Source organism: Pseudomonas sp. GW823-FHT03E05, assembly GCF_058796855.1.
Map to the genome: position 1 here is coordinate 222,809 of NZ_JBXAJB010000007.1, position 53,132 is coordinate 275,940.

Sequence of the window (53,132 nt, forward strand, 5' to 3'; positions counted from 1 at the left end):
CCAGAGCCTGGATGAGCACGTGCGGCTGTTTGTGCAGCGCCATCCCGAGATGCGAGGGCCCATCGGCGAGTTCCGGCAAATAGCCGAAGCAAAGACATTAGCCTGTGACGGTTTCACCACGCGCTTACGGAACATCGCACAGTGGATGGCTCTACAAGCCTTCCCAGACTCTGCAATTTAGTTAACTACTGCTTCAGCTCACCAAGACACTGGCCTGACAGAGGGATAATGCGGCCCTGAAGGCTTCGGCACCTGTCTTGCAAAACCCCGGCTGAAGGCATGGCAAGCCCCTTATTGGCAATCACAAGGAGAATCAAAAGTGCTATCCCAAAAATTGATCAATGCACTAAAGAGCTCGAAGGGTATTGCAGACAATCACTATCTAGAACAACTACAACCAGCCTTGGCAGAACTTGATCAGGCCTACCAAGGCAATCCAGCACTCACTGAATATGTCATGCAACTGGACGAACTCCTGTCCAAGCCTCATTTCGAGCTGGAACCGCACCTCACCAACAAATTTGCACAACTATTGGGTGAGGCACATTTCTGGTTGCTCTGCACTCAGGCAGAGCTGAACCTCAAGCGCGTCTCCGAACAGAACGGCAAAAGAACCCCAGACTTCGAATTGTGCTCACATCCCGGCGAAGCTTTTTTTGAAGTCAAGACGCTTTCTGTCGCGACAGGCGACCTAGGAGTGGCCAAAACCATTGCAGACTCTCTGCTGACTCAACTCGATCTGGAAAGGCAGTTGCATGCAGGCAAGAGAGTCGCTTGCGCAACAACCGAGATCGCATCCTATGGGGAACAGGATCATGGCTGCCCAGACTTATTGCACGCCACACGGGTGCTGATTGAAAAGGCTCGACAAAACTTCAAGACAGATCAGTTCGCCAATCCAAATACATTCCTCGTACTGAATCTTTGCATGCTGCACCCGATCGAAAGCCACCCCCGGATACTGCGCCCCTCCTATCCTGATCTCGATGGCCAATACCCCACTTCAGTCACCGGTCAACTCTGGGCGCTCGCTTTCGGACACCCCGAAATGCTTGTACAAGGCCATTCTGAATTCGCAGGCAAGCCCTTTGTACTCGGCAAACTGGACAAAGAAGGAATCTTGCGCGAGTTCGAAAATATCAAAGGCATTCTCTTCATGATCCACCCGTTGCAAGAGCCTGCTTGTGTCTGGGCGCTGCTACGCAGCTACGAGAAGTTGAATGATGAAAACCCGCAACTGCTCGAAGAAATTCTGCGCCTTACAGGCATCCATCAGTGGAACGATGAATTGGATTGCAACGGCTTCGTCTTGAACTGAAATGCCGCGTTCAAGGAGAGCCTGCGGGCCCCACAGACCTCCTGCACTCTCAGAGACTGGTGCCTGACATTCAGATCTGCAGCACCTCGACTCCCTGCCGACGGTAATCCTCGATATCCCCGGTGATCACCTCCTGCTCGGTAATCAGCCGGTGCAAGCGGTTGCATGGCACCACCACGAAGGGTTCCATGGCGCCGAGCTTGTCGGCGGTGGTCACGGCGATGACCTCGCTGGCACTGTCGAACATTGCCTGCTTGATCGGCACCTCGTCGAAATGCAGGGAGCTGATGCCGATCTCCGGGTGGATCGCGCAGACCCCGGTGAACATCAGGTCGGCCTTGATTCCCTGGATCATGCGCAGTGCTTCATGGCCGCTGGCGGACAGGGTTGCCGGGTTGAGCTGGCCACCGGCGAGAATCACCCTGACCTTGGGGTACTCGGCCAGGGCCACGGCAATCATCGGCGAGGCGGTGACCGCGGTCAGGCTGATGCCCGCCGGCAGCGACTGGGCGATGTGCAGGGTGGTGGAGCCGGAATCGAACAGCACCGTCTGGCCGTCCTGCACCCATTGCACGGCATATTGCGCCAGGCGCAGTTTCGCCTCATTGGTTTCGCCGACCCGGGTGAAATAGTCCTTGCCGCTGTCCTTGGGCCGCGGCAGCGCGCCACCATGGACCCGCTGCACCAGGCCGCCGGCATCCAGCTCCGCCAGGTCGCGACGGATGGTGTCTTCGGACACCGCGAAATGCCGGCTCAGTTCGGCGGCCATGACCTTGCCGTCGCGCTCCAGCAGCAGAAGGATTTTTTGCCGACGCAAGGATGGCAGCTCGGCCGGCGGGTGTTGACTTTGCATGCTTAAGCCCGTTATTGCGTGTTTTCGCCAAGCTACACAGACACTCGGGCAAAAACAAGCAACCCGATCAGTTGATCAGCTGCGGCGCCCGTGAGCGGTACAAGGCCGCTTCCCCTAGGCGCTCGCGCACCAGCGCCTGGGCCTGGCGGGTCATCTGGTCCAGCTGCCGGTCGCGCTTTTTCTCCGCTTCCAGCATGGCCTTGCGCCCGTGCTGGGCCAGCAGGTAGGTGTGGATCTGCCGCACTTCCACCGACTGGTAGATCGGCGCCACATCCAGCACCGCCAGCAGGCCGTCGCTGCCATGGTCCCGGGTGTTCATCAGCACCTGCGGGCCGCGGGCGCCCAGCAGCTGGAAGCCCAGGGCCTCGAAACACCCCACCTTGGCCACGTTGCAGGCGAGTTCCGCATGGGGGTAACGCGCCAGCATGGCTTGCAGCATCTGCCGGGCAATGCCCTGGCGCCGATGGCCTTGCCGCACCGCCATATAGGCCACGGCGCAGGCCTGGGGATCGTCCTTGACCGGCAGGTACAGGGTGAAACCCAGCACCTGGTCCGGGGCCTGCGGGTCGGTCGCCACCACCAGCTCCACCGCGATCCCCCGGGAACCGTCCATGGCCTGCAGGTACAGGTGCACCTCATAGCCGACGCCGTACTGGTAGAGGTTGTACAGCGGGTTGCTCGGGGCGATGGCCACCGCGCTGACGTCGGTGATGTAGTCCACCACCATCTGCTGGATCTGGCTCTGGATGGCTTCGGGCGGCGGGGCTTGGAACAGGGTGATGCTGGACATCGAGGCGGTGACTCCGAGGGTTGGGGCAGGCCCGGCTACGGCGGGCGCGCCATGATAACCCGGCGCGGGTGACACAGGCGCACAACCGGGCAGCGCATCGGGTGCGTGCATCGGCGAAAAAGCGCGAATGGGATCGGGAGCAAGAGACTGGCTGGCTGCGGCTATGGCGGGGCCATGGCCGCAACCGGCACAGGATGCGGATGCACCGGGGCATCCGCGGTGCCCCGCCCGACGAACGCGGGCGGGGCCGAGGGCTTACAGCGCCATGTCGGCCGCTGGGTTGCTCTCTGGCTTGGCCAGGCTGGCCGGAGCCTGAGGCGCCGCGCCCTTGACCGGCGGTGGCGGGGTCAGTTGCAGCACTTCAGCGGTGTAGGCCCATTCTTTGGCCACACGCTCAGGGCTGTCGTTCAGCGCAGTGCCGTAGCTCGGCACGATCTGCTTGAGCTTCTCCTGCCAGGCCGGGGTCGCGACCTGGTCCTTGAAGACTTTCTGCAGCACGCTGAGCATGATCGGCGCGGCGGTCGAAGCACCTGGGGACGCGCCCAGCAGGCCGGCGATGCTGCCGTCTTCGGAGGCCACGATCTCGGTGCCCAGTTTCAGCACGCCGCCCTTCTCTTCGTCACGCTTGATGATCTGCACGCGCTGGCCGGCCTGCCACAGGCGCCAGTCTTCCTGCTTGGCGTTGGGGAAGTATTCCTTCAGCGCGGCGAAGCGGTCGTCATCCGACAGCATCAGTTGGCCGGCCAGGTATTCCACCAGCGGGTACTGCTCGATGCCCACCTTGGTCATCGGCCAGAAGTTGTGGGTGGTGGTGCTGGTCAGCAGGTCGAAGTACGAACCTTCCTTGAGGAACTTGGTGGAGAAGGTAGCGAATGGGCCAAACAGGATCACCCGCTTGCCGTCCAGCACACGAGTGTCCAGGTGCGGAACCGACATCGGTGGCGCGCCGACCGAAGCCTTGCCGTAGGCCTTGGCCAGGTGCTGCTCGGCCACGCTGGCGTTGTCGGTCACCAGGAACGAGCCACCCACCGGGAAGCCGGCGTATTCGTTGGCTTCAGGAATGCCCGACTTCTGCAGCAGGTGCAGGGCACCGCCGCCGGCGCCGATGAACACGAACTTGGCGTCGGTCTCGGTTTTCGAACCGTCCTTGAGGTTCTTGTAGGTCACGCGCCACGAGCCGTCTTTATTGCGCTCGATTTCCTGCACTTCGCTGGACAGTTTCAGCGCGAAGTTGGGCTGGGCCTGCAGGTGGGCAACGAACTGGCGAGTGATCTCGCCGAAGTTGACGTCGGTGCCGATCGGGGTCCAGGTCGCAGCGATCTTCTGCGCCGGGTCACGACCTTCCATCATCAGTGGAACCCACTTCTTGATCTGCTCGGCGTCTTCGGAGTACTGCATGCCGCTGAACAGCGGGCTGGCCTGCAGGGCCTCGTAGCGGGCCTTGAGGAACTTGATGTTGTCATCGCCCCAGACAAAGCTCATGTGCGGGGTGGAGTTGATGAACGAACGCGGGTTCTTCAGGACGCCGTTCTTGACCTGCCAGGACCAGAACTGCCGGGAAATCTGGAACGCTTCGTTGATCTCGATGGCCTTGGCGATCTCGATCTTGCCGTCCTTGCCTTCCGGCGTGTAGTTCAGCTCGGCCAAAGCGGAGTGGCCGGTACCGGCGTTGTTCCAGCCGTTGGAGCTTTCTTCTGCGACGCCGTCCAGGCGCTCGACCATCTCCATCGACCAATCCGGCTGCAGCTCATTGAGCCAGACCCCGAGGGTCGAACTCATGATGCCGCCACCGATCAGCAGCACATCCACTTTCTTCGGCTCAGCCGCGTGCGCGGTCGTGAGGCCTATCGACATCGCCAGCCCGATCAGGGCCGTGTTCACTTTCTTAAACATTCTGAGTACCTACGATAGAACGCCATCCGCCGCCCCATCCTCGATCCTGCGTACTCCGGTGATTGCGAAACAGTCATTTCGCAGGTCCTGGACCAACACATTCAAAAGAACTGGAGGGTGGGCACACAAGGCCGACGAGACAGGCTCGACCTCAGTTTTATATCGCTCCGGCGCTGACTTCTTGTCGTTCTTGGCTTCAGCTACTTGAGTGACAGTGTTTCTCAGGGCACGTCACGGGACGCAACCAACAGGCAGTTTCCCCCTGCCCGACCTTGCGCGCCGCAAACTGCCGGACGAACAAGAATGACGCCCGCAACTGCGGGGGCCAACAGGAAATTAGGGGTCGGGTTCAACCAAAGAGGTAAACGAACACTGCCTGACATTACATTCGGCGGGGTCGTGCAGACACTCCCACAGCCTTGCAAGGGACCCGAACAGGCCACTTGAAGCTAAGCACGGGTAAGGTATTTCTGCACAAACGATGAACCGATTCAGCGCAAGAATATCATTACGGCATCAGCCTGTCTTGGCCGGAGCCACGAGCCGCCCGCCCGGGAAAACCTCGACGCAGTACGACACCTGCCGCAATCAATGCGTCACAACGACGCTGGCCGCCCCTCATTCAAAGCGGCAAATGCACCTTCGCCAACAGGCGACCTTGATGCATGATGGCACCGCGCCACAACACCACTTTCACCCATTTACTGCAAAGGACGGCCATGCAAGGTATCGACAGTGTTGCAACAGAATTCCGCGCGTTCCTGAAGTCCTGGGAACAGGAGCGCCCGCACCTTCCCTCGGCCCTCAGCGTGCTCGGCAATGGTTTCGAGGGCTGGCTGAAGTTCGAATTCTATTTCTGGCTGATCCAGCACCGGGGGTTGGCCGGGCCCCGCGACGGCTGGCTCGGTGACGTGGGCGTGGAATACAAGGTCGCCCTGGACCAGCGCTGGTCCGACATGGACATACACCATAAGCAATGTGACCTGTGGATCCGCGATGCAGACAAGCAGCGCTTCCACTTCATTGAACTCAAGGCGCCCTTTGCCAACGCCAACCAAGGCAAGTTGTTCATCTCGGCATCGAACGACTACTGGTACATGACACGCCTGAAGGCCAAGGAAGAAAAGGTCGCCAGCGGCAGCGTGATCATCTTCGGCGTCGGCTTCACAGAGGATAAATGGACAAAGCATCTGGAGGCGGTCGTGGAATACACCGGCTGGGTCGAACACGCCTCCCGCGATATTGGCGAAGTACCCGGGGTCGAGAACCTGCGCTGGGCCGTGCTGACCATGCACTACCCCAGCTAGCTGCAATCCGGCCTTCGATCGTTCAGGCAAATTGGATAGGATGCTGCGCTGCAACGCCGGGAAAGCACCCGGCGCCGCGCCCCCAAGAACAACAAGGAACAACCATGCACCCGACCTCACTGCAAGACACCACCGCCCCCGAAGGCGTGTGCTTCGGCTGCGGCAGCAGCAACCATCACGGCCTGCACATCAAGAGCCACTGGCACGAGGACGGTGTGCACGTGGTGGCCGAGCACCTGCCCGACGCCAAGTACTGCGGCTGGCCGGACCTGGTCTACGGCGGCCTGATCGCCATGCTGGTGGACTGCCACTCCAACTGGACCGCCATGGCCTACCACTACCGCAACGAACAGCGCGAGCCCGGCAGCCTGCCACGCATCGACTGCGTCACCGGCAACCTGGGCATCAAGTTCATCAAGCCCACCCCCATGGGCGTGCCCCTGACCCTGCGTGCCAGGGTCGAGGGTGAAGTAGGCCGCAAGAGCCAGGTGATCTGCGAGGTGTATGCCGGCGATGTGCTGACCGCCATTGGCGATTCGGTCTTCGTGCGGGTCGATACCAGCCAGCTCGCGGCAGCGGCTCACGGTAGAGACGCCTGAGCCGAGGGCCTGGGAAGGCGGTCGGAACTATCGCCCATGCAGGTGGGACAGGTGCCGATAGCCCGCCGCTCGGGCAAAATCCGCCAGCCGCCACAACGAACCGTTGGCCCCCCAGGTGCCATCAGCCACGTCATCCAGCAGGATCGAGGTCATCAGCATTCGCGGATCGTCCTCTGCCAGACAGGCGGCCAGCGCCTGATGCAAGCCCTCGACATAGGCCTGGCGCTGGGCAGCATCGAGCACGCCCGCCGGGACCTTGACCCGGACCATGCAAGGAACCGCCTGGGCACTGGAGTCGGCACCGCCACAACTCCAGAAGCCCGGCGCCAGCTCTTCCAGCAGTACCCAGCACAACGCCCGCTGACGGGGGTCATCACCTATTTGCTCCACCGTCAGGGCCACTTGGGTAACCTCTTGCAAGACCTTGGCACGCTGCCGGGCATCGAAAGCGCCCTGGGGGATCTTGATCAGAATATTAGGCATCGGCATCACCACTTACACAGAAAAGGAGCGGCTATTGAGCCTGTGCTCATCCCTGGCCAACAGCGACCGATTCGACATCTTTCATGCATAATCCGCCAATGAACGATTTCACCGTCTTGCTCCTACCCGGTTCCTTTGCCTCCAGCGTCGCCCTGACCCTGGACATGCTTTCCAGCGCCGCGCTGCTGGCCCCACGCCTGGGGCTCGGGGCTCCGCGCTGGCGGGTTTGTGCCTTGCAGGCTGGCCAGGTAGCCCTGGGCCAGGGCCTGCTGCTCGAGGTCGAGGCCCTGGATGCCAGGGACGATGATCGGTCCTGCTGGATAGTGCCGGGGCTGGGCATTGACACCCCCGAGGCCATCGCCCAGCGCCTGCTGCAAGCAGACATTGCCCCGTTGCTGGATGCACTGCGCGATCATCTGGAACTCGGAGGCGAAGTGGCGGCATCCTGTTCCGCCGTTTTCCTGTTGCAGGCCGCCGGGCTCCTGCCCGGGCGCCGGGTTACGACCTCCTGGTGGTTGGCGCCGCTGCTGCAAGAGTGGGCCGTCGACACCAAGGTGGATCCGGACCAGATGGTTGTGGTCGACCCTCCGCTAACCACCGCCGGAGCAGCATTTGGCCAATCGGATTTGATGCTGCATCTGCTGCGCAGCCGTTTCGGCACGAGCTTGGCAGACGCGGTGGGGCAGACGCTGCTGATTGATCGGCGGCAATTGCAGGCGCCGTTTCGGGTACCGGCAATGATGGCCCAGGGCAACACCCTGATCAGCCGGCTTACCGCCCATATCGAAGCCGGCTTGCCAAACCTGCCCAGCGTCGGCGAACTGGCCGCACAGTTCAGCATGTCCGAACGGACCCTGGGTCGCCAGATACGCAAGGTCACCGGCCACAGCAGCTTGCGCCTGATCCAGAATGTGCAACTGAACCGGGCGAGGGCTCTGTTGCAAAGCAGCAAATATTCGGTGGAGCACGTGGCCGAACAGGTGGGATACCAGGACGCCACGGCCCTGCGCCGGCTGATGCGCAAGTTGCTCAACGCCACTCCGAGGCAATTGCGCTGAGCCCACCACGGTCCCCAGGCAAGAGGACTTTTGATACATTGCCGCTCCCTTTCTTTCGAACAGGACACCTGCCCTGACCATGGACATTCAGGAAATCCAGCGCCGCCTGGCCAAGCCGGCGCTGCAATTGATTCCCGGCGGTTTTCGCCCCTCCGGCAGCGACGAGGAAAGCTGGCTGGGCCGGGTCTTTCTGTTTCGCGAGGATGAAGAGTTGCCGCGCAACAGCGCCGGGGAAACCCTGCTGCCGTTCGCCCAGCTCTATCTGCCGGCGCTGCCCTTCCACAGCCCGCTGCTGGAAGGCGTGCGGGTGCTCACGGTGTTCGTCGCCAACCCCTTTCCCGAGCCCCTGGAACCCATGGGCGAGCGCTGGCTGATTCGCGAGTACCGTGCCGAGGATGTGCTGGTGCGCAAGGACCTGACTGCCCCCGGGGCCTTTCTCAAACCCTTCCCGCTCAAGCCCGAAGCCGTGCCCGCGGACTTTCCGCTGTGGGACGGCGGTGGCGTGCCAGAGGACCTGGAGCGGGAAATCCTCGAACTGGAAAACTCCGGGCAGATCGAGTGCTACTACGACCTGGTGAACCATTGCTACCAGCACAAGCTCGGGGGCTACCCCTCGTTCTGCCAGTCGGGAGTCGATGTCGGGGACGGCTTCGAATTCGTGATGCAGATTTCCTCCGACGCCAAGATCGGACTCAACGTGGTGCACGGCGGCAGCCTGATGTTCTGGAAACACCCCGCCAGCGGCGAATGGGCGCTGTACTACGACTTCCATTGAGGCGCAGCGGCTAACACCGATTTCATCCACCGGCGGATGAAATGCCCCGGCGCCGGGTGCATCATGGGCGCTGTCCATTTCCCGGGAGACTTGCATGCCCATGCGCTCACTGTTCTTGCCCGCCGCAGCCCTGGCCCTGGGCTTGCTGGCGGCCACCGGCGCCGTCGCCGACGACCAGTCGCAACTGATCGAATCGATCAACGCCTACCGCAGCCAGCCGCAACGCTGCGCCAACCAGGCCTCCTCGGAGCTGCCGCCGCTGACCGGCGACCCACGGCTGATCCTGCCGGTGGACAACGTCGGTGACCTGCAGCAGGCCCTGGCCCGGGCGGCCTACCCCATGGTCAACGTGCAGGCCATCAGCCTGTCCGGCCCCCGGGATGCCCAGGCGGCGATGCAGGCGGTACGCGAGAGCTTCTGCCAGGTGGTGCTGGACCCGCAGTTCGTCGATATCGGTGTCAATCGCCAGGCCAACCAGTGGCGCATCGTGCTCGCGCGACCGCTGCTGTCCGCGCGCCTGGGGGACTGGCAGGCCGAGGGCCAGCAACTGCTCGCGCAGATCAACAGTGCCCGCGGCCAGCCCCGGCAATGTGGTGGCCAGGGTTTTGCCGCCACCGCGCCCCTGGCCTGGAACGCCACCCTGGGTACCACCGCCGAGGAACACAGCCGGGCCATGGCCAACCAGAACTACTTCGACCACAAGGACCATGACGGCCGAACCCCGGGTGACCGCGCGGAACTGGCAGGCTATGCCGGCCAGCAGGTGGGCGAGAATATCGCCGCCGGCCAGGACACGGTGCGCAAGGTGGTGGACGGCTGGCTGGCCAGCCCCGGGCATTGCGCCAACCTGATGAACCCGGCCTACAGCGAGCTGGGCGCGGCCTACGCGGTGGACCCGAAAAGCGATGCCGGCATTTACTGGACCGCGATGTTCGGCGCGCCCTGAGCCCAGTGCCTGGGCGTGGCTGCCACGCCCTGAAGCTGCAACCGGGCCCCCAGGACAACGAAGGAGCGACACTCACTCACCCCGGCCTGCGCGGTGCGCGGCCGGTTGGCCCGCACAACCATCGGTCGGCCGTCCTCACGGTGCGCCCGGGGCTTCTATGCTTGTAGCCCTGCCTTCGGATCATTCGCTCTCCCTCACACAGGAACGCTGATCATGCAAACCTTCGGTTACGCAGCGCAGTCCGCCGGGGTTCCCCTGGCACCTTTCACCTTCCAGCGTCGCGCCCTGCGCGCCAACGATGTGGCGATGGAAATCCTATATTGCGGGGTCTGCCACTCCGACCTGCACCAGGCGCGCAACGACTGGGGCGCCAGCCGCTACCCCATGGTCCCGGGCCACGAGATCGTCGGCCGGGTCACCGCCGTCGGCCCCGAGGTCAAGCGGTACAAGGTCGGCGACAGCGTCGCCGTCGGCTGCATGGTGGACTCCTGCCAGGTGTGCGACCAGTGCCGCAAGGGCGAAGAACAGATGTGCCGCGAGCACAATACCCAGACCTACAACGGCCTGGACCGCATCACCCGCGAGGTGACCTACGGCGGCTACTCCAAGCACCTGGTGGTGCGCGAAGAATTCGTCCTGCGGGTGCCCGAGGGCCTGGACCTGGCCAAGGCCGCGCCGCTGCTGTGCGCCGGCATCACCACCTATTCGCCGCTGCGCACCTGGAATGTCGGGCCCGGCAGCCGGGTCGGGGTCATCGGCCTCGGTGGCCTGGGGCACATGGCGGTCAAGCTGGCGGTGGGCATGGGAGCCAAGGTCACGGTCCTGAGCCGCAGCGCCGACAAGCGCGCCGACGCCCTGGCCCTGGGCGCCGATGCACTGCTGGTGTCCAGCGACCCGCAGGCCATGGCCCGCGCCCAGTCGAGCTTCGACCTGATCATCGACACCATTCCGGTGCGCCACGACGTCTCGCCCTACATGCCCCTGCTGGACATCGACTGCACCCTGGTGATCGTCGGCCAGGTCGGGCCGATCGACGAACAACTGACCCTGCCCATGCTCCTGGGCCGGCGCCGGCTGGCCGGTTCACCCATCGGCGGCATCGCCCAGACCCAGGAAATGCTCGACTTCTGCGCGCGCAAGAACATCCTCCCGGACTGCGAAATGATCGCCATGCAGGACATCAACCAGGCCTTCGAACGTATGGAACGGGCCGATGTGCGCTACCGCTTCGTGATCGACATGGCGTCCCTGGGCAGCGGCGCCTGAAACCCGGCCTGGCACCAGCAGTGAACGCTCGCAAGTGAATGAAGGGTCGATGACGGCACCCTTGCCTATTGCTTTGCACCGCCGTGTCGATAACCCGTCACACCGCTCCCTCTGGCGCGCCGCTGCCCGCATCCGGGCCGCGACGCACCAGAGGGGGTGACCGACCTTCATTCGATAGCGAGACGATTCAATGGTTATGTTCCTGATCCTGTCAGGGCTGGCACTTACGGTGGCGATGCAGTTCGCGATTTTCTGCGTGGCCCTGAAGAATTCTTTGGGCAATGCCATCCTCAGCCTGTTCATTCCCTTCTATGTGTACGTCTACGCCAGGAAAGACCCGCAAGCCCGGCCCTTTCTCTGGGGCTGGTACCTGGGCATAGCGCTGCTGGTCGCGGGGGTTCTGGCCTCGGCCTAGGCACCGCGCCACAGGCTGCCCCCGGCCAGGCACAAAGCAAAAGCCCCGAACATTCGGGGCTTTTTTTCATCAGGCCTGCCTGCAACTCATTTGTTGGCCGCCATCTGCCCCGCTTCGCCCTGGCTCACCAGGGCCTTGAGCGATGCGTCGAACTGCTTCAGGGCATAGACCTGCAACTCGGTCTGCTGGTTGATCTGCGCAGCGATCTCCGGCGCCGCCTTGCCCCGTACCCAGACCGACGGCAGTTCCTTGGCCTGGATCCCGGCTGCCTGGCCGATGTACTGCAGGTTGGCGTCATAGAACTTGGCGATGAAGCGCGCCTCGACCTTGCTGTTGCGCTTGGTCACCAGCTGGTTGTAGGTATCGAGCATCACCACCACATCGGGGTGGGCCTGGACCACCGCGTCAAGGCTGTCATAGACGGTCACCGAACCGAAATGCTTCTGCAGCGAAGCCATCAGCCAGTCGATTGCCCGTTTCGGGTCCGAGCTGTTGACGAAGGCTTGGCTGATGCGCGGATCGAGGCCGGCATTCTTCGCCCCGTTGAGCGCCACCGCATGGTAGTGCTCCAGGTATTGCAGGGTGCTGATGGTGTTTTCGCTGTACAGCACGCCTACCGACTGCGCGTGTTGCAGGTCGGTGCTGCTGTCGGCCATGGGCAGGAAGTGGCAGGAGGTGTCTTCAGTGGCGAGGGTGGCCGCAGAAGCCCCGGTTCCCGCGATCAAAAGCACCACGAGGGTCACTAGAGTCGAGATTCTCATCGGGTGTTTCCTTCTGCAGCAAGCACGGTGTAAGCGCTATCTTCCTCCTTTGCCGGAAAAACGGAACCTGCACTTTTTGATGATAACTATCGATTGCAGCAATGGTTGACAATGGGCACCGATGCGCCTCGAAGGCGCTGGCCTGCGCCGCTCGCGCCCTTCGATAAAGCCGTCAATTTCTGGCATACAGCCCGCCCTGGCCCCGATAGAATCAAGCCCCCTTTTTCTGCAAGACGAGTCCGGACCATGGATGCTCACTCGATACTGACCTACACCCTGGTGGCAGCCATCGCCATCGCCAGCCCCGGCCCCGCTACCCTGGTGGCGCTGCACAACAGCGTGGCCTACGGCGCCAAGTCCACTATCTGGTCATCGCTGGGCAATGTCAGCGGGCTGTTCTGCATGTCTGCCGCGGCCATGCTCGGCCTCGGGGCACTGATCGCCAGTTCCGAATGGATCTTCAACGCGGTGAAGATCGTCGGTGCCGGCTACCTGTTCTACCTGGGTGCCAAGCAGCTGTTCAGCAAGAGCCAACTGCTGAGCGAAGCCAGCGCAGACAGCACCCAGGTCGGCAAGCCGCCGCGCCTGAAGCTGTTCAAGTCGGCCTTCCTGACCGCCGCCACCAACCCCAAGGCGACCATCTTCTTCACCGCCCTGTTCCCCCAGTTCATCGACCAGCACGCCGCGCTGCTGCCGCAGTTCTTCATCCTGACCCTGATCTTCATGGCGCTGTCCCTGACCTCCCTCAGCGTCTACGCGGTGCTGGCCTCCCGGGCCAAGGGCGTGCTGACCCGGCCGGCCCTGTCCAAGTGGGTCAACCGGGTGGTGGGTTCCACCTTTATCTTCTTCGGCACCACCATCCTGGCCATGCGCCGGCAAACGGCCTGAGCCCTCAGACGCGATGCAAATAGACCTGCTCAAGGAATCGCTGCTGGGCCACTGGGAAACCACTGCCGGCGTGCTGCAATGCGAATTGCAGTTCGGCAGCCGCCTGGTCTACGTCCAGCACCCCAGCAACGAACCGCCCCAGCGCCGGCTCGCGACCGCGCAGCAAGGGGTACAGGCCGCCTGGGACGACATCCCCCAGGCCCTGGCCTTTGCCGAGCGCCTGTGCGTGCCCGGCATGCGCAAGGTCTGGCAGCTGTACGCACAAGGCCTGCTGTCGTGCCCGCCACTGGAGGTCTACTCGATTCATTTCGAGATCAACAGCCCTTACCCGTCCTACACCATTTCCCAGAACCCGGATTTCGACTGGGAGACCAGCCTGACGGTGGAGGACGAGCAGGGACAGGTGCACCGCCTGTCTCTGGCCGAGTACGAACCTGGGGAAGACTTCTGGCTGAGCGTGCGGCGCCTGGGCGCCGGCCAATTCCAGAGCGATACCTGATCAGCCCTTCTTTTTCTGCAAGGCCTTGAGCCGGATGCCGGCCCGCTGCACGGCGGCCATTTTTTCCGGGCGCTTCATGCGCTTCCATTTGCGGATGTCGTCCTTGCTGCGCCCGCAACTCAGGCACAGGTCGCCACTGAGCTGGCACAGGGCGATGCAGGGGTTGTCGATTTCCTTGGCCATGGCTCAACCCCGGCCCGGGCGCAGGCGCTTCAGGCGTTGCGCCCAATCGCCACCATTGATCCGCCGGCATTGCTCTTCGCTGTCGAAGAACACACGGGTTTCCAGGGCGTCGAGGTGAACATCGGCCTCTTCCAGGGCCCGGGCCGTCAGTTCGAGCATCCGCGCGCCCTGCCCGGCCGCCAGGGCCTGCTCCTTGTGGGCCTGGGTGTCGAAGACCCAGACCACCACCAGGCTCGCCGCAAAGGCGGCGTAGTCCACTTCGTGGGTCAGCCAGGAAAAACCGACGATTTCGGCCTTGGCGGCTTCGCAGGCTTCGGTCAGGGTGGCGGCCAGCAGGCGCTCCGTGGCCGCCTGCTGGCGTTTGTTGAATGGCATGACAAGCCTTGAGTCGCAGCTAAAAGGCCGCACACCATACCTCAAGCCACTCGCCCGCGGCGGCGCTTTGCGGCTAGGCTAGTGCGCTCCTGCCCGCTTCAAGGAAGAACGCACATGCAAAAGACCTCCTTCGCGCTGCTCGTGGCAGCGCTCCAGCTCGCCAGTGCCAGCGCCCTGGCGGCCACGCCGCCGGTGGCCGACGCCATCTGGTTCAACGGCCCGATCATCACCATCGATGACCAGCACCCCAAGGCCCAGGCAGTGGCGGTGAAGGACGGCAAGATCCTCGCCGTGGGTGACCGGCAACACGTACTCAAGAACAAGGGCCCGGCCACGCAGATGCTCGACCTCAAGGGCGCGACCCTGCTACCGGGCTTCGTCGACCCCCACGGCCATGTGTCGATGGTGGGTTTCCAGGCTGCCAGCGCCAACCTGCTGCCGCCACCGGATGGAACCAACAACAGCATCCCCGGGCTCCAGGAAACCCTGCGCAGCTTTGAGCAGCAGTCGCCGATCCCCAAGCAGTTCGGCGTGCTGTTCGGCTTTGGCTATGACGATTCCCAGTTACAGGAACAGCGCCACCCCACCAAGGCCGACCTGGACGCCGTGACCCGCGACCTGCCCATCGCCATCGTCCACCAGTCCTCGCATCTGGGGGTGCTCAACAGCAAGGCGCTGGAACTGGCGGGGATCGACGCGTCGACCCCCAACCCGGAAGGCGGGGTTATCCGCCGCGTCGACGGCAGCCAGGAGCCCAACGGAGTGCTGGAGGAAAACGCCTTCTTCAACGCCCTGATCAAGATCTTCCCCAAGCTCACCGCCGACCAGGCGGTGGACATGCTCAGCGCCGGGCAGAAGCTGTATGTCAGCTATGGCTACACCACGATCCAGGACGGCCGCTCTTCCCCGGACCAGGTCAAGACCGCGATCAAGGCCGCGGGCGATGGCAAGTTGCTGGCGGACATCGTCTCCTACCCGGATATCCTCACCCCCGGCGTCAAGCAACTGATGGTCGCGCCCTGGTATCACCCGAGCAACCAGCCGGTGGTGTACAACCAGCACTTTCGCATCGGTGGGGTCAAGCTGACCCTGGACGGTTCGCCCCAGGGCAAGACGGCCTGGCTGAGCCAGCCCTACTTCAAGCCGCCCCAGGGCCAGGACGCCAGCTATGCCGGCTACGGCGTGGTCAAGGACGCCGACGCCCTGGCCATCTATAAAGAGGCCCTGGCCAACCGCTGGCAGATCCTCTCCCACACCAACGGCGACCGCGCCATCGACCAGTTGCTCGGTTCCATGCGTGCCGCGGAACAGGCCTACCCCGGGGTCGATGTGCGGCCGGTAATGATCCACGGCCAGACCCTGCGCAAGGACCAGGTGGCCGAACTCAAGCAACTGAAGATCTTCCCTTCCCTGTTCCCCATGCACACCTACTACTGGGGCGACTGGCATCGCCAGTCGGTGCTGGGGCCCGAACGCGCGGAAAACATCTCGCCGACCCAGTGGGTGCTCCAGGCCGGGATGAAATTCACCACCCACCACGATGCACCGGTGGCCCTGCCGGACTCCATGCGAGTGCTGGCAGCCACGGTCAACCGCACCACCCGCAGCGGCTACGTACTCGGCCCGGACCAGCGGGTGACGCCCTTGCAGGCGCTGAAGGCCATGACCCTGTGGTCGGCCTACCAGCATTTCGAAGAAGACCGCAAAGGCTCCATCACCCCGGGCAAGCTGGCGGATTTCGCGGTGCTCTCGGCCAACCCGCTGACCGTCAAACCCGAGACCCTGAGCGAGATCCAAGTGCTCAAGACCATCAAGGAAGGCCGGGTGATCTATGAGCGTCCGGCAAAGGTGGCAGGCTTGCCGCCGCCGTTCGGGATGCATGGCGATCCGTCATTGCCGGTGCCCCAGGGCATCAAGGCCGTGGCCCAGGGCGACGGCGACCTGGGCCCGGCCCTGGATGTGATCTACGACCGGCTGGCGCCTGTGCAGCCTTGAAACCTGCTATGGAAAACGCCGCGACGCCCATCCAGGCACCGCGGCGTTTTTTCTGCTCGCGCTAAGGCGACGGTGGCGAGAGAGCCTGCGTCCGCTAGAGCGCCATGAAGGCCTCGGGGCGGCTACGCCCCCCCAGCGGGAGCAAGCTCCCTGGCCAGGGTTTGCCTTCACCCACACAGCCACATCAGATCTTGCTGCCCAGCGCAGTCGACAGCACCTGGTCATGCCCGTAGATATCCGGGGCATACAGCAGTTGCCCGTGGCTGTCGGCCTGCACCGTCCAGTAGCTGAGCAGGATCGGCACCGGCTTGGCCAGGCGGAACTCGTGGGTCAGGCCGGTGGCCAACAGCTCGTTGGTGCGCAACCGCTCCGCCGGGCTGAGCAGCCAGTCGCGCAGTTGCAGGGCCTGCTCGACCCGCACGCAGCCGGAGCTGAAGGCCCGCGGCCCCTTGCTGAACAGCGCCTGGCTCGGGGTGTCGTGCAGGTACACCGAGAACGGGTTGGGGAAGCGGATGGCGATGCGCCCCAAGGGGTTGCGCGGGCCAGCGCCCTGGCGCAGGAGGATGTTGCCGGGGCGGTCCCAGTCGATGTCCTCGGCCGCCAGGGGCTGGCCGTTGGCATCCAGCACCTGCAGGTTCTGGCGGTTGAGGAAACCCTGGTCGCGGCGGATTTCCGGCAGCTTGTCTTCCTTGAGGATGGTCGGCGGCACGGTCCAGGTGGGGTTCAGGGTCAGCCGGGTGACCTGGGATTTGAGCAAGGGCGTCTGGCGCTCCGCGCGGCCGACCTGGGTGCGGGTCTGCCAGACCACCGCGTCGTGCTGATAGAAGGTCAACTGGGCGGCGGCAACGTTCACCAGCACCAGGTTCGGCTCGTAATCCTGGGCCAGCCAGCGCAGGCGTTCGAGGTTGATGCGCAACTGCTCGCGGCGCTCGGCCGGGCTGATGTTCATCTCTTTCAGGGTGCCCGCGCCGACCACACCGTCGGCCTGCAGCGAATGGCCAAGCTGGAAGTTCTTCACCGCGCTGACCAGCTCGCCGCTGTAGGCGTTGTCCGGGTTGACCACCGGGCTTTGCAGGTAGCCGCCGTGGTACAGGCGCAGGGCCAGGTCCGGCACCCGCTTGTCCTGCATGTCCGGGCGCAGCAACGGGCCGCCGGCCACGGCCTGCCACTGGGGCAAGGGTTGCTGGCGCTCATGGGCATAGGCCTGGCGCAGGTTGCGGTATTGCGCGAGGCTGGGGCGCGCCTGCTCGAAGGCCGTGGCGATGTGGGTGATGCCCGGCACGGCAATCGCCAGCAGCGCGCTCTGGCGATCGTCCGGCAGCGGCTGGGCCCGCCACATAGGCTCGAAGCGGCTTTGCGCCAGGCGACCGTAATGCAGGTCCTGCAGGGCTTGCAGGTACTGATGGGTGATATCGATATCGCTGCACAGGCCATCTCCCGCCGGGCTCGCCTGCGGCAGGCGGTAGTGGCCCGGGTCCAGCCCGTCGTCCACCAGTTGCGCCAACTGCGCCTGCAAGCTGGCCAGGCGGCCCGCCACGGACCACACCTGCTGTTCGCCCTGTTGCTGGTAGAAGCCCTGCAACAGCTGCTGGGCCGGGGTATTGAGCCGCGGCGCCAGGGCCGGGCAGGCCACGGCCAGTTGCGTCAGCGCCGTTTGCATCGGGCTCGCCGACAGCTGTGGCAGCTCATCGGCCAGCGCGACCAATGGCGCAGCGAGCAGGCACAGGGTCAAGTAACATGCGGTTTTTTTGAACAACTGCTTTACTCCAATCCGTGGGCGCCCAGCGGGCGGCCAACCATTACGGCAGATGCGGAAAACAATCGGGCCTGGGCATTAAACATATAGACCAGACTGCCGGGGGAACGACAGGACGTCAGGAGCCAAAGTGACCATGGGGACGCTCTATACATGTTGAATTTCTCGTGCCGGTTCTGCCTGGTGGCCATTGCCCTGGGCGCCTTTTCCATTTCGTCCTTCGCCGCCAGCAAAGTCCAGCCCGTCGCCAGCCCCACGCTGTACGCCAGCCTCGCCCACGCCGCCCCGCAACTCAATCCCCAGGCCCTGAAAAGTGCCCTGAGCGCCATGCAATGCGCGGTAGGCAGCGGCGCCCGACAAGCCCGCCACCTGGCGGTGATCGACTACTCGCAGCCCTCCACCGAACGGCGCCTGTGGATCTTCGACCTGCGGACCAAAAAACTGGTGCTGCGCGACCTGGTGGCCCACGGGCAGAAATCCGGGGAAAACTTCGCTACCCAGTTCTCCAATCGCCTGGGCAGCTACCAATCCAGCCTGGGCCTGTTCCGCACCCAGGAAAGCTACGAAGGCAGCCATGGCTACTCGCTGCGCATGGACGGCCTGGAACCGGGCTTCAACGACCGGGCCCGGGACCGCGACATCGTGATCCATGCCGCCGACTACGTGAACCCCTTGTGGAGCCAGCGCCAGGGCCGCATCGGCCGTAGCCAGGGCTGCCCCGCGGTGCGCCCGCAAGTGGCGCGCCAGGTGATAGACAAGCTCAAGGATGGCCAGTTCATGTTCTCCTGGTACCCGGACCAGCGCTGGTTGAAAACCTCGCCCTACCTCAACTGCCAGCCACGCCAGGTGGCGAGCATCCTCAGCGCCAACGGCGGCTGAGCAAGCCGGCTGGATGCTCGGCGCCTGCCCTCTTCGCAGTTGCGCCGCACGCCGGCGGCGAGATACCGTTACCGACCTGGAACGCCACCTCGCCCGAGTTCCACGCCATGCCTTCGCCACATGCCCTGCTTCTGCAACAGCCCGGACCACGCCCGGCGTTCTACCGGGTGGCCGAACACCTGTGGGGCGCTGGCTGCAATGTGGATTCCGATGGCGACAGCCGGACCGCCGACGATGACCAGTGGACCGAGCTGACCCTGATACTGCGCAATTCCAGCCAGCAACGGCTGGACATCGAGCCACTGTCCCTGGCGCCCCTGGTCCTGCTGATCCGCGCTTCCCAGGCGGACCTGGGGCAAAAGGCCGCACAGTTTATCCAGTCGGTGGCAGGCGGCACACTCCAGGCACCCATCAAGGACCGATAAGGATCACGCCCTGCCCCCCGCAGGCGCTGTCCTTCACGACAGGCAGTACTCCCATGACTCCACCCGAAATCGACTTTTTCCCCGACTTCATCGCCGACCCGCATCGGCTGTTCAACCACCTCAAGGACTCCGTGCTGTGGGACGAGCGCATGCGTGCGCGCAAGACCGCCAGTTTCGGCGCGCCCTACGACTACTCGCAGATCACCTACCCCGCCGTGCCGATGCCCGAAGCGCTGGAGCAGCTGTGCGGGCCCATCGAGCAACTGCTGGGCTTTCGCCCCAACAACTGCCTGCTCAACTGCTACCCCGACGGCCAATCCTCCATGGGCTTTCATTCCGACGCCAATGAACAGTTGGTGACAGGCACCGGGGTGGTGATCGTCTCCCTGGGCCACGCCCGGGCCATGGTCTTTCGCCACAAGGAAAGCGGCGCCACCTTCGACTACAGCCTGGCCAGCGGGTCGCTGCTGCACATGTCGGACGAACTGCAGAAACACTGGCTGCACGCGATCCCCAAGGCGCCGGACGCCGGCGAGCGCATCAGCCTGTCGTTTCGCCAGCTCAAGACCGGCTAGTGCTGGACTCGGTCAGGATCGGCCCTTGACTCAAGGGCCGGGCCATCGACAATGCCCGGCTGTATTCAGCGTTTGCCCCGAGGCCCCATGCAGTTGCTTCCCTGGTCCTACCCCTGTCCCGAAGGCTTCACCCTGCGCGGCCTGCGCTCCGCGCCTTCGGGCAAGCCGCTGCTGCACTTCCTGCACGGCAACGGTTTCTGCTCCATGGCCTATCAGCCGATGCTGGCGCTGCTGGCCGAGTCCTTCGACCTGTGGCTCAGTGACGTCCAGGGCCACGGCGATACCGACCACGGCGGCCCGTTCCTGGGCTGGAACCGTACCGCGGAACTGGCAGCCGAGGCCTTCGAAGCCGGGCTCGATGCCTATGGCGAGGTACCGCGCTATGCGCTGGGCCACAGTTTTGGCGGGGTGCTCACCTGCCTGATCGTCGCCGAACGCCCGCAACTGTTTCGCAAGGCGGTGATGCTGGACCCGGTGATCTTCACCCCCTCCATGATCGGCTCCCTGGGCGTTCTGTCGGCCCTGGGCCTGAACCGCCGCCACAGCCTCGCGCGCAAGGCCGCCGCCCGCCGCCGGCGTTGGCCGGACCGCGCCGCCGCCAAGGCCGCGCTGGCCAACCGGGGCATCTTCAAGGGCTGGAGCGACGCGGCCCTGGCCGCTTATGTCGAACACGGCCTGAAGGACGACGAACAAGGCGTGGCCCTCAAATGCGCCCCCGAGCGCGAAGTGGATATCTACAGCTCCTTTCCCCGCCGCCTATGGCGCTCGCTGCGCCAGGTGAAGACCCCAAGCCTTGTGATCCATGGCCGCGACAGCTACCCCTACGTGGCTCGCTCGATCAAGCGCTGGGCGGCCATCAATCGGAACCTGAGCACCCAGGTGATCGACGGCCAGCACTGCTTCATGCAGGTCGACCCGGCCACCAGCGCCCGTTCCATCCAGGGCTTTCTCCAGACCGAAGGCCGGTGAAAGCCGCGGGCCAGGCGTTCGCGATAGATGTCACCGTGCTATCATTGGCGGGTTTTCCAGGCAGGCCGTGCAACCTGTCGATCCTGGAAAGCACTGGACAAAGGCGCCGATCAGATGCGCCTGCCGCCTGCCTTGTGTGCAAAAAGCCGACGGTGCCGTGGGGCCTGGCCCCACCGCGCACCGCACCGATGCAAACCGCGACTCGCCTCGCCGGTTGTACTTTTTGCCGCCACAAGGAACACAGTCATGCTCTTGAGAACGATGAACATTTCCCGCCGCGCAGGGCTCAGCTTCGCCCTGATCGCCCTGCTGGCCCTGGCCCTGGGAGGTTTCTCCCTGCTGGAAATGCAACGCATGAACCAGCAATCCCTTGAGGTCGACCAGAACTGGCAGCCATCCATTGTTGCCGCCAATGCCCTGGCCCTGACCAGCACCCAGATCCGAACCCTGACCCTGCGCATGCTGGTGGTACGCGACAGCGGTGACGTGCAGGCCTTGCTGTCGCGCCTCAGCGAGCTGGAGCAGCAGCAGGATCGGCAACAGCAGGCCTATGAAAAACTGATCAACGTCGACGACGAACGCGCCGCCTACGAGCGTTTTGTCGAAGCCGAGGCGCTGTACCTCAAGGACCAGCACCGGATCACCGACCTGATGCGCCAGGGCCACAAGGAAGCGGCGATCGACATCGTCGACGGCGGCCCGTTCCTGGCCAATGCCGACGCCATGCTCAAGGAATTGCTGACCATCATCGACGTCAACACCCGGGGCGGTATCGCCGCGGCGGCGCAAAGCAACCAGGTGTTCAAAGGTGCGGTGGGCATGGTCTTGCTGATCATGCTGGTCGTGGTGGCCCTGACCGTGGTCCTGGCCCTGTTCCTGACCCGCAGCATCGTGCGCCCCCTGGGCCAGGCCGTGGAGGTAGCGGAAACCATCGCCCGCGGTGATCTCGGCCAGAGCATCGCAGTCAGCGGCAAGGACGAACCGGCGCGCCTGCTGCACGCCCTGCAGACCATGCAGGCCAGCCTGCGCGGCACCCTGCAGCGGATCGCCGATTCGTCCAACCAGCTGGCCTCCGCCGCCGAGGAACTGCACGCGGTCACCGAGCATTCCAGCCAGACCCTGCACCAGCAAAGCAATGAAGTGGAACAGGCGGCTACCGCGGTCAATGAAATGACCGTCGCCGTGGAGGAAGTGGCGCGCAATGCGGTGAGCACCTCCGAAGCCTCTCAGGAAACCGACCGCACGGCCCATCACGGCCGCGAGCAGGTACAGCACACCGTCGACTCCATCGGCCAACTGGCCGAAGACGTGACCCAGACCTGCCAGCGGGTGGAAAACCTGGCGGTGGACGTGCGCAATATCGGCCAGGTGCTGGAAGTGATCCGCTCGATTGCCGAACAGACCAACCTGCTGGCGCTCAATGCCGCCATCGAGGCCGCGCGGGCCGGGGACGCCGGACGCGGCTTCGCCGTGGTCGCCGACGAAGTGCGGGCCCTGGCCCATCGCACCCAGCAGTCGACCCAGGAAATCGAAAGCATGATCAACACCATCGAGGAAGGCACCGAAGGTGCGGTCAGTGCCATGCGCAACAGCAACGAGCGCGCCCACCTGACCCTGGAAGCCGCCCGCGCTTCGGGGCTGGCTCTGGACCAGATCACCCAGGCCATCACCACCATCAACGAGCGCAACCTGGTGATCGCCAGCGCCAGCGAGGAACAGGCCCAGGTCGCCCGCGAGGTGGACCGCAACCTGATCAATATCCGCGACCTGTCGACCCAGACCTCGGCCGGGGCCAACCAGAGCAATGCCGCCAGCCAGGAGCTGTCACGCCTGGCGGTGGACCTCAATGCACTGGTGACCCAGTTCAAGCTTTGACGCTTGCCGCTTCAGAAGGCGTAGCGGCCGATCACCTGCCGGACCCTGGCTAGCGCCACGCCCAGATCGGCCATGGCCACCGAGCCCAACGCCAGGCGAATGGCGTGGGGCACCGGGCCGGCGCCGACAAAGGGCTCGGCGGTGGACACCGAGACCTTCTCCCGCAGCAGCGCCATGGCCACCTGATCGGCCCGGACTTCCTCGGGCAAGGGCAGCCAGAGGAAGTAGGAGTTCGGATGGCTGACATAGGCCAGCCCGGCCAGGGCTTCCCGGGCCAGGGCCTGGCGGGCCTGGGCATCCTCGCGCTTCTGGTGCTCCAGGCGCGCCACCGTGCCGTCCTCGATCCAGGCACAGGCCATGGCGGTCATCACCCCCGGGGTGTTCCAGGTGCTGGTGCGGATCGCACGCTCGATCAGCGCCACCCAGGCCGGCGGCGCCACCACATAACCGACCCGCAGGCCGGTGGCCACATTCTTCGAGAACCCCGAGATGTAGACCGTGATCTCTGGTGCCAGGGCAGCCAGCGGCGCGGGAGGATCCAGGGCCAGGAAGGCGTAGGCGGCGTCTTCGATGATCAGCAGCCCGTGGGCCCGGGCAATCGCCACCAGGCGCTGGCGCCAGGCCAGGTCCAGCACCCAGCCCATGGGGTTGTGCAGGGTCGGCATGGCGTATACCGCGCGCACCCGCCGCCGTTGGCACAAGCGCTCGAAGGCCTCCAGGTCCGGCCCCTGCTCGCTCAGGGGAATGGCCAGCAGTTCCAGCCCGTGGGCCTCGGCCACCACCTTGAACCCGGGGTAGGTCAAGGCATCCACCGCCACCACATCACCGGGCCTGAGCAACGCCATCAGGGTGGTCGACAGGCCGTGCTGGGCGCCGCTGACCAGCAGCACCTGCTCGCCCTCCACCACCAGCCCATGGCCTGCCAGGTAGCGCGCTACCGTGGCCCGCTCATGACTGCGCCCGGCGTGGGGCTGGTAGCGCAGCAAGGCTTCCAGGTCGCCGGTCGCCGCCAACTGGCGCAAGGCGCTACGCAGCAGTTCGGCCTGGCCGGGCAACGCCGGGTAGTTGAAGTTCAGGTCCAGGGTGCCCGGTGCCGTGGCGGGCTGGTCCACGCCCTGCCCTGGCGGCAAGGCGGTTTCCCGGACATAGGTCCCACGCCCGGTTTCACCGCTGACCAGGCCCATGGCTTCCAGCTCGGCATAGACCCGCGATGCAGTGACCAGGGCCAGCCCTTCCCGCGCCGCCAGCTCGCGATGGGTGGGCAGGCGGGTGCCGGGGGCAAGGATGCCGGTACGGATATCGGCGGCAAAGGTGTCCACCAGTTGTTTGTAGCGGGCACGGGCCATAGGCGCTGTATCCATGACAATTTTTTGATTGTGCTGATTTTCAATCCTAGGATGGGCTCGACACAAGCCCCCGCCGCTGCGGCCTCCCACTTCTTGAGCACTCCCCGAATGGAACGGACATCGACCCTGCAATCCCCAACCCTGGAAAAAAACGCCAGTGGCTGGCTCAACGGCTTTATCGGCGTGCTGATCTTCAGCGGCTCACTGCCGGCCACCCGGGTCGCGGTGCTGGAGTTCGACCCGCTATTCCTCACCGTGGCCCGGGCCACCATCGCCGGGCTCCTGGCGTTGTGCATCCTGCTGCTGTTCAAGCAGCGCCGTCCGAGCCGCGTCCAACTCCTGCCCCTGACCATCGTTGCCCTGGGCGTGGTGCTGGGCTTTCCGCTGCTCACGGCCCTGGCCCTGCAGTACGTGACCTCGGCCCATTCCATTGTGTTCCTTGGCCTGTTGCCCCTGGCCACCGCGGTGTTCGGCGTGCTGCGCGGCGGCGAGCGGCCGCGCCCTGTGTTCTGGCTGTTCTCGGTGCTCGGCAGCCTGTTGGTGGTGGGCTATGCCCTGTCCCAGGGCCTCACGGCTTCGCCCGAGGGTGACCTGCTCATGCTCCTGGCCGTGATGGTATGCGGCCTGGGTTATGCCGAAGGCGCCAAGCTGTCGCGCACCCTGGGCGGCTGGCAGGTGATCTCCTGGGCCCTGGTGCTGTCGCTGCCACTGATGGCCGCACTGACCCTGTTCAGCATGCCCGCCTCCTTTAGCGGTATCAGCCTGCCGGCCTGGGTCAGCCTGGGCTACGTATCGCTGTTCAGCATGCTGATCGGTTTTGTCTTCTGGTACCGCGGGCTGGCCCAGGGCGGGATCGCCGCCGTCGGCCAGTTGCAGTTGCTGCAACCCTTTTTCGGCCTGGCCCTGGCCGCCGGCCTGCTCCACGAGCACGTCAGCCTGGGCATGCTCGGGGTCACCGTGGCGGTGATCCTCTGCGTGGTCGGGGCACGAAAGTGTTCCAAATAAGTACAAGGCAGTGGCAGCGCTTGCCGGGCTGCCACTGATTGCGCGGGGATATGAAGCAAGAGCCGCAAAGGGCTCGGGGGTCAGGTCGGAGAGATAGTCGCGAGCGCACCGAGCGCGATGGTCAAGGCTAAAAATCCAAACAAGAAAAACGCCATCTTAGTCATCAGGCCTCCTGAACAGTAGGTATGCGGTGCAGCGGGCCCGGTCTCCAGCCGTAAAGCCGGCCGGGCGCGCCATTTTCAAACCATGGCTGCTCTGATAACAGACGCAGATGCGCAAGAAAAATACGGATCAGATGCGCCGCGCCGGCCTCCGCTACCTGCTTGCTCGCCCTCGCACCACTTGCCCCCGATGCCATGCTGGAAGCAGAAAACCGGAGCACGCCGACGTGCTCCGGTTGCGGGGTTGGCCGATCAGGCCAGTTCTTTACGCAACTGACGGGCCGCGGTGACCATATGCACCAGGGCTGCTTCGGTTTCCGGCCAGCCGCGGGTCTTCAGGCCGCAGTCCGGGTTGACCCACAGGCGCTCGGCAGGAATGCGCTGGGCGGCCTTGCGCAGCAGGTTGGCCATTTCCGAGGCATCCGGCACCCGTGGCGAGTGGATGTCATAGACGCCCGGGCCGATCTCGTTCGGGTAGGCGAAGGCTTTGAAGGCGTCCAGCAGTTCCATGTCCGAACGCGAGGTCTCGATGGTGATGACGTCCGCATCCATGGCGGCGATGGACTCGATCACATCGTTGAATTCGCTGTAGCACATATGGGTGTGGATCTGGGTTTCATCACGCACGCCAGAGGCGCACAGGCGGAACACTTCGGTGGCCCAGTCCAGGTAGTGCTGCCACTGCGCCCGGCGCAGCGGCAAGCCTTCACGGAACGCGGCTTCGTCGATCTGCACGATCCTGATGCCGGCGGCTTCCAGGTCCAGCACTTCGTCGCGGATCGCCAGGGCCAGTTGCCGGGCCTGCACTTCGCGGCTCACATCTTCGCGCGGGAAAGACCACATCAGCATGGTCACCGGGCCGGTGAGCATGCCCTTCATCACCTTGTCGGTCAGGCCCTGGGCGTAGCGGATCCACTCCACGGTCATGGCTTTGGGGCGGCTCAGGTCACCGAAGATCACCGCCGGCTTGACGCACCGGGAACCGTAGCTCTGCACCCAGCCGAAACGAGTGAACACATAGCCGTCCAACTGCTCGGCGAAATACTCGACCATGTCGTTGCGCTCGGCCTCGCCGTGCACCAGCACGTCCAGGCCCAGGCGTTCCTGCACCAGCACCGCGTGGCGGATTTCGCTGTGCATGGCTTCGGTGTATTCGGCCACGCTCAGCTTGCCCTGCTTGAACGACTGGCGTGCCAGCCGGATCGAGGCGGTCTGCGGAAACGAACCGATGGTGGTGGTGGGGAACAGCGGCAGGTCGAGGCCGGCGCGCTGCTTGGCGATACGCTGGGTGAAGGCCGAGCGCCGCTGGCTGTCCTTGGGGGTGATGGCCGCCACCCGAGCCTGTACCGCCGGTTTGTGGATGCGCGGCGAGGCCGCGCGGCTGGCCTGTACGGCGCGGCTCTGCTCCAGTGCCTTGAGCACCGCCTGGGCCTGCGGCTGGTTCACCGCCTGGGCCAGTACCGCCACTTCCTGGCATTTCTGCACGGCGAAGGCCAGCCAGCTCTTGAGCTCGGCGTCCAGCTGGTCTTCACGGTCCAGGTCCACCGGGCTGTGCAACAGCGAGCAGGAAGGCGCCACCCACAGGCGTTCACCCAGGCGCTCATGGGCGTGCTGCAGCGTGGCCAGGGCTTTTTCCAGGTCACAGCGCCAGACGTTACGCCCATTGACCAGGCCCAGTGACAGCACCTTGTAGGCCGGCAGGCGATCGAGGATGGTCGGGTACTGCTCGGGAGCACGCACCAGGTCGATGTGCAGGCCATCGACCGGCAGGTTCGCGGCCAGGCCCAGATTCTCTTCCAGGCCACCGAAATAGGTCGCCAGGAGTTTTTTCAGCGGCTCGCGCTGGATCTGGTTGTAGGCACGTTCGAACGCGTTTTTCCAATCCTGGGGCAGGTCCAGCACCAGGATCGGCTCGTCGATCTGCACCCACTCCACACCCTGGGCCGCCAGGCGCTGGAAGATCTGGCCGTACAGCGGCAGCAGGCGGTCCAACAGCTCCAGCTTGTCGAACTCGGCGCCCTTGGCCTTGCCCAGCCACAGGTAGGTCAGCGGGCCGATCAGCACCGGCTTGACGGCGTGCCCCAGGGCCCGGGCCTCCTCGACCTCTTCGAAGAGCTGCTCCCAGCCCAGCTGGAATTGCTGGTCGGCGCCGAATTCAGGCACCAGGTAGTGGTAGTTGGTGTCGAACCACTTGGTCATTTCCTGGGCGTGGGCACCGCCGCAGCAGCCGTCGCTGACGCCACGCGCCATGCCGAACAGGGTCTGCAGCGTGGCTGGGCCATTCTGCGGACGGAAACGCTGGGGAATCACGCCGAACATCAGGGAATGGGTCAGAACCTGGTCGTACCAGGCGAAATCGCCTACGGGCAGCAGGTCGATACCGGCGTTTTTCTGCAGCTCCCAGTGAGTCTTGCGCAGATCACGGCCCACGGCGCGCAGGCCGGCTTCGTCGAGTTCGCCCTTCCAGAACGCCTCTTGCGCTTTCTTCAGTTCACGGTCGCGGCCAATGCGCGGAAATCCTAGAGAATGGGCCAAAGCCATGACATGCAACTCCCCTGTGTTTGATGGGAGCCATTGTCGGCACTCGGCACTTAGTGAGACAAACTCATTTTAATCGCGATGATCACAAGTTCCATTCATGATCAAACAGGCAGATCAGACACTGCCGCAGGAGGCCGCGCCCCCTTCAGGCTCCTGCCCGGGGCGCCCGGGCCAGCTACAGGCCTGCGACCCGGTGCAGATCTGCGCCCCCCTCAGCGGCGAGCCAACTTATACCTCAGGCAATCCTCGTTAAAGCTTTTGCGCAGTGCCTCGGGCTTGATCCGCGAGGAGCTGTCGTAGGTCTGCTCGGTAATGCCCAGGGCCATCATGCGCATCCAGCCCTTGCTGAACTTGTAGGTCTGGATCTTCTGCCGCGCCGCATACAGCGACACCCCGGACAACTTCAATTCCTGGGCCCTGGCGGCAGTGCCCGCCCCCCAGCTGCAGACATACCGGTCATTGGCCGCCAGCTCCCGGGCCTGGGCCGCAGAAGCCCCGCCCAACAGGGCAAACGAAGTCAGCGTAATCAACACATGGCGCATTTTGCGGTCACCTAACCACCTGAAAATAAAGTGATTTTGGCGACACTTCAGACTGCCCGGGGCCAGTACTTTGCCTTCTCGATCAAGGCAATGTGCCTGCCAATGCTGGCCACTCGCGCGGCACAGGCGCACCAGCCGCTGACGCCAGTCGATCAACTGCAACACGCTGAAGCCGGGTTTTTCCGCATCCCGGGTAGGCCCACCGTGGGCCGACTCGATAACCGACGCTAGCCACTGCTGCACGCCCCGGTCCGCCTCCGACGCCCGCCCGCGATAGCAGAACCGCATCGCCAAGGCTGCATCGCGCACGGAGGCCGAAACGCCAGTATTCCTACGAGGAATGCACGGATAAAAAACCTGCATTTTATTTATCGACCAGGATCTCCTAGCGTGGGCGCTCCCCCCTTGGAGAGACCGCCGTGACCGCTTCCCGCCCGCGCCTGTACGTCGATGCCCAGTTCACCAGCCCCTATGCCCTGTCCGTGTTCGTGGTGCTGCGGGAAAAGGGTATCGACTTCGACCTGCTGCCCCTGGATCTGGACGCCGCGCAGAACCGCGCACCAGCCTACACCCGCCTGTCCCTGACCCAGCGCGTGCCGACCCTGGTGCTGGAGGATTTTGCCCTGTCCGAATCCTCGGCCATCGCTGAATACCTGGAACAGCTGTTCCCACACAACCCGGTCTATCCCCAGGACCTGCGCCAGCGTGCCAAGGCCCGCCAGGTCCAGGCCTGGCTGCGCAGCGATCTGCTGCCGATCCGCCAGGAGCGCACGACCCTGGTGGTGTTCTACGGCTGCAAGGGCGAACCGCTGTCGCCCCAGGCCCAAGCGGCGGCTAACACCCTGGTGGAGGCCGCGCAGGAGCTATTGGCGGATGGCCGCGACTTCCTGTGCGGCCAGTGGTCGATCGCCGATGTCGACCTGGCGCTGATGCTCAACCGGCTGATCCTCAACGGTGACCCGGTGCCGGCGAACCTGGTGGACTATGCCCGGCGCCAGTGGCAACGGCCGGCAGTGCAGGAATGGGTGCAGTTGCCGCGGCCGGCGCTGTAGGACCTGGAGCGCCGGGTGATGCGGCCATCGGCCGTTGACCTGACGCTGGCTGGGGAGTCTGCGGCTGGCGCGGCTAGGCTTCTTGCGGTTGGCGCAGGTAGGCGAACATGTGCTGGGCATAATCGGCCTTGCCCAGGGGCACACCGTTGTGCCGCAGGATGTTGTAGGCCGTGACCAGGTGGAAATAGAACTGCGGCGTCGCCCAGTTGCGCGCGAACTCCTCGCCGTTCATGTCGAAGGCAATACCGTTGTGCAGCTCGATGGCGATGGCCCGCTGGCCACTGCTGTCGATCAGCTCGCGGTCCGCCGCCGCCAGGAACGCCAGGGTGTCTTCGATCAGTGCCCTGGCCTCGGCCATACCGGCCGGCGCCTGCAATGCAGTCACAGGCTGCCCGCTCAGGCGCTGTACCGCTTCCCGGGCCTGGGTGCAGGCAAAACGCACCTGGGCCGCCAGGTCATACATGTCCGGTGCCAGCCGCGACTGCAACAGCACCTGGGGTTCGAACCCCCGCTCCCGGGCCTGCTCTTCGCCCTTGGCGAGAAAGCCCTCCAGGGCGCGCAGCATCTGGGCAAAACAGGGAACGGTGAGGGTGTAGATCGACATGGGTGTTCCTCGATGAGATCAAGACACAGGGGCTGGGTGCTGCCCGTCGCCCCGCCATAAAAGCCGATGGATCCTAGCAGATGTCCCCCCTCTCTCAAGCCGCGGACAACGCCAGAAAAGTACCCCTGGGCCGATCCGGCTGGTATGGTGCGCCCCTTGAGAAATACACCGCCTGACAGTGAGGAAAATGACCTTGAGCAGTGAAGCAAAAATGACCGGGGACCTGTTCGAAGTCGACAAGCGCCTGGCCCTCAAGCCCATCGTCGATTTCAACAGCTACCTGCGCGCGGCCTTCGCCGATGGCCCCTGCTCCTGTGGTCGCTGCGTCGCCAGCCAGGGTGACGAGAGCGGCTACGACTACCAGCACACCTTCAACTTCGCCGGCCGGGTGGCCAACCGGCGCTTCGCCTCCACCGCCGGCAGCGATGTGCTGCAGGCCCTGAAGAAAGCCTGGCTGTCCTTCACCAAGGCCGAACTGCCGGCGAGCGGCGATCTGGACCTGGCAACGGTCAAGGAATTCGTCGACCCCCAACTGCACAAATTGCTGGTACCGCTGTTCGTCGCCAGCGGCCTGACCCGCGAAGTGGATGGCCAGTTGCAACTGCAGGCGCAAGTGGCGGCTTGAACAGCCGTACCGCCTAAAGCCAGCGCCGCACACGCTGGCGATACGCCGCAAAATCAGCCCCGAACAATTGCCCGAGCGCCCGTTCTTCGGGGTAGATCTGAAAGCGGTTCATGTACAGGACGAACCCCAGCACGCCGAGCAGCACCAGGGGCGAGGCCAGGTACAGCCCCCAGGCCAGCAGCCACAGGGCAAAGCCGACATACATCGGGTTGCGTGTGTACTGGTAGATCCCCGAGGTGACCAGGGCCGAGGCGCTGGCGGGCTTCAGCGGGTTGACCGTGGTCTTGGCCCGGCGAAAGGCAAGCCCTCCGGCCAGGACAAACAGCAGCCCGGCCATCACCAGCGGCAGCGCCAGCAACAGGCGTGTGCCCAAGCCCGGATCCAGGCCCGGCAACCCGCGCGCGAACAGCCCCATCAACACGGCGAACAGGACCGCGACAAGGGGGGGTGGAATGCGGTTTTCCAAGGCCTGCATGGTGCCTCTCTCCTCTGCCCGGGTTCAGGTCCGGGGCGTTACAGGTTGTCCGTCACCCGGCACAGCTTGCTGTCTTTCAACGGGGCCGCAGCATATTCCTTCGAGCCAAGCGGCGCCTGCTTGAGCATCACCGCGCACTTGTACATCCCCGAGGCTTCCAGCTGGTAGTCCATGCCTGCCTTGGGCACGAAGCTGAACAGGTTGTAGCACTGGTTGCCCAGGTAGTGGAACGCCATGGGCTGCCCGGCCGGCACCAGCACTTCGGTCCGGGTACCGGGCACTGCGGGAGTCTGCGGCGCCGCCATGCCCAGGCTTTCACCGTTACGGTTGGCGTAGCCGTCCCGGGCAGCCACCACGACCCCGGCACCGGGCAGGCGGAAATCCACGCAGTCGGACCTGGGCACACCGCGCACCATGCCGTCGCTGATCACCCGCAGGCGCACGGTTTCGCCACCCGGCGGCGTGGAATAGGGCGTGGAAAAGGACCGCACATCGGTCAGGGCGCCGCAGCCGGCCAGCGCCAGCAGCAGGCCGGCGAGACCCGGCAGGCGCACGCGCCCTATGCAGGTGTTGAGGGGGTGAGGCGATTGACTCACTATGTCGCTCCTTGCGGGTCGGGTTCCTGGGCAGCTGCTGCGATCAGCAGCCGGCGTTTTATAAAGGGTTCACCCACTCGCGGCAATGCTGGCCCTGAAACTTCGGAAACCCTGACCATGCAAAACCAGCATCAAGGCAGTTGCCTGTGCGGCGCGGTGACTTACCAAGTGTGCGGCGCGCTGAAAGCCGTCACCCACTGCTATTGCCACAAGTGCCAGAAGGGCCACGGCGCGGCCTTTGCTTCCTACGCCAGTACGCCGCGTGCGAATCTGGAAATCCGCGACCAGAGATCGGCGCTCAAGGTGTACGAATCCTCCCCTGGCGTGCTGCGCCAGTTCTGCTGCCACTGCGGCTCTTCGTTATTCTGGCAGGACACCCAGGGCGAATATCACCAGTGGATTTCCATCGCCATTGCCACCCTGGACACGCCCTTCGCAGCCCCCAGGCAACAGCATTACTGCGTGGCCATGAAGGCCGACTGGTATGCAATCACCGATCAGTTCGACCAAGTGCAATAAGCCACGCCGCACCCAGAGGAATGCCCCTGTCATGACCCGGCACTTCAGCTACGTCTGGCTCCTGCCGTTGCTTGAACGCCCCTACGAATCGGTCGCGGCCGACCTGCCTGGCGCCCTCGCCGGGCTCAGGATAGAGCCCCCGCCGGGTGAACCGCTGTGCCTGCGCCAGTTGCTGCTGAGCGCCCTGGGGTCCGGCTCCGAACACTGGGAGCACTGTGCTGTGGCATGGCTGGAAGCCGGCTTCCCGCTGGATCGCGAGCTGTGCGAAAGCCTGCTGCACCAGGTCTCGCAAAAAATGTTCAGCCAGCCCATCCGCCATCGGCTGACCACCCTCGGCAAACGCTGGCTGCGCCAGGACGACCAGGTCCGTACCCACGACTCAAACCCACGCCACTAGCGCGCCGCGACGTCCTTGGGTTTGTAGAAGCTGAAGCTGCCGATCTCGGTGGTCTTGATATAGGCCCGGGACCAGTCCGGCGAAACACTGCGGTCGTGAAAGAACAGAGCGCCGCCGGTACGGTCCTTGAGCTGCTGGTTCAGCGCCTTGCGGGCAATTTCCTTGGCGATGGTATAGCGGCCCTCTTCTTCCACCTGGTCGGGCCGGCCATCGCACCACCAGGAGAACTGGCAGGGGCTTTTTTCCGAACCCTGCTTGACCACTTCGCACACCGTCCCGGGAAAACCCTCATGGCCCAGGCGGTTCAGAACCACATTGGCCACGGCCTCCATATCGGCGCTTTCACCGCCCTTGGCTTCCCAGTAGATGGTCCGCGACAGGCACGTGATGGCGTCGTCCACCGGGGCCTGGCCTGCCGGGTCCACGGCCTGCACTTCGGTCTTGGTGATGGGTGCGGCCTGGGGCTCGGCCTTCGGGCTCTCCTTGTCCGCGGCTTTCTGCTCCAGCGCCTGGGCCTTGTCCTGGGTAGCGGCCTGGACCGCCGGCTGCGGGTCGGCGGCCCAGAGCTGGGCTGCGGGCAACAACAAGGCAAAACACAGGGTCCTGACAATCCAGCGCATGATCGATCCTTCCCGAAAAACCTTTACCCCCTGCCAGCGCCGCCCCTGAACGTACCTCGCGGCAGAGCGGCGCAACCGGTTACAGCATGGCCGGCACGATGGCGCGTCGAGGGGGAGCGAACGGGTCACCGGGGGCCATGTTGAATCGACCATGGGCCGCGCGAATCATTCCCTGGTGCCGCAAGCCCTGCACAAAGCCCAGGACAAGGCTTCCGTGGAAATTCGCTGGTAATGATAAGAATTCTCATTAGAATGCCCAGCCATTCACGCTGAGCCGTATCAGGTAGTGGGAGCAGTGGGCGATGGAAACCGGAGACGACCAGCAACAACTCAGCGCGCTGTTCATTGCACAGCGCGGGGGGCTGATCCGCATGCTTGCGCGGGTGGTGGGGTGCGCCAACCTGGCCGAGGACCTGGCCCAGGAGACCTACCTGCGGGTGGCCAAGGCGCTCAACGCCCGCCCCATCGAGCACTTGCAGCCGTTCCTCTATCAGACCGCCCAGTACCTGGCCTTCGATCACCTGCGCAGCCAGCGCAGCAAACGCCGCTTCGAGTACCAGCCCACCGACGCCAGCCAGCTCAGCGAAGTGCCCACCGCTGCCCCCGGGCCGGAAAGCCATGTCCAGGGCCAGCAGCAGTTGCACTTGCTGCAACAGGTACTGGCCACCCTGCCCAAGCGCCAGCAACAAATCCTGGTTTTGCATAAACTGCACGATCTTTCGCAAAGCCAGATTGCCCAGCGCTTGCAGGTTTCCCTGAGCACGGTGGAAAAGGACCTGCGCCATGCACTCAATGCCTGCATCAAAGCCACCGACCGGCAGAACCCCGATGACTGAACACCTCAGCGCCCTTCCCGGCGACGCCATTCGCGAGCAGGCGAGCTACTGGTTCACCCAGCGTGAGGCCATGACCCACAACCTGCCGCTGCGCCAGCGCTTTGAACAGTGGCGCAACAGCCATGCGCAGCACGCCGAGGCCTACCGCGCCCTGGAAGACCTGTGGCAGGCCAGCGCCTTCGAACAGGCCCTGGAACAACTGGCACTGGGCCTGGACCTGCCGGCCGCCCCGGCCCCCGCCACGCCGCGCAGAAAACGCCACCGCACTCGCTGGCTGGCCGCCGCGGCCACGGTGCTGGTGATGCTCGGTGCCGGCTGGTTCGGCGACCTGCCGCTGCGCCTGCAGGCCGATCACCTGAGCGCGGTCGGCGAGCTCCAGCGCTTCGACCTGGCCGATGGTTCGCACATCGTGCTGGGCAGCGGCAGCGCCATCAGCAGCGACTTCAGCAACGCCCGACGGCGCATCCAGCTGCTGCGCGGCGAGCTCTATGTCGAGGCCTTCCACGACCCGTCCCGGCCGCTGACCATCGAGGCCGGCAGCGCCACGGTGACCGTGGTCGGCACCCGCTTCAGCGTCAGCCGCCAGGCCGACGGGGTGACCGTGGCCGTACGCGAAGGCCGGGTACGCCTGGCCGACGAAAACGGCCAGCAGAGCCTGCTGCAAGCCGGCAACTGGCAACAGTTGCAGGGCCACCGGTTGCTGCCCCTGAACCCCGAGGGCAGCGAACGGCAACTGGCCTGGATCAACGGCCGCCTGTCCTTCCAGAACGCACCCCTGGCCCAGGTTCTGCAGGAGCTGCGGCGGTACCATCGCGCACCGATCCTGCTGTTCAACGCCGACGCGGCGCAGCAGAAAGTCAGCGGCAACTACCAGCTCGATGACCCGCAGGCCATTGTCCGGGCCCTGAGCAAAGTCACCGCCACCGAGCTCACCCGCCTGCCGGGCGGCATCCTGGTACTGCGCTGAAACACTGCCCGGGGGGGCTGAAAAAAGTTTTACGGCTTTGCCGAGGCCAACCCGTCAGGGTGTTTGCTTATGCAAATCATTCCTATTTCGTACGGGACTTCCATGCACCTTCCAACACTCACCCCGGCCCGCAGCATCCTCGCACTGGCCATCTGCCTGGCCTGCAACCCCGTGATGGCGGTCGAGCCCACCACCGCTACCGACAACCAGGCAACCGCCACCTACAGTTTTGCCATCGCCCGCCAGTCCCTGGCCAATGCCCTGGACCAACTGAGTACCCAGAGCGGTTTGCAGATCGCCTACTCCGCGGCACTGGCCCAGGGGATCGAGTCGGCGGAGGTCAGCGGGCGCATGAGCGCGGAACAGGCACTGGGCAAGCTGCTGGCCGGCACCGGCCTGGGTTTTGAACGCAACGGCGCCAACGCGGTGCTGCTGACCCGCCTGCCCCAGAGCAGCCAGGCCGTGGAGCTGGAGGCCACCCAGATCGTCAGCAACCAGTTGGGCACCGTCACCGAAGGCAGCGGCTCCTACACCCCAGGCACCATCGCCACGGCGACCCGCATGGTGCTGACCCCGCGGCAGACCCCGCAGTCGATCACCGTGGTCACCCGGCAGCACATGGAAGATTTCGGCCTCAACAACGTCGACGACGTGATGCGCCATACGCCGGGCATCACCGTCTCGGCCTACGATACCGACCGCACCAACTACTACGCCCGCGGTTTCTCGATCAACAACTTCCAGTACGACGGTATTCCCTCCACCGTGCGCAACGTCGCCTATTCGGCTGGCAACACCCTCAGCGACATGGCCATCTACGACCGGGTGGAAGTGCTCAAGGGTGCCACCGGCCTGCTGACCGGCGCCGGCTCCCTGGGGGCCACCATCAACCTGGTGCGCAAGAAGCCCACCGCCCAGTTCCAGGGCCACGCCTCCCTGGGCATGGGCTCCTGGGACAACTACCGCAGCGAACTGGACGTCAGCGGGCCGCTGACCGAAACCGGCAATGTTCGCGGCCGCGCAGTGGCGGCCTACCAGGACAAGCAGTCGTTCCTCGACCACTATTCGCGCAAGACCTCGACCTACTACGGCATCCTCGAATTCGACCTGTCCCCCGACACCCTGCTGACCGTGGGCGGCGACTACCAGGACAACATCCCCAAGGGCTCCAGCTGGTCCGGCACCTTCCCGTTGATCAACGCCACCGGCGGGCACAACAGCATGTCGCGCTCCTACAACAACGGCGCGACCTGGAGCGGCTGGGAGCAATACACCCGCACCGCTTTTGCCATGCTCGAACACGACCTGGGGGATGGCTGGGTCACCAAGCTGCAACTGGACCACAAGATCAACAGCTACCACGCCGAACTCGGCTCGATCCAGTTCGACGAACCGCAGACCGATGGCACGGCCAAGGTCAACGCACAGAAGTACACCGGCGACACCACCAGCGATTCCGCTGACCTGTACCTGAGCGGCCCCTTCAGTCTATTCGGCCGCGAGCATGAACTGGTGCTGGGCGGCTCCATCGCCAACTCGCGCTGGACCGGCAAGGGCTACTGGTCCCCGGACTTCCCCGGGGGCAAGGGTAACGTGGTGGACTTCTACAACTGGCACGGCAAGATCGAACGGCCCATCTGGGGGCTGCCGGCCCAGCGCACCGACGACACCGTGCGCCAGACCGGCACCTACATGACCACCCGCCTCAACCTGATGGACGACCTGAACCTGTTTCTGGGCGGGCGCGTGGTCAACTATCACCTCACCGGCCTGACCCCGTCCTACAAGGAAAGCGGACGCTTCGTGCCCTACGTCGGCGCGGTCTACGACCTCGACGACCACTTCTCGGTCTACGCCAGCTACACCGATATCTTCATGCCCCAGGAAAGCTGGAACAAGGACAAGGACAGCAAGCTGCTCAACCCGGACGAAGGCCAGAACTACGAGCTGGGGCTCAAGGGCGAGTTCTTCGAAGGCCGCCTGAACAGCAGCCTGGCCTACTTCGAAGTGCACGAGACCAACCGCTCGGTGCCGGACGATGCCTACAACAACCAGTCGCCCACCCCCGACAACTACGCGTTCAAGGGCGCCAAGGCCGTGACCAAGGGCTACGAACTGGAGATTTCCGGCGAACTGAGCCCGGGCTGGCAAGTGCAGGCCGGCTACACCCACAAGATCGTGCGTGATGACGAGGGCGACAAGATCTCCACCTTCGAGCCGCAGGACCAGGTCAACCTCTACACCAGCTACAAGCTCAAGGGCGACCTGGACAAGCTGACCGTCGGTGGCGGCCTGCGCTGGCAGAGCGAGGGCTGGTATTCGGTCTACAACGCACCGCGCAAGATCAACGAAGACATTTCCCAGGAGGCCTACTGGCTGGTGGACCTGATGACCCGCTACCAGATCACCCAGAACCTGTCGGCGACCCTCAACGTCAACAACATCTTCGACAAGTCCTACTACACCAACGTTGGTTTCTATAATTCGGCGGCCTACGGCGAACCCCGCAACTTCATGCTCAGCACCCGCTGGGACTTCTGAGCCGACGGCCCTGCCGGGCCACCCCGCCCGGCAGGGCACCAAGCAGCATCAGTGCCCGTCAGCCAAGCAGGCCCGCCTGCTTGAGCAGGTCCGCCAAGCCCGCGGGAACCAGCGGCGTCTGCTCGGTGAAGCTGGCGCTGCCCTGCCAGCGGGCCACGAAGGGCGCGCCATCGCTTTCCCGGGCATCGAGCTGGGCACGCTGGTAGACACTCGGATCGTCGAAGCGGGCGTCGTAGACCTGGACGAACTCATGGCCGGGCTTGCCGGCATAGGTGAACAGGCTTTCCAGGGTGCCGATCAGGCGCAGGCTGTTGATCGACAGCCCCAGCTCTTCCTGTATTTCCCGAACGATTGCCTGGGCACTGTGCTCGCCAAAGTCGATGCCGCCACCCAGGGGGCGGAACAGCATCTGTTGCTTGTCGGCATCAAAGAACTGATTGACCAGGATCTTGCCCTGGTGATGGAAGATGCACAGCGCGAGCGCGCGGATGCGGGGTTCAGACATGGGGTGAAGTCCATTTGCCGAGACGAGGCGCGGCATTAGAACACGGCGCCAGGACCCTCAGCCAACGTAAAAATGCTTCACCGCCAAGGCCGGGACCTCCTCCATCGCCGACCACAGTTGCTCGTCCAGTTCGCCACTGATCAGCTCATGTTCCTCGTCGCTCAGCAGCCCGGGAATGTCCCACAGTTGCTCCAGTTGCGGGTGGTCTTCCAGGTGCGCGATCAGTTGGCGCTGGCGGCTGACCAGGGCCCGAGTGTTGCGCGCGCCGATCGCGGCCAGGGTGCTGAGCGCCAGCTCGCAGGTCTGCTGCCCCCAGTTGCAGAAGAACTGCAGGAAGCCGCCGTTGTAGCCGTCCGCCTCCAGCCGCCACAGCGCGACGATGGCCTGGTCGTCCGCCGGCAGTTGCTGCAGTTGCCAGTCCAGGGCCTTCAGGCGAGCCATGGACTCATCGCACAGGCATTCCCAGATCCAGTCGATGGCGTTGAGACTGAGCACCGGCTCGCCCAGGTGCGGCCAGGACACGGACCAGCCCCGATGTGCGATGGCAAAATCCGCCCGCTGCTCGGGCGTGGCCTCCCGCAGCCGGCTGTAACGGCTCAGGGGCTGGCGCAGCCGCAAGCCGTCGGCCCAACTCAGGCAGAGCATTTCATCCTCGAAGGCGACGTGGGTGATGGGGCTGAGGTTCATCAGGCAGGACCTTTGGGCAATGTAATTCAGTCGTAAGCGGCCGGACGGCGGCGCGGGCCGATGCCGTGGAGCACCGTGAACAGCCCACCGCCCAGCAGCCCCAGCAGCAGGAACGGAAAGATCCCACGGTTGAGCAAGGGGATCCAGTAGTCCAGCCCCGAAGCCCCCTTCAGGGACCCGGCGAACAGCCCCGGGGCGCCGGACAGCAGCCAGATCAGCACGCCACTGAGGCCACCGCCGATCACATAGCGCCAGCCAGTGGCGAGAAAGCGCTCCACCAGCCACAGCACCGGCCAACTGACCAGCATGCTGATCCAGGCCCCGATCATGGCCCCCAGCAAGAATACCGGCAGGCTTTCCGCGCCCTTGGGATAGAGGGTTACCGCGACGCCCCCCAGGGTCAGCGCCCCCGACAGCGGCACCGCCAGCAGCCGCCGCAAGCCCGGCCCTCGCCCATGGGGCGGCACCGACAGCTGATCAATTCCACGGCTCAGCAGGCTGTACAGGCCAGCCAGGGCCAGCCCGCCCGCCAGCGGCAGCAGCAACAGCTGCATCCATGAAGTACGCACCAGCACCGTGGCCACCAGGCTCAGGATCAGGCTGATCCACAGGTAGCGCGCCCTGGCCTGCGGGCAGCGCCGCTCAGTCCACAGCAACAGGGGAATGCCCAGGACCATGGCGATCACACTGCCAAACAGAAACCCGGAAAACAGCTCCGTGCCATTCCAGCCCTTGATCAGGCCCTTGATCACGGCGTAGATCAGGCCAGCGCACAGGGGCAGTGCAAACAATCGCAGTTCGGCGTTGGGCCGCATGGGGTTCTACCTGGGGTGGCAACGGGTGCTGGGTTGAAGGAAGGTGCGTTTCTACACAAGTGCGGCGGACTAATCCAGTGCCGGAGAAACAATGCAACCTTGAGCCCGGCAATGGCTTATTGCTCAATATCGGGGTATACAGCTGGGCGAAAATCCATCCAGACATCCACCGTAAAAGACCATCCACCGCAAGTCGCTGCACTGCTGTCAGAGCAGAACAAGCATTGGCTTACAGGCAGCCGCCGAGTCCTGTTGCAAGCTCAACAGCAGCTCTGCGACCAGGGCGTGCCCAGCACGATCACCTTGGCACCTGAAACAGCCGGCGCCATTCCTCTGGACAGGCCACTCTGCCACGCTGACGCGGTCCTGTCAGCGCTCCGGCGCAGGTTGCAATGACCCAGCGTTGACCGATGCGATACGAAAGGAAACTTGACGTGCTGGCAAGACTGAACGGACAGGAACTGCATTTCTTTGGCACACCCAAAGCATTCAATGCCATGGCACGAGCCATTCGCAAAGGCCGGCACGGCGAGTCTCAATCAATGCCGCTGGAGCAGGAGCAATCCAGTTTCAGCACCTTGTTCCTGAGTTGCTCCGGTCAATCGAGCAGGATCTGGATTGAGCACAGCGAGGTTCATATCCAGTATGCCGAGGCCAGTAAAAACCGACTCTACCCTTGCCTCTCCATGCCCGCTGAAACAGCGCCGGGTGCGCTTTTTTTCATCGACAAGCGGCATCAGGATCACCCACCGCTGCTCACCGACGACTCGCTAAGCCTTGTGCTGCATGTCATCGCGAACGACGCCGATGCTTGAACTGCATCTGCAAGAGTAAACAGGCCCATGAAAATCTACCTCGACGACGAACGCCAAACCCCGCAAGGCTGGGTTCGCGCCTACTGGCCGGACGAAGTGATCGCGCTGCTGAAGGCCGGTGGCGTCGAGGACATCAGCCTCGACCACGACCTCGGAGATGATCAGCGCGGCACCGGTTACGACGTGATCCTGTGGATCGAAGAGGCCGTGGCCCTCAATGGTTTTCATCCGCCGCGTATTCACATCCACTCGGCCAATGCCAGCGCCGTGGAAAAGATGCGTGCGGGTGTGCAAGCGATCGATCGACTCGCCCGCAACAACGGATGCCGCCAATCAACCCATAACGCAGGCAACTGACCCCATGAGCGGCAACCTGTATGGATACATCCATTGCTTTGACCCTTCGCCGGCTGCCGAAGCGCACAATCGTGCGGTGCTGCAAAGCCTGCCAGTGACGGGGGCGCAGATCACCCGAGCGCTTTTCAGCGTGCTGCCAAACAGCCGGGGGCACTGCTACTTCGGGCATATGGTGCACTTCGCCACCTACCCCAAAGGCAGTTACATCTTCGATGATTCGTGGCTGGCCGAGTACGAAGCCCTGCTGGAGCGCCTGTTCTGGGACAACTCGGAGGTGGTGCATACCTACTGCGGCGAACGGCGCACCTGGGACTCCAGTAAAACCCACGGGCTCGAGCAACCGACAGGCTTGAAGATCAGTAACCGGAAGGTCTTCCCCTCCTACCACGACCTGGAGCCCGTCGACGACAGCGATGCGCCGACGCCGGGCAACAGCTGAGCTGCCAGCGCCCGCTTGATATTCGCGCTATGGGCTACGCAGAACCTGCGGCGAGCGGCGCCAGACTGAGCCAGTCGGCCCTCAACAACCCGTACTGCACCAGATCATGATGGGCCCCCAGCCAGTAACCCGCCTGCCGTGAAAGCCCTTCGCGGATAAACCCCATCCGCTCCAGCAACCTGAGGCTCGCCAGGTTCTGCGGGTGCACCTGGGCCTCGATCCGATTCAACGCCATGTGGGCAAAGCCCCAGTCGAGGATGGCCTCCAGCGCCTCGGTCATCAGCCCCTGCCCTTGCGCCGCACGCCCCAGCTCGAAACCGACGGCGCAGCTGCGCCACTGCCGGTTCCATTTGAACAGGCCGCAGGTGCCCAGCAGGCCCGGTTGGTTGTGGCGTTCGATGGCCCAGCGCGTCCCCGGGTTGGGCAGGCTGCGCCAGCTGGCAAACAGCGCCAGCAGTTGCTCGGCCTGCGGGTAGTCGGTGATGGGGTCGGTGCCGAACCACTGCATGGCATCGGCGTCGCTGTGGATCGCGAACAATGCCGGGACATCGGCCGGGCACAGTTCCCTGAGGATCAGGCGCGGGGTGCGGATAACGGGAAAGTCGCTCATGTGGATACCGCCCTAGCCTGCCAGCTGCTTGCGCAGGATCTGCGCATACTCGTCCTTGATCTGCTCAAAACCGTACTTGTGCTCCAGGCGCTTGACGGTGAAGTGCCCACGGGCCATGTCCTGGTAGAAGTCGGTGAACAGCGCATTGATGGTGGCGCCGGTAAAGGCGCCGATCACCGGCACCGCCTGGGCCGCGAATTTGCTGGAGATGGTCACGCCGTAACGGCTGGCGACTTTCTCGATCAGCAGTGCCAGCCACTTGCCCACCTGCCCCGGCGACAAGCTGCCCACCGCCCCGGCACCGCGCTTGGCGGCAATGGCCGCCAGCTCCTTGGACAGTTGCTGCATGGCCTGGGTGGTGAAGCTGCGGGTGATGTAGTAGCCGGTTTCCGTGGCGTCGTCGGCCTGGCTGTTGCCGCCCATGGCGAACACTTCGATGCAGGCCTGCTTGGTGGCAAAATCCGCCAGATCGAAGCCTTCGCTGCGGGCCACATCGGCCACCGAGCGCATCATGATGGTGGTGGAAATGGGCAACTCGACAAACAGCGCGGCAAAACCGAAGGCCCCGCCCACAGCGCCGGAAGTGGCCGCGTACATCTTGTGCAGCAAGGTCGATGCCGGTTTTTTGGGCGCGTTGTCCAGGCTCCACAGCGCCGCATCGGCGGAGCTGTGCAGGGCCGCCACCACCGCGCCGTTGATCTTTTTCGCCACCACCGCCGGCAGCGCCTTGACCGCACTTTCGATGGGCGAACCCAGCAGCCCGGACAGGCGCGCCGTCAGTGAAGGCGACTCCAGCAAGGCAACGGCGCGCTTGAGGTCCTGGTAATCCGCGGGATGGTCTTTGATGCTCACAGGCGTCTCCATGGGTGGCTGTTCACTGCCTCGGGAAAGAATAAACCCTTGCCTGGCAGCGTCGTGGCTCAATTGCGCGTCCGGCGATAGGCAGGACTAAGGCTTGGCTGGCTCCAACAGCAGGTCCGCAGCCAGCGTCGGGTATTGGACCTTCATCCGCTCCAGGCATTGCAGCAGCAGTTGCGCGTCCCGGGGCAGGCGCCGGGACAATGCTGGCAAGCCGCTGATATGCAACTGTTCGGGCATTTCCACCAGCCCGGTAATGGCGTCCCAGAAGGCGTCCCAGTTACAGCCGTACCAATGGGGAAAACCCAGGGCATCGCGCAGCACCAGGTGCAGTTCAGCGGTGCTCGTCACCTGGCTCAGGTCGATGTGTTGCAGGGGCAGGCGGCTCATTCGTCATTCCTTGGGGTGATGGCTTGAAGGGGCTTTCGCTGGCTGGCCACAAGGGCTTCAGGCCAGCGGCTGGACACCCAGCTGGCGCTGCAACTGCTCCCAGCCCAGCTTGAAAAGCTCTCCAGCAGCTTGGCCGATGCGAACTGGCGGTCTGCGGTGACATCCCCGCCGCTTCGGCCAGGGCACTGGCGGACAGCGAGCTGCCATCGGACAGGATGATGAGCATGCCCCCCGCACCGGCTCGGCGAAGGTTTCGCCGCACACTTCGATCCAGCCCGAAGCATTGTGTGCAAAAAGGTTCGTATAGTCGCACCGCACTGCAGCAAAGGAAATACGCCCCCATGGACCTCAAGCACCGCCTGCGACGCCAGGTACTGATCGCCCCCTGCCGGAGCTATGGGGTGGTGATCCTCGACACCTCGATCGTCAATGTCGCCCTGGAATCCATCGCCCGGGACCGGGATGCCGGCATCACGGCCCTGCAATGAGTCATCAATGCCTACCCCCTGAGCTTCGCCAGCCTGCTGCTCACCGGCGGCCTGCCGGGGGAGCGGTTTGGCGCCCGGGCGCGACAAAGCCGCCGTCGCCGGCCAGGCGACAGCGGCGGCTGCCTCTCCCCTTACAGGTGCTGCTGGAAGAACGGCACCAATTGCGCCATGGCCAGCGCCACCGTTTCGGCGCGGTCGTACAGGTCGTAGTGGGACCCGCCTTCAGCGACCACCAGATGCTTGTCCCGGGAGGCCGCGCGGCCATGGATTTCCAGGCCGTCGCGGTAGGCACCGAAGCCGCCGGGCTTGTCGCCGACCACTACCATCAGTGGCTGGGTCAGCAGCACCTCGGCCTGCAGGAAGGCATCCCAGCCAAAGGCCGCGCTATTGAAGGAAAACAGACCGCTGGTGGCGCCGTTTGGCTGCTGGCCCCGGGCGGTCTTGTAGTACTCGGTGGCTTCCAGTACGTCGATGTCGCTGATGCCGTTCTGCTGCGCCTCGGCTACCGATGCTGGCAGGTAGTCGATCACATGACGCGCCTCGCCCCGGGCCTCGGCGGTGCGCTGCTTCGCCATGGCGTGCAAGGCGCTGACCGGATCGAAGTTGCTGAAACCTTCGCGGATCAGGCGGCCGAAGTTGACCCCGGTAATGGAGGCCAGGGCCTTGATCCGGTAGTCGGTCATTGCCGCCTGGATGGTGTAGCCACCGCCACCACAGACACCGATGGCACCGATGCGCTCGGGGTCGACATAAGGCAGGGTCACCAGGTAGTCGATGGCGAAACGGATGTCCGACACGCGAGTGGCCGGGTCTTCGATAAAGCGTGGCTGGCCGCCGCTGGCGCCCTGGAAACTGGCGTCGAAGGCGATGACCACAAACCCGGCCCGGGCCAGCCCGGCGGCGTAGATGTTGCCGGAGGTCTGCTCCTTGCAACTGCCGATGGGATGGGTGCTGACGATCGCCGGGTAGCGCTTGCCCGGGTCGAAATCCGCCGGCAGATAGATGTCCGCGGCGTTGTCCCAGCCGAAGTTGGGGAAGCTGACGTGTTCGATGCTGTTGCTCATGACCGTACTCCTTGAGCCGCCCTGGGCAGGCTCGTCTGGATCGATAGGCGGACCGCTCGCTCCCGTGTGCGGGAGTGCGGAGTCGGGCGTTACCGAAAGCGCCCGGGACACGGCAGGCCTTGGGGCTGCTGCGTCGTCGGGCACCAGTATAGAAATGGCTCGCGGCGAAACCTTGCCTATTCTGACGGCAAGTTTGCCTGTTTTGCGGATTCTGCCGGCCCACCCCAAAGGGCGTTTCGCTGCAACACAATCAGCTAGAAACAGGCCTATCCGTGGCGGACCGAATGGTTAGGCGCCCAGAGCCGCGCCACAGTCTGTTTGCCTATTTCGCTGAACCCTGCACTGCAACCTGGCCCTTACCCGGCCTCGCGCATCCTGCGGATATCCCGCTGCGGCGGCGCGCCGAACACCCGGCTGTATTCCCGGCTGAACTGCGAAGCACTTTCATAGCCCACCAGCCCCGCGGCGCGCCCGGCATCGATGTTCTGGCTGAGCATCAACTGCCGGGCTTCCTGCAGGCGCAACTGCTTGTGGAATTGCAGCGGGCTGACGCCGATGATGGCGCGAAAATGCTGGCGGAAGGTGGACGGGCTCATATGGGCGCGCTGCGCCAGATCATCGATGCGCAACGGCTGGGTGAAGTTCTGTTTGAGCCAGGCCACGGTCTTGAAGATCTGCTGGGTCGGCGAACCCACCGCCAGCAGCTGCTGCAACGCCAGGCTGTAGGGCCCGGCCAACAGCCGGACGATGATTTCCTGCTGGATCAATGGCGCCAGCTGGGGAATCAGCGCCGGCTCGTCGAGCAAGCCCACCAGCCGCTCCAGAGCGCTGGCCAGCCCCGGCTCCAGTTCATCCACCACCACCGTCCGATAATCGCTGGCCCGCGAAGGCGGTGGCGGCTGCATCTGCGCGGCGGTTTGCAGGATCTGGTGCATGTCCAGGGTCAGCATCATGCCCAGGAAGGGTTCGGCCGCCGAGCCCTGGGTCACCCGGGCCACCACCGGCTGGTCGATGCTGGTCAGCATGCCCTGCCCGGCCCGGTAATTGATCACCGCCTCTTGCAGCAGCACCTGCTTGCCGCCCTGGGCAATCACCCCCAGGCCCAGGCTGTAGATGCAGGGAATGGCCGAGGTCGGCGTGGAACGGCGGTGCAAGGTCAGGTTGGGCACGGCGCTGGGAAAGTCGCCGGAGTGCGGGGTGTGCCGGGCAATCAGGGCCGCGAGTGCGGTGGGGGTTCGGGGCTGGGTCATGTGCGGGCAATCGGAAGTGGCAACAGTACAGGCGGCCACTGTGCGCCGATTGGCCATGCAGATCGAGTTTTTCTTCACGGCCACCAGGGCGGCGGACACAGGTCGATATCCGCCTCGGGGCAGTAGTGGCTGGCAAAAGCAGGCGATCCAATGGCAACCCCTTGCCCACTAAGGCCAACTTCTGCCCGCCATAGCTTCTGGCGCCGCTGCCAACGCCGCGCCGCATCATGTTCAGGGCTCATGGCCCGGGTTTTGCTCTGCTTGGCCAGAACCCACCCAGGAGCAGTCTCATGACAGGAAGCATCTCAAACTCGACATCCCTCGTAGCCATGGGCCTCAAGGGAATCACCAGGGCGCTGGAGAATGGCACGCTGAAGTCCATGAAAATCCAGGTAGAGAATGCGACGCCACAAATGCAGGCGAAGATCGACGCCAGTTTTCATGAATCGCAAATCTCGGACGCCAAACTGATAGCCCAATACAGAGCCAACCCCACCTGGGCGACATTCGACGACAAGAGCAACTCCGTCCAACTGCCCGATGTGCAATCCCTGGGCAAGGACGACGCCACCCATGTGCTCAAGGGCCTGCAATACCTGATGGAAATCGGGCGCCTGGACGGCAAGACGGTCGTTGCCAAAAACGGCGGCCAGACCACCGACAGCCCCGCGCTCTATCAGGACTGGCTGCTGGCGCGGATCGGCGTCGATGCCCACGCCTGAGTAGCCGCAGCCCAGGCTGCGGGAACGCGCTGCATGCGGGTTCGCCAGCCAGGGCCCGGGGGTTCAGACCAGGCGTTTGTGCAGGAAGAAACGCCGGTGCTGCGGCGGGAAATCCTCCAACCGGCCGAATTCGCTGAAGCCATGCCGCTGATAGAACTGCGGCGCCTGAAAGTCGAAGGTATCGAGCCAGATGCCGATACAGCCCTTTTCCCGGGCCAGCTCCTCGGCCATGTTCAGCAATTGCGAGCCCGTGCCCTGGCCCCGTGTCTGCTCGGGGACCGCCAGCAGCTCGATGAACATCCAGCGATAGAAAATCTCCGCCTGCAGGCCACCGAGAATCTCACCGCTGTGCTCGTCGCGAACCACCAGGGCGATGGCCTCGGGCTTGGGATCGCCCGCCTGGGCCCGGTTGTGGGCCCGCAAGGGCTCGAGGATCGCAGCGCGCACCTCCGGCCCCGGGTTCATCAGCATGTCGATACGCGTACTCATTCGCCGTTTCCTTGGATGATGGCTGTGCCGGACCGGGGTGAAAGCGCTCCACGATCCTCCCTGGAGGATCGTGGGTTTGGCAAGGCTGCGCTACCTGGCCGTCGCTGCCGCAACTAGCGGCTGACGTACTGCTCGGTCTTGCTGTCGTAGACATAGGTGAGGTTGTCTGCGGCCGCCAGCGAACGGACCTTTCCCGGGCCCTCGAAGGTAGTGCCGCTGACCTTGACCTGCACCTGCGGCAGCGGCTCCTGGCCGGCGACGAAGCTCAGCTCCCCGTCGCTGCCAATGCAGGGCATGACCGCGCCGTCGTCGCAGGCCGCGGAGTTGTCCTCGCCGGTGCGCACCTGGCCAACGTAGGACCAGACCCAGCCATCGTCTTCGGGTTTCTTGTTCGGATTGAACACCAGCATGGTGTAGCCCCTGGTGATCACCCCATTGTCGAAAGTTGCCGTGGGCACCGCCAGCAGCAGGCGGCCGTCAGCGGTACGGTGCTCAACGGCCTTGCGCTTGGTGTCCACTTCCTCGGGCTTCTCGCCGCCGCCGAAGAAGCCGATCTTGCGTTCGATGCTGCGGATGGAATAGGCCTGCTTCTGGCCCGGGTTGGTGAGTTCGAAGGTGGCATCGGCCAGCCGTACCTGAACCTCCGGCGCGGCAAAATCCTCGCCCTCGCGGGCGGCGCGGTCCCGGGTGTGCCAGACAAAGGTGGCGTAGTAGTGCTTGCCGTCGAAGTCCAGCTCCTGGCCGTACCAGAAGGTGGCGGTAACGCCGTCTTCCAGCTCCACCTCTTCATCCTGGTCCGGCACCTCGACGTTCTGCATCACCGCCAGCACTGCCCCGGGAGGGATCGGCGCACCGGCCTGGGCCAGCATCGAAGCCGCCAGCATGCACGGCGCCAGCAACCAGCCGGCCAGTCGCGCAGCCAGCCGGCCTTCCTTGTGCAGACCTGTATTGCTCTTGATTTTCATCCCTGGAACATCCCTGTAGAACCGATGAGAAAACGCCGGCCACGCAAGTGGCCAATGGCATGACGCGCGATCATATAGCCAGCGTTTCATCAGCGACAAGATGCTGGCAAATGGCAAGCGTAGGCCGCCGGCAAGCGCAGCACCGGGCAAGGCGCGCTTGTTCCTGCGCCAGCCTTGTGAGAGGTTGCTGCCTCACTCGACCTGAAGACCACCATGGATATTCGACCGACGCAAACCAAGGACTGGAGGCTGTTGAAGCAAGTTCGTCTCGCCGCGCTGCAGGACGCCCCGACCGCGTTCGGGGTCAGCTACCAGAGTGCCGCCCGGTACAGTGACCAGCAGTGGCAGGAACGTGCCTCGGGCGCGGCCAGCGCATTCTGGCTGGCCATCGAGGATGGCCAGCCCCTGGGAATGATCGGCGCCGCAGTCAGTGAGGCAAACCGCTACAACCTGATCGGCATGTGGGTCGCACCCGCGGCCCGTGGCTCCGGCGTGGCGGCCCGGCTGGTGGAGGCGGTGAAGTCGCGCGCACGGGAACAAGGCCATGAGCGGGTGTTCCTCGACGTCTCCCCCGCCAATGCCAGGGCCGCGAGTTTCTATCTGCGCCAGGGGTTCGCGTTCATTGATGAGTGGGAGCCTCTGCAAAGCCACCCCCACATCCAGGTGCAGACCATGCTCTGGACAGTGCAGGGCTGACTGCAACGGCCCCTTCGGCATCAGGCCCGCCGGTTAGCCCTCGCCAATGCCGCAAGCGGCAGGCCCGTACCCTGGACCGCCGCCCTGGCTTGCCGGTGGTGCCGGCTGTTCTGGGAGCCCGCCAAGCGATCAGCGGGCCATGTCGAGGACCAGCCTGCCATGGCCATGGCGGCCCCTGCTTTTTTCCAGCGCCTGCGGGGCGTCACTCAGGGGGAAGGCTTGGACAGCGACCTGCAAGCGGCCCTGGTCGAACAGCTCGGCAATCCTCGCCAACTGGCCACCATCACCACGGGTGGCGAAATTCACCGGGGTCACGCCATAGTCGTTGGCCAGGGTGATGTCGGGCTGGCTCACCGGGGAAACCAGCACCCCGTGCCGTTTCAACAGGGCGAACGACAGCGCCTGGGTTTGCTCCCCCACCAGGTCCAGGACCACATCGACCGCGGGCCGCCATTGAGTGAAATCCTGGCGGCGATAGTCGATGACCTGATCGGCCCCTAGCCCTTTGAGGTAGGCATGGTTGTCCGCCGAAGCGCTGGCGATGACCTCGGCCCCCAGGTACTTGGCGATCTGCACCGCCATGCTGCCCACACCTCCTGCCGCGGCATGGATCAACACCTTCTGCCCGGGCTGTACGCCGGCATGTTCGGTCAGGGCCTGCCAGGCGGTCAGCGCCGTGGCGGGCACGGCGCCGGCCTGCAACGCAGTGAGGGAACGGGGCAGCAACGCCAGCGTGGACTCCCGGGCAACTGCCTTGCCGGCATAGCCGCCCGTGATGTTGATGAAACCGAACACCCGGTCACCGACCTCGAACCGGCTGGCGCCCCGGCCGGTGGCAAGCACCCGCCCGGCCACCTCGACCCCCGGGGTGAAAGGCAGTGGCAGCGGGATGAATGCCTGCATGGCACCGGACAGGATCTTCCAGTCGATAGGGTTGACTCCAGCACCGGCGACATCGATCAGCACTTCACCTTCGCCAGCCACAGGGTCGGCAACTTCTTCCAGGCGCAGGACATCGGGACTGCCGTATTGGTAGGCACGTATGGCTTTCATGGACACCTCGATCAGGCAAGAAAACACAGGGAAACCGCAGCCGCCGCGAGGGAACCGGCCCCCGCTGGCGGGTGATCAGCGACGGCGGGCGTCGAGGCTGAAACGACCGGCACCGAACGCCACGACCTGCAACAGGCCACCGGCCATGGCCAGGTTCTTGAAGAAGTGGATGAACTGGTTCTGGTCGCCCAGTGCGTTATGGAAGGCCAAGGCAGTGACCACGCTGAACAACGCCAGCAATGCCGCGACAGTGCGGGTCCGCCAGCCAGCGACCAGGGCCAGGCCGCCGCCGATTTCAACGATGACCGCCAGGGCCAGGGCCAGCTGCGGAAATGGCAAGCCGACAGAGCCGATGTAACCGATCATCATCGCCGGTGCCGCCAGCTTCGAGACGCCGGACAACAGGAAGATCGCGCTGAGCAGCACTCGGCCAGCCAGTGCGGCCACGGCCTGGGGAGTATCGGAGCGGCTTTGTTGGCGAGTGTCGGGTTGAGCAATATGGGCAGAAGCGGGCATGAGGTATTTCCTTCAGTTGGGTGCGATCCGAGATGAATCGCCCGGGTGAAGAAAGCTTGCGCCGCCACAGCTTCTCTGAATAGCCGACTAATTTAGATCATTAGGTTCGATAAAATAGGCAAGAATACAACGCTCACTGGACACTGCCTCACCCCCTCCCCGGCTGGAATCGATCACACTGCCGGGGCGTCAACGCCGATAACGCTCAAGGAACCCGAGATGATCTCCGACCCCGGCACCCCGACGCTGGACCAATTGCGCGTATTCCTGACCGTGGTGGAAGTCGGCAGCTTCGCCGGCGCCGCAAGAAAACTGCACCGCGCTACGTCCGTCATCAGCTACTCCATCGCCAACCTGGAAATGCAGCTCGGGGTCTCGCTGTTCGACCGCCAGAGCACGCGCAAGCCGCAACTCACCGAGGCCGGACGCACCGTGCTCGTAGAGGCCAGGACCATCGCCAACGGCGTCCATGGCCTGCGTGCCAAGGTCAGGGGCCTGTTGCAAGGCCTGGAGGCCGAGGTCCACCTGGTGCTCGATGTGATGCTGGCCCCCGAGCGCGTGGTGGACGCCCTCAAGGCCTTTCGCGAAGCCTTTCCCACGGTGGCCCTGCACCTGCACATGGAAGCCCTGGGAGCAGTCACCGAGCGGGTGATCGAGCGCGGCGCAGTCGTCGGCATCAGTGGGCCGATGAACGAAAGCATCGACGGGATCGAAAGAATCGGTGTGGGCAGTGTCGAGCTGATTCCGGTGGCCGCGCCGGATCATCCCCTGGCCGCCAGCGATGCCAACCTGACCGGCGCCGGGCGCGAATTCATCCAGCTGGTGCTGTCGGACCGCTCGACGCTGACCCGGGGCAGGGATTTCGCGGTGCTGAGCAACCGCACCTGGCGGCTGGCGGACCTGGGCGCCAAGCACATGTTGCTGCGTGCCGGCATCGGCTGGGGCAACATGCCGCGGCCCATGGTCGAGGAGGACCTGCGCAGCGGCCGGCTGGTGCGCCTGAACCTTCCGGAATATCAAAGCGGGATCTACGCCTTCGACGCCATCTACCGCAGCGACACGCCGCCGGGCCCGGCGGCGCGATGGCTGATCGAACGGTTCCTGCAACAGGTTTCGACGCCGCCGGCCATCCAGCCCCAGGCATAAGGCCTGGAGCCGGCAACGCGCTGAGCGTGGGACATTGCGCGGCTCGGTAGCGTGTCGTACGGGCCGGCGGTGATTGGCACCGGGCCCTGGCAAGCGGCCGCCTGGCGCACTCAGCCCAGCAACTCGCTGATCCAGCGCACCTGCCGGGCCATGTCCTGCACCTTCTCTTCGGGCACCGCCTGTGCCCGGCTGAAGTTTTCCAGGGTGCGCTGTTTCAGGCGCAGCAGGCGCTGCCATTTGGCCAGGAACGCCGGGCTGCGGGCCTGCAGTTGCAGAGGGCCGAAGTACAGCTCCCGGGGGCTGTAGCTCACCGGCCCTGTGCGCTCGGCGACGATGATTTCGTAGTCGAAACGGTTTTCCCGCAGCACCTCTTCACACAGGATGCGGTAGCCGTTGTCCATCAGCCACTGGCGCAGGGGCTGCTCGCCCCCGTTGGGCTGCAGGATCAACCGCTCCTGGCCATTGAGGCGCGCCTTGCCGGCTTGCAGCAGGTCGCGGATGGTCTCGCCACCCATGCCGCACAGGCTGATGGCGCTGATGGCGTCGCCCGGTTCGATCGCCGCCAGGCCATCGGCCAGGCGCACGCTGACCTGCTGCTCCAGGCCGTTGTCGCGCACCGTGCGCCGGGCCGCGTGGAACGGCGTCAACGCCACCTCTCCGGCCACCGCCGCGCTGATGCTGCCGCGCAGCAGCAAGGCCACCGGCAGATAGCCGTGATCCGAGCCGATATCGGCCAGGCGTGCGCCGGTTGGTACATGCGCCGCCACGCGCGCCAGGCGCATGGACAATGTCTGCTGATTCAACTGCTACCCCTTTTCACCACCAAGGTCCGGCACCTTGTGCCGGATCGGGGGGCGATTCTGGCGAGCAATGCCGGGCATTTCAAATTTATGCGACCGGGGCCGGGGATGCGGGTGCCGCAAAGGCCCGCTCCGGACAGGGTCGAAAGCAGCGTCCTCCATGGCGGGTTTCTGAGCGCAGGCAGACCTTCGTTGCTGGCCGCGTGCAACCTGGTCAGTGATAGACTGCGCGCCCACTTGGGAGGTGAAAAAATGCTGTGTCCGGAATGTGAACAAGGCGAAGTAACCCAGGTTCAAGTGCGGGCAACGCAGGAAATCCTGCACCTTTGCCAGGAGTGCGAGTTGCTCTGGCTCAGCGCCGAGGTCATTGGTACCGAGCCTTTCAACAGCTTCACGTCCTACATGGAGGAACTGGGTTTACCACCGCTCTGGAGCTCGCTGTATGTGCTTGAAGCCGAAAAGATCACCAGTCCTCAGGCACGGAAATACCTGCGTTCGGTCGGCTCGATCTAGGTTGCTCGAGCCACAACGACGATTGCCTCCCCCACACTCTGAAGCGCAAGAGATGAACTACCAACTCTGGATGGAACCGGATGACTGCCAGACCTTCTGTCTGAGCGGCCCACAGGGAAACACCGCACGCAAACTGCTTCACCCCGACGCCCGGCTTGTGTGGGAAGTGGAAGCCCCCAGCCACTTCGAAGCAATGACCCGGTACTACGCGTACATGCAGTGGGGCGAATACAAGAGCGACCTT

General features: G+C 64.4%; 62 protein-coding genes and 1 pseudogene (2 of these 63 running past the window's edge). 35 read left to right on the forward strand and 28 right to left on the reverse strand.

All coding sequences use genetic code 11. The features are described from left to right. Window positions 1–181, forward strand: partial view of a nucleotidyltransferase domain-containing protein gene (locus AC1RCO_RS26325; RefSeq protein WP_492618195.1) — the final stretch only. Its footprint begins 614 nt before the window's first position; only the last 181 of its 795 coding nucleotides appear in the window; its start codon lies off the left edge, out of view; it ends in the stop codon at window positions 179–181. Window positions 182–319: 138 nt separating this feature from the next. Then, window positions 320–1,318 (forward strand): hypothetical protein, encoded by a 999-nt coding sequence (locus AC1RCO_RS26330; RefSeq protein WP_019095952.1) that lies wholly within the window; start codon window positions 320–322, stop codon window positions 1,316–1,318. Between the two features lie 70 nt (window positions 1,319–1,388). Here AC1RCO_RS26330 and AC1RCO_RS26335 read toward each other — a convergent pair whose 3' ends face one another. From AC1RCO_RS26335 to mqo, 3 genes are all read right to left on the reverse strand, one after another. Next, window positions 1,389–2,171 carry a DeoR/GlpR family DNA-binding transcription regulator gene (locus AC1RCO_RS26335; RefSeq protein ID WP_220224176.1) on the reverse strand — a complete coding sequence of 261 codons (783 nt, stop codon included), beginning with the start codon at window positions 2,169–2,171 and terminating at the stop codon, window positions 1,389–1,391. 67 nt (window positions 2,172–2,238) lie between these two features. Further along, window positions 2,239–2,961: a GNAT family N-acetyltransferase gene (locus AC1RCO_RS26340; protein ID WP_053150782.1), complete on the reverse strand. Its 723-nt coding sequence runs from the start codon at window positions 2,959–2,961 to the stop codon at window positions 2,239–2,241. A gap of 255 nt (window positions 2,962–3,216) precedes the next feature. Beyond that, entirely contained in the window at window positions 3,217–4,854 is a 1,638-nt protein-coding gene (gene mqo, locus AC1RCO_RS26345) for a malate dehydrogenase (quinone) (RefSeq protein ID WP_011060725.1), read from the reverse strand. A gap of 665 nt (window positions 4,855–5,519) precedes the next feature. On the opposite strand from mqo, the gene AC1RCO_RS26350 reads away from it, so the two are divergent. Together AC1RCO_RS26350 and AC1RCO_RS26355 are read left to right on the forward strand one after the other, a co-directional pair. Then, entirely contained in the window at window positions 5,520–6,161 is a 642-nt protein-coding gene (locus tag AC1RCO_RS26350; RefSeq protein ID WP_220224175.1) for a hypothetical protein, read from the forward strand. A 104-nt stretch (window positions 6,162–6,265) separates the two neighbouring features. Further along, entirely contained in the window at window positions 6,266–6,760 is a 495-nt protein-coding gene (locus AC1RCO_RS26355) for a PaaI family thioesterase (RefSeq protein WP_011060723.1), read from the forward strand. A 27-nt stretch (window positions 6,761–6,787) separates the two neighbouring features. Here the strand turns inward: AC1RCO_RS26355 and AC1RCO_RS26360 are convergent, their stop codons facing one another. After that, window positions 6,788–7,243, reverse strand: a complete 456-nt coding sequence (locus AC1RCO_RS26360) for a tautomerase family protein (protein ID WP_185070184.1) — start codon at window positions 7,241–7,243, stop codon at window positions 6,788–6,790. 98 nt (window positions 7,244–7,341) lie between these two features. On the opposite strand from AC1RCO_RS26360, the gene AC1RCO_RS26365 reads away from it, so the two are divergent. From AC1RCO_RS26365 to AC1RCO_RS26385, 5 genes are all read left to right on the forward strand, one after another. After that, a complete protein-coding gene (locus AC1RCO_RS26365) occupies window positions 7,342–8,301 on the forward strand; it encodes a GlxA family transcriptional regulator (protein ID WP_220224174.1) in 960 nt (319 codons plus the stop codon). 79 nt (window positions 8,302–8,380) lie between these two features. Next, window positions 8,381–9,076, forward strand: a complete 696-nt coding sequence (locus AC1RCO_RS26370; RefSeq protein ID WP_065363731.1) for a YwqG family protein — start codon at window positions 8,381–8,383, stop codon at window positions 9,074–9,076. A gap of 100 nt (window positions 9,077–9,176) precedes the next feature. Then, window positions 9,177–10,022 carry a CAP domain-containing protein gene (locus tag AC1RCO_RS26375; protein ID WP_176707119.1) on the forward strand — a complete coding sequence of 282 codons (846 nt, stop codon included), beginning with the start codon at window positions 9,177–9,179 and terminating at the stop codon, window positions 10,020–10,022. A gap of 213 nt (window positions 10,023–10,235) precedes the next feature. Continuing rightward, a complete protein-coding gene (locus AC1RCO_RS26380) occupies window positions 10,236–11,288 on the forward strand; it encodes an NAD(P)-dependent alcohol dehydrogenase (protein WP_065363729.1) in 1,053 nt (350 codons plus the stop codon). A gap of 196 nt (window positions 11,289–11,484) precedes the next feature. Next, complete coding sequence (locus AC1RCO_RS26385) at window positions 11,485–11,703, forward strand: hypothetical protein (RefSeq protein WP_019094443.1); 219 nt, start codon at window positions 11,485–11,487, stop codon at window positions 11,701–11,703. 86 nt (window positions 11,704–11,789) lie between these two features. Here AC1RCO_RS26385 and AC1RCO_RS26390 read toward each other — a convergent pair whose 3' ends face one another. Further along, on the reverse strand, window positions 11,790–12,464 hold the full coding sequence (locus AC1RCO_RS26390; protein WP_342403617.1) for an ATPase: 675 nt from the start codon (window positions 12,462–12,464) through the stop codon (window positions 11,790–11,792). A gap of 246 nt (window positions 12,465–12,710) precedes the next feature. Here AC1RCO_RS26390 and AC1RCO_RS26395 point away from each other — a divergent pair, with 246 nt between their 5' ends. Beyond that, on the forward strand, window positions 12,711–13,352 hold the full coding sequence (locus AC1RCO_RS26395; protein ID WP_019094445.1) for a LysE family translocator: 642 nt from the start codon (window positions 12,711–12,713) through the stop codon (window positions 13,350–13,352). A 13-nt stretch (window positions 13,353–13,365) separates the two neighbouring features. After that, window positions 13,366–13,851, forward strand: a complete 486-nt coding sequence (locus tag AC1RCO_RS26400) for a hypothetical protein (protein ID WP_011060714.1) — start codon at window positions 13,366–13,368, stop codon at window positions 13,849–13,851. Here the strand turns inward: AC1RCO_RS26400 and AC1RCO_RS26405 are convergent, their stop codons facing one another. Next, on the reverse strand, window positions 13,852–14,034 hold the full coding sequence (locus AC1RCO_RS26405; protein WP_011060713.1) for a DUF1289 domain-containing protein: 183 nt from the start codon (window positions 14,032–14,034) through the stop codon (window positions 13,852–13,854). Between the two features lie 3 nt (window positions 14,035–14,037). Next, window positions 14,038–14,409: a hypothetical protein gene (locus AC1RCO_RS26410; RefSeq protein ID WP_015635176.1), complete on the reverse strand. Its 372-nt coding sequence runs from the start codon at window positions 14,407–14,409 to the stop codon at window positions 14,038–14,040. Window positions 14,410–14,523: 114 nt separating this feature from the next. On the opposite strand from AC1RCO_RS26410, the gene AC1RCO_RS26415 reads away from it, so the two are divergent. Next, on the forward strand, window positions 14,524–16,404 hold the full coding sequence (locus AC1RCO_RS26415; protein WP_342403620.1) for an amidohydrolase: 1,881 nt from the start codon (window positions 14,524–14,526) through the stop codon (window positions 16,402–16,404). A 184-nt stretch (window positions 16,405–16,588) separates the two neighbouring features. Here the strand turns inward: AC1RCO_RS26415 and AC1RCO_RS26420 are convergent, their stop codons facing one another. Continuing rightward, complete coding sequence (locus AC1RCO_RS26420; RefSeq protein WP_492618196.1) at window positions 16,589–18,160, reverse strand: L,D-transpeptidase family protein; 1,572 nt, start codon at window positions 18,158–18,160, stop codon at window positions 16,589–16,591. Window positions 18,161–18,313: 153 nt separating this feature from the next. On the opposite strand from AC1RCO_RS26420, the gene AC1RCO_RS26425 reads away from it, so the two are divergent. The 6 genes and pseudogenes from AC1RCO_RS26425 (at window position 18,314) to AC1RCO_RS26450 (ending at window position 22,883) form a co-directional block, all read left to right on the forward strand. Further along, the gene (locus AC1RCO_RS26425; RefSeq protein ID WP_053157782.1) at window positions 18,314–19,039 is read left to right on the forward strand and encodes a murein L,D-transpeptidase catalytic domain family protein; all 726 of its coding nucleotides are present in this window, start codon (window positions 18,314–18,316) and stop codon (window positions 19,037–19,039) included. A 107-nt stretch (window positions 19,040–19,146) separates the two neighbouring features. Further along, window positions 19,147–19,464 (forward strand): hypothetical protein, encoded by a 318-nt coding sequence (locus AC1RCO_RS26430; protein ID WP_053157779.1) that lies wholly within the window; start codon window positions 19,147–19,149, stop codon window positions 19,462–19,464. Window positions 19,465–19,517: 53 nt separating this feature from the next. After that, window positions 19,518–20,039, forward strand: a complete 522-nt coding sequence (locus AC1RCO_RS26435) for an alpha-ketoglutarate-dependent dioxygenase AlkB family protein (protein ID WP_015635171.1) — start codon at window positions 19,518–19,520, stop codon at window positions 20,037–20,039. 87 nt (window positions 20,040–20,126) lie between these two features. Beyond that, window positions 20,127–21,008 carry an alpha/beta fold hydrolase gene (locus tag AC1RCO_RS26440; RefSeq protein ID WP_401023561.1) on the forward strand — a complete coding sequence of 294 codons (882 nt, stop codon included), beginning with the start codon at window positions 20,127–20,129 and terminating at the stop codon, window positions 21,006–21,008. 261 nt (window positions 21,009–21,269) lie between these two features. Beyond that, window positions 21,270–22,025: pseudogene (locus AC1RCO_RS26445) on the forward strand (MCP four helix bundle domain-containing protein); the annotation flags it as partial. Then, window positions 22,020–22,883 carry a methyl-accepting chemotaxis protein gene (locus tag AC1RCO_RS26450; RefSeq protein ID WP_370059491.1) on the forward strand — a complete coding sequence of 288 codons (864 nt, stop codon included), beginning with the start codon at window positions 22,020–22,022 and terminating at the stop codon, window positions 22,881–22,883. The pseudogene AC1RCO_RS26445 and the gene AC1RCO_RS26450, both read left to right, overlap by 6 nt. An 11-nt stretch (window positions 22,884–22,894) precedes the next feature. Here AC1RCO_RS26450 and AC1RCO_RS26455 read toward each other — a convergent pair whose 3' ends face one another. Then, on the reverse strand, window positions 22,895–24,229 hold the full coding sequence (locus AC1RCO_RS26455) for an aminotransferase-like domain-containing protein (RefSeq protein WP_053157773.1): 1,335 nt from the start codon (window positions 24,227–24,229) through the stop codon (window positions 22,895–22,897). Window positions 24,230–24,337: 108 nt separating this feature from the next. Between AC1RCO_RS26455 and AC1RCO_RS26460 the strand changes: the two genes are divergently transcribed. Beyond that, window positions 24,338–25,234, forward strand: a complete 897-nt coding sequence (locus AC1RCO_RS26460) for a DMT family transporter (protein ID WP_492618197.1) — start codon at window positions 24,338–24,340, stop codon at window positions 25,232–25,234. Between the two features lie 413 nt (window positions 25,235–25,647). Here the strand turns inward: AC1RCO_RS26460 and metE are convergent, their stop codons facing one another. Beyond that, complete coding sequence (gene metE, locus AC1RCO_RS26465; protein ID WP_492618198.1) at window positions 25,648–27,936, reverse strand: 5-methyltetrahydropteroyltriglutamate--homocysteine S-methyltransferase; 2,289 nt, start codon at window positions 27,934–27,936, stop codon at window positions 25,648–25,650. Between the two features lie 212 nt (window positions 27,937–28,148). Then, on the reverse strand, window positions 28,149–28,478 hold the full coding sequence (locus tag AC1RCO_RS26470; RefSeq protein WP_103291250.1) for a hypothetical protein: 330 nt from the start codon (window positions 28,476–28,478) through the stop codon (window positions 28,149–28,151). Between the two features lie 419 nt (window positions 28,479–28,897). On the opposite strand from AC1RCO_RS26470, the gene yfcF reads away from it, so the two are divergent. After that, window positions 28,898–29,530, forward strand: a complete 633-nt coding sequence (yfcF, locus tag AC1RCO_RS26475) for a glutathione transferase (protein WP_183000426.1) — start codon at window positions 28,898–28,900, stop codon at window positions 29,528–29,530. A gap of 73 nt (window positions 29,531–29,603) precedes the next feature. Here the strand turns inward: yfcF and AC1RCO_RS26480 are convergent, their stop codons facing one another. Next, window positions 29,604–30,134 carry a DUF1993 domain-containing protein gene (locus AC1RCO_RS26480; protein ID WP_015635162.1) on the reverse strand — a complete coding sequence of 177 codons (531 nt, stop codon included), beginning with the start codon at window positions 30,132–30,134 and terminating at the stop codon, window positions 29,604–29,606. Window positions 30,135–30,321: 187 nt separating this feature from the next. Between AC1RCO_RS26480 and AC1RCO_RS26485 the strand changes: the two genes are divergently transcribed. After that, window positions 30,322–30,759 (forward strand): hypothetical protein, encoded by a 438-nt coding sequence (locus AC1RCO_RS26485; protein ID WP_019094994.1) that lies wholly within the window; start codon window positions 30,322–30,324, stop codon window positions 30,757–30,759. A gap of 13 nt (window positions 30,760–30,772) precedes the next feature. Here the strand turns inward: AC1RCO_RS26485 and AC1RCO_RS26490 are convergent, their stop codons facing one another. Together AC1RCO_RS26490 and AC1RCO_RS26495 are read right to left on the reverse strand one after the other, a co-directional pair. Continuing rightward, on the reverse strand, window positions 30,773–31,234 hold the full coding sequence (locus AC1RCO_RS26490; RefSeq protein WP_053157767.1) for a methyltransferase family protein: 462 nt from the start codon (window positions 31,232–31,234) through the stop codon (window positions 30,773–30,775). A 38-nt stretch (window positions 31,235–31,272) separates the two neighbouring features. Beyond that, window positions 31,273–31,830, reverse strand: a complete 558-nt coding sequence (locus tag AC1RCO_RS26495) for a hypothetical protein (RefSeq protein ID WP_019094995.1) — start codon at window positions 31,828–31,830, stop codon at window positions 31,273–31,275. 117 nt (window positions 31,831–31,947) lie between these two features. Here AC1RCO_RS26495 and AC1RCO_RS26500 point away from each other — a divergent pair, with 117 nt between their 5' ends. Together AC1RCO_RS26500 and AC1RCO_RS26505 are read left to right on the forward strand one after the other, a co-directional pair. Next, window positions 31,948–32,349, forward strand: coding sequence for a GFA family protein (locus AC1RCO_RS26500; RefSeq protein WP_492618199.1), 402 nt, complete (start codon window positions 31,948–31,950; stop codon window positions 32,347–32,349). A gap of 31 nt (window positions 32,350–32,380) precedes the next feature. Continuing rightward, window positions 32,381–32,746: a hypothetical protein gene (locus AC1RCO_RS26505; protein WP_072452385.1), complete on the forward strand. Its 366-nt coding sequence runs from the start codon at window positions 32,381–32,383 to the stop codon at window positions 32,744–32,746. On the opposite strand, the gene AC1RCO_RS26510 is transcribed toward AC1RCO_RS26505, so the two are convergent. After that, window positions 32,743–33,366, reverse strand: coding sequence for a cell wall hydrolase (locus AC1RCO_RS26510; protein ID WP_373939978.1), 624 nt, complete (start codon window positions 33,364–33,366; stop codon window positions 32,743–32,745). The two genes, AC1RCO_RS26505 and AC1RCO_RS26510, sit on opposite strands and share 4 nt — an antisense overlap. A gap of 302 nt (window positions 33,367–33,668) precedes the next feature. Here AC1RCO_RS26510 and AC1RCO_RS26515 point away from each other — a divergent pair, with 302 nt between their 5' ends. From AC1RCO_RS26515 to AC1RCO_RS26525, 3 genes are all read left to right on the forward strand, one after another. After that, a complete protein-coding gene (locus AC1RCO_RS26515; protein WP_011060692.1) occupies window positions 33,669–34,202 on the forward strand; it encodes an RNA polymerase sigma factor in 534 nt (177 codons plus the stop codon). Further along, window positions 34,195–35,169: a FecR family protein gene (locus tag AC1RCO_RS26520; RefSeq protein ID WP_072452387.1), complete on the forward strand. Its 975-nt coding sequence runs from the start codon at window positions 34,195–34,197 to the stop codon at window positions 35,167–35,169. Before AC1RCO_RS26515 ends, AC1RCO_RS26520 begins: the two co-directional genes overlap by 8 nt. A gap of 69 nt (window positions 35,170–35,238) precedes the next feature. Further along, window positions 35,239–37,710, forward strand: a complete 2,472-nt coding sequence (locus AC1RCO_RS26525) for a TonB-dependent siderophore receptor (RefSeq protein WP_492618200.1) — start codon at window positions 35,239–35,241, stop codon at window positions 37,708–37,710. Window positions 37,711–37,768: 58 nt separating this feature from the next. On the opposite strand, the gene AC1RCO_RS26530 is transcribed toward AC1RCO_RS26525, so the two are convergent. From AC1RCO_RS26530 to AC1RCO_RS26540, 3 genes are read right to left on the reverse strand one after another with little or no spacing between them, the layout of a single operon-like run. Next, complete coding sequence (locus tag AC1RCO_RS26530; RefSeq protein WP_169893659.1) at window positions 37,769–38,215, reverse strand: NUDIX hydrolase; 447 nt, start codon at window positions 38,213–38,215, stop codon at window positions 37,769–37,771. 57 nt (window positions 38,216–38,272) lie between these two features. After that, window positions 38,273–38,902 (reverse strand): DMP19 family protein, encoded by a 630-nt coding sequence (locus AC1RCO_RS26535; protein WP_125063156.1) that lies wholly within the window; start codon window positions 38,900–38,902, stop codon window positions 38,273–38,275. A 26-nt stretch (window positions 38,903–38,928) separates the two neighbouring features. Further along, window positions 38,929–39,717: a hypothetical protein gene (locus tag AC1RCO_RS26540; RefSeq protein ID WP_492618201.1), complete on the reverse strand. Its 789-nt coding sequence runs from the start codon at window positions 39,715–39,717 to the stop codon at window positions 38,929–38,931. A 434-nt stretch (window positions 39,718–40,151) separates the two neighbouring features. Between AC1RCO_RS26540 and AC1RCO_RS26545 the strand changes: the two genes are divergently transcribed. Genes AC1RCO_RS26545 through AC1RCO_RS26555 form a run of 3 tightly spaced genes read left to right on the forward strand, consistent with a single transcriptional unit; the run spans window position 40,152 to window position 41,328 of the window. After that, window positions 40,152–40,532, forward strand: a complete 381-nt coding sequence (locus AC1RCO_RS26545; protein WP_041752167.1) for a hypothetical protein — start codon at window positions 40,152–40,154, stop codon at window positions 40,530–40,532. Between the two features lie 27 nt (window positions 40,533–40,559). Next, window positions 40,560–40,889: a cyclic-phosphate processing receiver domain-containing protein gene (locus tag AC1RCO_RS26550; RefSeq protein WP_011060685.1), complete on the forward strand. Its 330-nt coding sequence runs from the start codon at window positions 40,560–40,562 to the stop codon at window positions 40,887–40,889. Window positions 40,890–40,893: 4 nt separating this feature from the next. Next, window positions 40,894–41,328, forward strand: coding sequence for a hypothetical protein (locus tag AC1RCO_RS26555; protein WP_346624117.1), 435 nt, complete (start codon window positions 40,894–40,896; stop codon window positions 41,326–41,328). 34 nt (window positions 41,329–41,362) lie between these two features. Here AC1RCO_RS26555 and AC1RCO_RS26560 read toward each other — a convergent pair whose 3' ends face one another. The 3 genes from AC1RCO_RS26560 to AC1RCO_RS26570 all read right to left on the reverse strand — a co-directional run bounded on the left by AC1RCO_RS26560 (window position 41,363) and on the right by AC1RCO_RS26570 (window position 43,186). After that, on the reverse strand, window positions 41,363–41,938 hold the full coding sequence (locus AC1RCO_RS26560; protein WP_492618202.1) for a GNAT family N-acetyltransferase: 576 nt from the start codon (window positions 41,936–41,938) through the stop codon (window positions 41,363–41,365). Between the two features lie 12 nt (window positions 41,939–41,950). Continuing rightward, entirely contained in the window at window positions 41,951–42,802 is an 852-nt protein-coding gene (locus AC1RCO_RS26565; protein WP_093409056.1) for an EcsC family protein, read from the reverse strand. A gap of 84 nt (window positions 42,803–42,886) precedes the next feature. After that, entirely contained in the window at window positions 42,887–43,186 is a 300-nt protein-coding gene (locus AC1RCO_RS26570; RefSeq protein WP_015635147.1) for a barstar family protein, read from the reverse strand. A 341-nt stretch (window positions 43,187–43,527) separates the two neighbouring features. Between AC1RCO_RS26570 and AC1RCO_RS26575 the strand changes: the two genes are divergently transcribed. After that, on the forward strand, window positions 43,528–43,674 hold the full coding sequence (locus AC1RCO_RS26575) for an MFS transporter (RefSeq protein ID WP_145992905.1): 147 nt from the start codon (window positions 43,528–43,530) through the stop codon (window positions 43,672–43,674). Between the two features lie 131 nt (window positions 43,675–43,805). Here the strand turns inward: AC1RCO_RS26575 and AC1RCO_RS26580 are convergent, their stop codons facing one another. Further along, window positions 43,806–44,738 (reverse strand): alpha/beta hydrolase, encoded by a 933-nt coding sequence (locus AC1RCO_RS26580; RefSeq protein WP_065363703.1) that lies wholly within the window; start codon window positions 44,736–44,738, stop codon window positions 43,806–43,808. 356 nt (window positions 44,739–45,094) lie between these two features. Then, window positions 45,095–46,045 (reverse strand): AraC family transcriptional regulator, encoded by a 951-nt coding sequence (locus AC1RCO_RS26585; RefSeq protein WP_051003314.1) that lies wholly within the window; start codon window positions 46,043–46,045, stop codon window positions 45,095–45,097. 233 nt (window positions 46,046–46,278) lie between these two features. Between AC1RCO_RS26585 and AC1RCO_RS26590 the strand changes: the two genes are divergently transcribed. After that, on the forward strand, window positions 46,279–46,710 hold the full coding sequence (locus AC1RCO_RS26590) for a hypothetical protein (RefSeq protein ID WP_015635144.1): 432 nt from the start codon (window positions 46,279–46,281) through the stop codon (window positions 46,708–46,710). Window positions 46,711–46,773: 63 nt separating this feature from the next. Here the strand turns inward: AC1RCO_RS26590 and AC1RCO_RS26595 are convergent, their stop codons facing one another. After that, window positions 46,774–47,199 carry a GNAT family N-acetyltransferase gene (locus AC1RCO_RS26595; RefSeq protein ID WP_011060675.1) on the reverse strand — a complete coding sequence of 142 codons (426 nt, stop codon included), beginning with the start codon at window positions 47,197–47,199 and terminating at the stop codon, window positions 46,774–46,776. Window positions 47,200–47,312: 113 nt separating this feature from the next. Beyond that, a complete protein-coding gene (locus tag AC1RCO_RS26600) occupies window positions 47,313–48,164 on the reverse strand; it encodes a hypothetical protein (protein WP_041774174.1) in 852 nt (283 codons plus the stop codon). A 213-nt stretch (window positions 48,165–48,377) separates the two neighbouring features. Here AC1RCO_RS26600 and AC1RCO_RS26605 point away from each other — a divergent pair, with 213 nt between their 5' ends. Further along, window positions 48,378–48,860: a GNAT family N-acetyltransferase gene (locus AC1RCO_RS26605; protein ID WP_073698931.1), complete on the forward strand. Its 483-nt coding sequence runs from the start codon at window positions 48,378–48,380 to the stop codon at window positions 48,858–48,860. 129 nt (window positions 48,861–48,989) lie between these two features. On the opposite strand, the gene AC1RCO_RS26610 is transcribed toward AC1RCO_RS26605, so the two are convergent. Together AC1RCO_RS26610 and AC1RCO_RS26615 are read right to left on the reverse strand one after the other, a co-directional pair. Beyond that, entirely contained in the window at window positions 48,990–49,913 is a 924-nt protein-coding gene (locus AC1RCO_RS26610) for an NADP-dependent oxidoreductase (RefSeq protein WP_169893653.1), read from the reverse strand. Between the two features lie 75 nt (window positions 49,914–49,988). Continuing rightward, a complete protein-coding gene (locus tag AC1RCO_RS26615) occupies window positions 49,989–50,429 on the reverse strand; it encodes a DoxX family protein (RefSeq protein ID WP_169893646.1) in 441 nt (146 codons plus the stop codon). 219 nt (window positions 50,430–50,648) lie between these two features. On the opposite strand from AC1RCO_RS26615, the gene AC1RCO_RS26620 reads away from it, so the two are divergent. Further along, a complete protein-coding gene (locus tag AC1RCO_RS26620; protein WP_492618203.1) occupies window positions 50,649–51,575 on the forward strand; it encodes a LysR family transcriptional regulator in 927 nt (308 codons plus the stop codon). 110 nt (window positions 51,576–51,685) lie between these two features. On the opposite strand, the gene AC1RCO_RS26625 is transcribed toward AC1RCO_RS26620, so the two are convergent. Next, window positions 51,686–52,378 carry a tRNA (adenine(22)-N(1))-methyltransferase gene (locus AC1RCO_RS26625; protein WP_026022876.1) on the reverse strand — a complete coding sequence of 231 codons (693 nt, stop codon included), beginning with the start codon at window positions 52,376–52,378 and terminating at the stop codon, window positions 51,686–51,688. Here AC1RCO_RS26625 and AC1RCO_RS26630 point away from each other — a divergent pair. Then, complete coding sequence (locus AC1RCO_RS26630; protein WP_492618204.1) at window positions 52,331–52,888, forward strand: hypothetical protein; 558 nt, start codon at window positions 52,331–52,333, stop codon at window positions 52,886–52,888. The two genes, AC1RCO_RS26625 and AC1RCO_RS26630, sit on opposite strands and share 48 nt — an antisense overlap. A 52-nt stretch (window positions 52,889–52,940) precedes the next feature. After that, window positions 52,941–53,132: the 5' portion of a hypothetical protein gene (locus tag AC1RCO_RS26635; RefSeq protein WP_019095014.1), read on the forward strand. Its footprint extends 24 nt past the window's final position; only the first 192 of its 216 coding nucleotides appear in the window; it begins with the start codon at window positions 52,941–52,943; its stop codon lies beyond the right edge, outside the window.

Coding starts and splice junctions, on each gene's coding strand:
- AC1RCO_RS26335 (WP_220224176.1), bottom strand. CDS start 2,171: ATGCAAAGTCAACACCCGCCGGCCGAGCTGCCATCCTTGCGTCGGCAA.
- AC1RCO_RS26340 (WP_053150782.1), bottom strand. CDS start 2,961: ATGTCCAGCATCACCCTGTTCCAAGCCCCGCCGCCCGAAGCCATCCAG.
- mqo (WP_011060725.1), bottom strand. CDS start 4,854: ATGTTTAAGAAAGTGAACACGGCCCTGATCGGGCTGGCGATGTCGATA.
- AC1RCO_RS26350 (WP_220224175.1), top strand. CDS start 5,520: ATGATGGCACCGCGCCACAACACCACTTTCACCCATTTACTGCAAAGG.
- AC1RCO_RS26355 (WP_011060723.1), top strand. CDS start 6,266: ATGCACCCGACCTCACTGCAAGACACCACCGCCCCCGAAGGCGTGTGC.
- AC1RCO_RS26360 (WP_185070184.1), bottom strand. CDS start 7,243: ATGCCTAATATTCTGATCAAGATCCCCCAGGGCGCTTTCGATGCCCGG.
- AC1RCO_RS26365 (WP_220224174.1), top strand. CDS start 7,342: ATGAACGATTTCACCGTCTTGCTCCTACCCGGTTCCTTTGCCTCCAGC.
- AC1RCO_RS26370 (WP_065363731.1), top strand. CDS start 8,381: ATGGACATTCAGGAAATCCAGCGCCGCCTGGCCAAGCCGGCGCTGCAA.
- AC1RCO_RS26375 (WP_176707119.1), top strand. CDS start 9,177: ATGCGCTCACTGTTCTTGCCCGCCGCAGCCCTGGCCCTGGGCTTGCTG.
- AC1RCO_RS26380 (WP_065363729.1), top strand. CDS start 10,236: ATGCAAACCTTCGGTTACGCAGCGCAGTCCGCCGGGGTTCCCCTGGCA.
- AC1RCO_RS26385 (WP_019094443.1), top strand. CDS start 11,485: ATGTTCCTGATCCTGTCAGGGCTGGCACTTACGGTGGCGATGCAGTTC.
- AC1RCO_RS26390 (WP_342403617.1), bottom strand. CDS start 12,464: ATGAGAATCTCGACTCTAGTGACCCTCGTGGTGCTTTTGATCGCGGGA.
- AC1RCO_RS26395 (WP_019094445.1), top strand. CDS start 12,711: ATGGATGCTCACTCGATACTGACCTACACCCTGGTGGCAGCCATCGCC.
- AC1RCO_RS26400 (WP_011060714.1), top strand. CDS start 13,366: ATGCAAATAGACCTGCTCAAGGAATCGCTGCTGGGCCACTGGGAAACC.
- AC1RCO_RS26405 (WP_011060713.1), bottom strand. CDS start 14,034: ATGGCCAAGGAAATCGACAACCCCTGCATCGCCCTGTGCCAGCTCAGT.
- AC1RCO_RS26410 (WP_015635176.1), bottom strand. CDS start 14,409: ATGCCATTCAACAAACGCCAGCAGGCGGCCACGGAGCGCCTGCTGGCC.
- AC1RCO_RS26415 (WP_342403620.1), top strand. CDS start 14,524: ATGCAAAAGACCTCCTTCGCGCTGCTCGTGGCAGCGCTCCAGCTCGCC.
- AC1RCO_RS26425 (WP_053157782.1), top strand. CDS start 18,314: ATGTTGAATTTCTCGTGCCGGTTCTGCCTGGTGGCCATTGCCCTGGGC.
- AC1RCO_RS26430 (WP_053157779.1), top strand. CDS start 19,147: ATGCCTTCGCCACATGCCCTGCTTCTGCAACAGCCCGGACCACGCCCG.
- AC1RCO_RS26435 (WP_015635171.1), top strand. CDS start 19,518: ATGACTCCACCCGAAATCGACTTTTTCCCCGACTTCATCGCCGACCCG.
- AC1RCO_RS26440 (WP_401023561.1), top strand. CDS start 20,127: ATGCAGTTGCTTCCCTGGTCCTACCCCTGTCCCGAAGGCTTCACCCTG.
- AC1RCO_RS26450 (WP_370059491.1), top strand. CDS start 22,020: ATGCAGGCCAGCCTGCGCGGCACCCTGCAGCGGATCGCCGATTCGTCC.
- AC1RCO_RS26455 (WP_053157773.1), bottom strand. CDS start 24,229: ATGGCCCGTGCCCGCTACAAACAACTGGTGGACACCTTTGCCGCCGAT.
- AC1RCO_RS26460 (WP_492618197.1), top strand. CDS start 24,338: ATGGAACGGACATCGACCCTGCAATCCCCAACCCTGGAAAAAAACGCC.
- metE (WP_492618198.1), bottom strand. CDS start 27,936: ATGGCTTTGGCCCATTCTCTAGGATTTCCGCGCATTGGCCGCGACCGT.
- AC1RCO_RS26470 (WP_103291250.1), bottom strand. CDS start 28,478: ATGCGCCATGTGTTGATTACGCTGACTTCGTTTGCCCTGTTGGGCGGG.
- AC1RCO_RS26480 (WP_015635162.1), bottom strand. CDS start 30,134: ATGTCGATCTACACCCTCACCGTTCCCTGTTTTGCCCAGATGCTGCGC.
- AC1RCO_RS26485 (WP_019094994.1), top strand. CDS start 30,322: ATGACCTTGAGCAGTGAAGCAAAAATGACCGGGGACCTGTTCGAAGTC.
- AC1RCO_RS26490 (WP_053157767.1), bottom strand. CDS start 31,234: ATGCAGGCCTTGGAAAACCGCATTCCACCCCCCCTTGTCGCGGTCCTG.
- AC1RCO_RS26500 (WP_492618199.1), top strand. CDS start 31,948: ATGCAAAACCAGCATCAAGGCAGTTGCCTGTGCGGCGCGGTGACTTAC.
- AC1RCO_RS26505 (WP_072452385.1), top strand. CDS start 32,381: ATGACCCGGCACTTCAGCTACGTCTGGCTCCTGCCGTTGCTTGAACGC.
- AC1RCO_RS26510 (WP_373939978.1), bottom strand. CDS start 33,366: ATGCGCTGGATTGTCAGGACCCTGTGTTTTGCCTTGTTGTTGCCCGCA.
- AC1RCO_RS26515 (WP_011060692.1), top strand. CDS start 33,669: ATGGAAACCGGAGACGACCAGCAACAACTCAGCGCGCTGTTCATTGCA.
- AC1RCO_RS26520 (WP_072452387.1), top strand. CDS start 34,195: ATGACTGAACACCTCAGCGCCCTTCCCGGCGACGCCATTCGCGAGCAG.
- AC1RCO_RS26525 (WP_492618200.1), top strand. CDS start 35,239: ATGCAAATCATTCCTATTTCGTACGGGACTTCCATGCACCTTCCAACA.
- AC1RCO_RS26530 (WP_169893659.1), bottom strand. CDS start 38,215: ATGTCTGAACCCCGCATCCGCGCGCTCGCGCTGTGCATCTTCCATCAC.
- AC1RCO_RS26535 (WP_125063156.1), bottom strand. CDS start 38,902: ATGAACCTCAGCCCCATCACCCACGTCGCCTTCGAGGATGAAATGCTC.
- AC1RCO_RS26540 (WP_492618201.1), bottom strand. CDS start 39,717: ATGCGGCCCAACGCCGAACTGCGATTGTTTGCACTGCCCCTGTGCGCT.
- AC1RCO_RS26550 (WP_011060685.1), top strand. CDS start 40,560: ATGAAAATCTACCTCGACGACGAACGCCAAACCCCGCAAGGCTGGGTT.
- AC1RCO_RS26555 (WP_346624117.1), top strand. CDS start 40,894: ATGAGCGGCAACCTGTATGGATACATCCATTGCTTTGACCCTTCGCCG.
- AC1RCO_RS26560 (WP_492618202.1), bottom strand. CDS start 41,938: ATGAGCGACTTTCCCGTTATCCGCACCCCGCGCCTGATCCTCAGGGAA.
- AC1RCO_RS26565 (WP_093409056.1), bottom strand. CDS start 42,802: ATGGAGACGCCTGTGAGCATCAAAGACCATCCCGCGGATTACCAGGAC.
- AC1RCO_RS26570 (WP_015635147.1), bottom strand. CDS start 43,186: ATGAGCCGCCTGCCCCTGCAACACATCGACCTGAGCCAGGTGACGAGC.
- AC1RCO_RS26575 (WP_145992905.1), top strand. CDS start 43,528: ATGGACCTCAAGCACCGCCTGCGACGCCAGGTACTGATCGCCCCCTGC.
- AC1RCO_RS26580 (WP_065363703.1), bottom strand. CDS start 44,738: ATGAGCAACAGCATCGAACACGTCAGCTTCCCCAACTTCGGCTGGGAC.
- AC1RCO_RS26585 (WP_051003314.1), bottom strand. CDS start 46,045: ATGGCCAATCGGCGCACAGTGGCCGCCTGTACTGTTGCCACTTCCGAT.
- AC1RCO_RS26590 (WP_015635144.1), top strand. CDS start 46,279: ATGACAGGAAGCATCTCAAACTCGACATCCCTCGTAGCCATGGGCCTC.
- AC1RCO_RS26595 (WP_011060675.1), bottom strand. CDS start 47,199: ATGAGTACGCGTATCGACATGCTGATGAACCCGGGGCCGGAGGTGCGC.
- AC1RCO_RS26600 (WP_041774174.1), bottom strand. CDS start 48,164: ATGAAAATCAAGAGCAATACAGGTCTGCACAAGGAAGGCCGGCTGGCT.
- AC1RCO_RS26605 (WP_073698931.1), top strand. CDS start 48,378: ATGGATATTCGACCGACGCAAACCAAGGACTGGAGGCTGTTGAAGCAA.
- AC1RCO_RS26610 (WP_169893653.1), bottom strand. CDS start 49,913: ATGAAAGCCATACGTGCCTACCAATACGGCAGTCCCGATGTCCTGCGC.
- AC1RCO_RS26615 (WP_169893646.1), bottom strand. CDS start 50,429: ATGCCCGCTTCTGCCCATATTGCTCAACCCGACACTCGCCAACAAAGC.
- AC1RCO_RS26620 (WP_492618203.1), top strand. CDS start 50,649: ATGATCTCCGACCCCGGCACCCCGACGCTGGACCAATTGCGCGTATTC.
- AC1RCO_RS26630 (WP_492618204.1), top strand. CDS start 52,331: ATGCGCCGCCACGCGCGCCAGGCGCATGGACAATGTCTGCTGATTCAA.